Source organism: Burkholderia sp. Bp8984 (genome assembly GCF_003853755.1).
In the GTDB taxonomy this organism is placed as follows: Bacteria; Pseudomonadota; Gammaproteobacteria; order Burkholderiales; family Burkholderiaceae; genus Burkholderia.
In genome coordinates this window covers 1-56,060 of record NZ_QTQN01000009.1, presented here as the reverse complement: position 1 = coordinate 56,060, position 56,060 = coordinate 1, and the positions used below count along the sequence as shown (strand labels likewise).

51 protein-coding genes and 1 pseudogene are annotated in these 56,060 nt (G+C 68.3%); 35 read left to right on the top strand and 17 right to left on the bottom strand.

The window, feature by feature from the left end; genetic code table 11:
* Positions 1-161: 161 nt before the first annotated feature.
* The 7 genes from DID98_RS11850 (at position 162) to DID98_RS11820 (ending at position 8,614) form a co-directional block, all read left to right on the top strand.
* Positions 162-1,469, top strand: a complete 1,308-nt coding sequence (locus DID98_RS11850) for an MFS transporter (RefSeq protein ID WP_124570740.1) — start codon at positions 162-164, stop codon at positions 1,467-1,469.
* Positions 1,470-1,783: 314 nt separating this feature from the next.
* Positions 1,784-3,412 carry an ABC transporter substrate-binding protein gene (locus DID98_RS11845; RefSeq protein WP_124570739.1) on the top strand — a complete coding sequence of 543 codons (1,629 nt, stop codon included), beginning with the start codon at positions 1,784-1,786 and terminating at the stop codon, positions 3,410-3,412.
* 117 nt (positions 3,413-3,529) lie between these two features.
* Complete coding sequence (locus DID98_RS11840; protein WP_044848855.1) at positions 3,530-4,540, top strand: ABC transporter permease subunit; 1,011 nt, start codon at positions 3,530-3,532, stop codon at positions 4,538-4,540.
* 4 nt (positions 4,541-4,544) lie between these two features.
* Positions 4,545-5,462, top strand: a complete 918-nt coding sequence (locus DID98_RS11835) for an ABC transporter permease subunit (RefSeq protein ID WP_044848856.1) — start codon at positions 4,545-4,547, stop codon at positions 5,460-5,462.
* Between the two features lie 2 nt (positions 5,463-5,464).
* Positions 5,465-6,463 (top strand): ABC transporter ATP-binding protein, encoded by a 999-nt coding sequence (locus tag DID98_RS11830; RefSeq protein ID WP_044848857.1) that lies wholly within the window; start codon positions 5,465-5,467, stop codon positions 6,461-6,463.
* Entirely contained in the window at positions 6,460-7,476 is a 1,017-nt protein-coding gene (locus tag DID98_RS11825; protein ID WP_124570738.1) for a peptide ABC transporter ATP-binding protein, read from the top strand. Before DID98_RS11830 ends, DID98_RS11825 begins: the two co-directional genes overlap by 4 nt.
* Entirely contained in the window at positions 7,469-8,614 is a 1,146-nt protein-coding gene (locus DID98_RS11820; RefSeq protein WP_124486659.1) for a TraB/GumN family protein, read from the top strand. Before DID98_RS11825 ends, DID98_RS11820 begins: the two co-directional genes overlap by 8 nt.
* 570 nt (positions 8,615-9,184) lie before the next feature.
* Here the strand turns inward: DID98_RS11820 and pxpA are convergent.
* From pxpA to pxpB, 3 genes are read right to left on the bottom strand one after another with little or no spacing between them, the layout of a single operon-like run.
* Positions 9,185-9,949, bottom strand: coding sequence for a 5-oxoprolinase subunit PxpA (gene pxpA / locus DID98_RS11815; protein ID WP_124486658.1), 765 nt, complete (start codon positions 9,947-9,949; stop codon positions 9,185-9,187).
* A gap of 54 nt (positions 9,950-10,003) precedes the next feature.
* Positions 10,004-11,071, bottom strand: a complete 1,068-nt coding sequence (locus DID98_RS11810) for a biotin-dependent carboxyltransferase family protein (protein ID WP_124520540.1) — start codon at positions 11,069-11,071, stop codon at positions 10,004-10,006.
* Positions 11,068-11,724, bottom strand: coding sequence for a 5-oxoprolinase subunit PxpB (pxpB, locus tag DID98_RS11805; protein ID WP_124570737.1), 657 nt, complete (start codon positions 11,722-11,724; stop codon positions 11,068-11,070). The genes DID98_RS11810 and pxpB overlap by 4 nt, the downstream gene beginning before the upstream one ends.
* A gap of 148 nt (positions 11,725-11,872) precedes the next feature.
* Between pxpB and DID98_RS11800 the strand changes: the two genes are divergently transcribed.
* Positions 11,873-12,385, top strand: coding sequence for a winged helix DNA-binding protein (locus DID98_RS11800; RefSeq protein ID WP_059448486.1), 513 nt, complete (start codon positions 11,873-11,875; stop codon positions 12,383-12,385).
* A 71-nt stretch (positions 12,386-12,456) separates the two neighbouring features.
* Here DID98_RS11800 and DID98_RS11795 read toward each other — a convergent pair whose 3' ends face one another.
* On the bottom strand, positions 12,457-13,062 hold the full coding sequence (locus tag DID98_RS11795) for a 5-formyltetrahydrofolate cyclo-ligase (RefSeq protein ID WP_044847864.1): 606 nt from the start codon (positions 13,060-13,062) through the stop codon (positions 12,457-12,459).
* Between the two features lie 8 nt (positions 13,063-13,070).
* On the opposite strand from DID98_RS11795, the gene DID98_RS11790 reads away from it, so the two are divergent.
* Genes DID98_RS11790 through DID98_RS11775 form a run of 4 tightly spaced genes read left to right on the top strand, consistent with a single transcriptional unit; the run spans position 13,071 to position 17,983 of the window.
* Positions 13,071-15,023 carry a lytic transglycosylase domain-containing protein gene (locus DID98_RS11790; protein ID WP_124486656.1) on the top strand — a complete coding sequence of 651 codons (1,953 nt, stop codon included), beginning with the start codon at positions 13,071-13,073 and terminating at the stop codon, positions 15,021-15,023.
* A gap of 57 nt (positions 15,024-15,080) precedes the next feature.
* Positions 15,081-16,043, top strand: coding sequence for a complex I NDUFA9 subunit family protein (locus tag DID98_RS11785; RefSeq protein WP_044847866.1), 963 nt, complete (start codon positions 15,081-15,083; stop codon positions 16,041-16,043).
* Positions 16,044-16,097: 54 nt separating this feature from the next.
* On the top strand, positions 16,098-16,745 hold the full coding sequence (locus tag DID98_RS11780; protein WP_124486655.1) for a glutathione S-transferase family protein: 648 nt from the start codon (positions 16,098-16,100) through the stop codon (positions 16,743-16,745).
* Positions 16,742-17,983, top strand: coding sequence for a multifunctional CCA addition/repair protein (locus DID98_RS11775; RefSeq protein WP_124570736.1), 1,242 nt, complete (start codon positions 16,742-16,744; stop codon positions 17,981-17,983). The genes DID98_RS11780 and DID98_RS11775 overlap by 4 nt, the downstream gene beginning before the upstream one ends.
* 90 nt (positions 17,984-18,073) lie before the next feature.
* On the opposite strand, the gene DID98_RS11770 is transcribed toward DID98_RS11775, so the two are convergent.
* Complete coding sequence (locus tag DID98_RS11770) at positions 18,074-18,886, bottom strand: helix-turn-helix domain-containing protein (RefSeq protein WP_124520986.1); 813 nt, start codon at positions 18,884-18,886, stop codon at positions 18,074-18,076.
* A gap of 434 nt (positions 18,887-19,320) precedes the next feature.
* Between DID98_RS11770 and DID98_RS11760 the strand changes: the two genes are divergently transcribed.
* Complete coding sequence (locus DID98_RS11760; protein ID WP_124570735.1) at positions 19,321-21,171, top strand: M24 family metallopeptidase; 1,851 nt, start codon at positions 19,321-19,323, stop codon at positions 21,169-21,171.
* Between the two features lie 198 nt (positions 21,172-21,369).
* Here DID98_RS11760 and DID98_RS11755 read toward each other — a convergent pair whose 3' ends face one another.
* The 3 genes from DID98_RS11755 to flgA form a co-directional block, all read right to left on the bottom strand.
* Complete coding sequence (locus DID98_RS11755; protein WP_039317824.1) at positions 21,370-21,810, bottom strand: flagella synthesis protein FlgN; 441 nt, start codon at positions 21,808-21,810, stop codon at positions 21,370-21,372.
* Positions 21,811-21,895: 85 nt separating this feature from the next.
* Positions 21,896-22,228, bottom strand: coding sequence for a flagellar biosynthesis anti-sigma factor FlgM (gene flgM, locus DID98_RS11750; RefSeq protein WP_044847871.1), 333 nt, complete (start codon positions 22,226-22,228; stop codon positions 21,896-21,898).
* Positions 22,229-22,348: 120 nt separating this feature from the next.
* A complete protein-coding gene (gene flgA / locus DID98_RS11745; protein WP_124570734.1) occupies positions 22,349-23,722 on the bottom strand; it encodes a flagellar basal body P-ring formation chaperone FlgA in 1,374 nt (457 codons plus the stop codon).
* Positions 23,723-23,927: 205 nt separating this feature from the next.
* Between flgA and DID98_RS11740 the strand changes: the two genes are divergently transcribed.
* The 13 genes from DID98_RS11740 (at position 23,928) to DID98_RS11680 (ending at position 37,416) form a co-directional block, all read left to right on the top strand.
* Entirely contained in the window at positions 23,928-24,416 is a 489-nt protein-coding gene (locus DID98_RS11740; protein ID WP_124570733.1) for a flagellar basal body rod protein FlgB, read from the top strand.
* 37 nt (positions 24,417-24,453) lie between these two features.
* Positions 24,454-24,879: a flagellar basal body rod protein FlgC gene (gene flgC, locus DID98_RS11735; protein WP_044847874.1), complete on the top strand. Its 426-nt coding sequence runs from the start codon at positions 24,454-24,456 to the stop codon at positions 24,877-24,879.
* Positions 24,880-24,946: 67 nt separating this feature from the next.
* Positions 24,947-25,693 carry a flagellar hook assembly protein FlgD gene (locus DID98_RS11730; RefSeq protein ID WP_044847875.1) on the top strand — a complete coding sequence of 249 codons (747 nt, stop codon included), beginning with the start codon at positions 24,947-24,949 and terminating at the stop codon, positions 25,691-25,693.
* A 28-nt stretch (positions 25,694-25,721) separates the two neighbouring features.
* Positions 25,722-26,963: a flagellar hook protein FlgE gene (gene flgE, locus DID98_RS11725; RefSeq protein WP_124570732.1), complete on the top strand. Its 1,242-nt coding sequence runs from the start codon at positions 25,722-25,724 to the stop codon at positions 26,961-26,963.
* Positions 26,964-26,983: 20 nt separating this feature from the next.
* Entirely contained in the window at positions 26,984-27,742 is a 759-nt protein-coding gene (gene flgF / locus DID98_RS11720; protein WP_044847877.1) for a flagellar basal-body rod protein FlgF, read from the top strand.
* Positions 27,743-27,777: 35 nt separating this feature from the next.
* Positions 27,778-28,566, top strand: a complete 789-nt coding sequence (gene flgG / locus DID98_RS11715) for a flagellar basal-body rod protein FlgG (RefSeq protein WP_014895799.1) — start codon at positions 27,778-27,780, stop codon at positions 28,564-28,566.
* Between the two features lie 21 nt (positions 28,567-28,587).
* The gene (gene flgH / locus DID98_RS11710; protein WP_044847878.1) at positions 28,588-29,277 is read left to right on the top strand and encodes a flagellar basal body L-ring protein FlgH; all 690 of its coding nucleotides are present in this window, start codon (positions 28,588-28,590) and stop codon (positions 29,275-29,277) included.
* 5 nt (positions 29,278-29,282) lie between these two features.
* Complete coding sequence (locus tag DID98_RS11705) at positions 29,283-30,461, top strand: flagellar basal body P-ring protein FlgI (RefSeq protein ID WP_124486647.1); 1,179 nt, start codon at positions 29,283-29,285, stop codon at positions 30,459-30,461.
* Positions 30,462-31,460, top strand: coding sequence for a flagellar assembly peptidoglycan hydrolase FlgJ (gene flgJ / locus DID98_RS11700; RefSeq protein WP_124570731.1), 999 nt, complete (start codon positions 30,462-30,464; stop codon positions 31,458-31,460).
* Positions 31,461-31,693: 233 nt separating this feature from the next.
* Complete coding sequence (locus DID98_RS11695; RefSeq protein ID WP_124486646.1) at positions 31,694-32,449, top strand: flagellar brake protein; 756 nt, start codon at positions 31,694-31,696, stop codon at positions 32,447-32,449.
* A gap of 192 nt (positions 32,450-32,641) precedes the next feature.
* On the top strand, positions 32,642-34,624 hold the full coding sequence (gene flgK / locus DID98_RS11690) for a flagellar hook-associated protein FlgK (protein WP_124570730.1): 1,983 nt from the start codon (positions 32,642-32,644) through the stop codon (positions 34,622-34,624).
* 23 nt (positions 34,625-34,647) lie between these two features.
* On the top strand, positions 34,648-35,886 hold the full coding sequence (gene flgL, locus DID98_RS11685; protein WP_124570729.1) for a flagellar hook-associated protein FlgL: 1,239 nt from the start codon (positions 34,648-34,650) through the stop codon (positions 35,884-35,886).
* Positions 35,887-36,108: 222 nt separating this feature from the next.
* Complete coding sequence (locus DID98_RS11680; protein ID WP_124570728.1) at positions 36,109-37,416, top strand: solute carrier family 23 protein; 1,308 nt, start codon at positions 36,109-36,111, stop codon at positions 37,414-37,416.
* Between the two features lie 627 nt (positions 37,417-38,043).
* Here DID98_RS11680 and DID98_RS11675 read toward each other — a convergent pair.
* Positions 38,044-38,928, bottom strand: a complete 885-nt coding sequence (locus DID98_RS11675) for a transcriptional regulator GcvA (RefSeq protein WP_124570727.1) — start codon at positions 38,926-38,928, stop codon at positions 38,044-38,046.
* A 96-nt stretch (positions 38,929-39,024) separates the two neighbouring features.
* Here DID98_RS11675 and DID98_RS11670 point away from each other — a divergent pair, with 96 nt between their 5' ends.
* The 9 genes from DID98_RS11670 to DID98_RS11630 all read left to right on the top strand — a co-directional run bounded on the left by DID98_RS11670 (position 39,025) and on the right by DID98_RS11630 (position 46,979).
* Positions 39,025-39,639, top strand: coding sequence for a chromate transporter (locus tag DID98_RS11670; RefSeq protein WP_124570726.1), 615 nt, complete (start codon positions 39,025-39,027; stop codon positions 39,637-39,639).
* Positions 39,636-40,163 (top strand): chromate transporter, encoded by a 528-nt coding sequence (locus DID98_RS11665; RefSeq protein ID WP_044847886.1) that lies wholly within the window; start codon positions 39,636-39,638, stop codon positions 40,161-40,163. Before DID98_RS11670 ends, DID98_RS11665 begins: the two co-directional genes overlap by 4 nt.
* Positions 40,164-40,221: 58 nt before the next feature.
* On the top strand, positions 40,222-41,004 hold the full coding sequence (locus DID98_RS11660) for a YoaK family protein (protein WP_124570725.1): 783 nt from the start codon (positions 40,222-40,224) through the stop codon (positions 41,002-41,004).
* 360 nt (positions 41,005-41,364) lie between these two features.
* Entirely contained in the window at positions 41,365-42,486 is a 1,122-nt protein-coding gene (locus DID98_RS11655) for a porin (protein WP_124570724.1), read from the top strand.
* A gap of 376 nt (positions 42,487-42,862) precedes the next feature.
* The gene (locus DID98_RS11650; RefSeq protein WP_121861342.1) at positions 42,863-43,087 is read left to right on the top strand and encodes a hypothetical protein; all 225 of its coding nucleotides are present in this window, start codon (positions 42,863-42,865) and stop codon (positions 43,085-43,087) included.
* Between the two features lie 244 nt (positions 43,088-43,331).
* Entirely contained in the window at positions 43,332-44,687 is a 1,356-nt protein-coding gene (gene gor / locus DID98_RS11645; protein ID WP_124570723.1) for a glutathione-disulfide reductase, read from the top strand.
* 439 nt (positions 44,688-45,126) lie between these two features.
* The gene (locus tag DID98_RS11640) at positions 45,127-45,798 is read left to right on the top strand and encodes a CsgG/HfaB family protein (RefSeq protein WP_185500359.1); all 672 of its coding nucleotides are present in this window, start codon (positions 45,127-45,129) and stop codon (positions 45,796-45,798) included.
* A gap of 55 nt (positions 45,799-45,853) precedes the next feature.
* Positions 45,854-46,294, top strand: a complete 441-nt coding sequence (locus DID98_RS11635; protein WP_044847890.1) for a DUF4810 domain-containing protein — start codon at positions 45,854-45,856, stop codon at positions 46,292-46,294.
* A gap of 10 nt (positions 46,295-46,304) precedes the next feature.
* Positions 46,305-46,979, top strand: coding sequence for a DUF799 domain-containing protein (locus tag DID98_RS11630; RefSeq protein ID WP_044847891.1), 675 nt, complete (start codon positions 46,305-46,307; stop codon positions 46,977-46,979).
* 148 nt (positions 46,980-47,127) lie between these two features.
* Here DID98_RS11630 and DID98_RS11625 read toward each other — a convergent pair whose 3' ends face one another.
* The 8 genes and pseudogenes from DID98_RS11625 to DID98_RS11590 all read right to left on the bottom strand — a co-directional run.
* Positions 47,128-48,429: an FAD-binding oxidoreductase gene (locus DID98_RS11625; protein WP_124570722.1), complete on the bottom strand. Its 1,302-nt coding sequence runs from the start codon at positions 48,427-48,429 to the stop codon at positions 47,128-47,130.
* A 25-nt stretch (positions 48,430-48,454) separates the two neighbouring features.
* Positions 48,455-49,759, bottom strand: a complete 1,305-nt coding sequence (locus DID98_RS11620; RefSeq protein ID WP_124570721.1) for an FAD-binding oxidoreductase — start codon at positions 49,757-49,759, stop codon at positions 48,455-48,457.
* 112 nt (positions 49,760-49,871) lie between these two features.
* Positions 49,872-51,446, bottom strand: coding sequence for a DUF3138 family protein (locus DID98_RS11615; protein WP_124570720.1), 1,575 nt, complete (start codon positions 51,444-51,446; stop codon positions 49,872-49,874).
* Positions 51,447-51,548: 102 nt separating this feature from the next.
* On the bottom strand, positions 51,549-52,388 hold the full coding sequence (locus DID98_RS11610; RefSeq protein WP_044847895.1) for an ABC transporter permease subunit: 840 nt from the start codon (positions 52,386-52,388) through the stop codon (positions 51,549-51,551).
* Entirely contained in the window at positions 52,385-53,371 is a 987-nt protein-coding gene (locus tag DID98_RS11605; RefSeq protein ID WP_044847898.1) for an ABC transporter permease subunit, read from the bottom strand. Before DID98_RS11605 ends, DID98_RS11610 begins: the two co-directional genes overlap by 4 nt.
* 10 nt (positions 53,372-53,381) lie before the next feature.
* Positions 53,382-54,536 carry an ABC transporter ATP-binding protein gene (locus tag DID98_RS11600; protein WP_124486635.1) on the bottom strand — a complete coding sequence of 385 codons (1,155 nt, stop codon included), beginning with the start codon at positions 54,534-54,536 and terminating at the stop codon, positions 53,382-53,384.
* A 188-nt stretch (positions 54,537-54,724) separates the two neighbouring features.
* On the bottom strand, positions 54,725-55,840 hold the full coding sequence (locus DID98_RS11595; protein ID WP_124486634.1) for a polyamine ABC transporter substrate-binding protein: 1,116 nt from the start codon (positions 55,838-55,840) through the stop codon (positions 54,725-54,727).
* Between the two features lie 62 nt (positions 55,841-55,902).
* A pseudogene (locus DID98_RS11590) lies at positions 55,903-56,060 on the bottom strand (aspartate aminotransferase family protein); the annotation flags it as partial.

The following is a 56,060-nucleotide window of genomic DNA, read 5'->3' as shown; positions in this document are numbered from 1 at the left end:
CAATGTGGCGAAAACCGCAAAACGCCCGCCATCGGACGATGGCGGGCGTTTTTTATGCTTGAAAACGGTTCCGTCGCTTTCTACACTCGCTGCAAACCAACGCGCCGCGGGCCCTCCGCGCGCCGCGCCCGATACGGCGGATTCACGAGAACGAGGCTCGCATGGCGACGATTGCGAATTCAACGAAAACGATCCGGCCCGAGCGCGCGCTGAACCGCCGCGCGGTAGTCGCCGCCGTGATCGGCAACGCGCTCGAGTGGTACGACTTCACGGTGTTCGGCTTCATGACCGTCGTGATCGCCGAACTGTTCTTCCCGACGACCAGCGAATACTCGTCGCTGCTCTTGACCACCGCGACCTTCGGCGTCGCGTTCTTCATGCGCCCGATCGGCGGCATCGTGTTCGGGCTGTACGCCGACCGCGCGGGCCGCAAGGCCGCGCTGTCGCTCGTGATCCTGCTGATGACGGCCGGCATCTTCCTGCTCGCGATCGCGCCGCCCTATGCGGCGATCGGCATCGGCGGCCCGCTCCTGATCGTGCTCGGCCGCCTGCTGCAAGGCTTCTCGGCGGGCGGTGAATTCGGCAGCGCAACGGCGCTGCTGATCGAAGCCGCGCCGTTCTCGAAACGCGGCTTCTACGGCAGCTGGCAGATGGCGAGCCAGGCGGGTGCGCTGCTGATCGGCGCGCTCGTCGGCGCGGCCGTCACGCGCGGGCTGTCGCACGACGCGCTGCGCAGTTGGGGCTGGCGCGTGCCGTTCATCCTCGGGCTCGTGATCGGCCCGATCGGTTTCTACATCCGCCGTCATCTCGCCGATTCCGAAGCGTTCCTGCATGCGCAGCAAAGCGCACGCCGCGCAACGCTCGGCGAAGTGTTCACGCGCCATCCGCGCGAGGTGCTGTGCGGGCTCGGCTCGGTGATCGCGCTGACGGTGACGGTCTACGTGCTGATCAGCTATCTGCCGACCTTCGCGGTGAAGCAGCTGAAGCTGCCGTATGCGCAATCGTTCTATGCGGTGATCATCGGCAACCTGCTGCTGATGGTGCTGTCGCCGGTCGCGGGCGCATGGTCGGACCGCATCGGCCGCAAGGGGCTGTCGCTGTGGTCGCTCGTGCTGACACTCGTGCTGATGTATCCGCTGTTCGCGTGGCTCGACGCGGCGCCGAGCATCGCGCGGCTGATCGTGGTGCAGGCCGTGCTGTCGGTGACGCTCGCCGGCTACTACGGGCCGTTCGGCGCGATGATCGCCGAGCTGTTCCCGGCCAACGTGCGCTCGACCGGGCTGTCGATCGCGTACAACGTCGCGGTGATGCTGTTCGGCGGTTTCGGGCAGTTCATCGTCACGTGGCTGATCAAGGTGACGGGCACGCCGCTCGCACCGACCTATTACGTGATGGCGGGAATCGCACTGTCGATCGTCGCGGTCGCATTCGTGCCCGCGCGCAGCGCGGATCTCGACGCGCCGGCCTGACGGTTGCATTGCATCGCATGCATCGTTTCGGAAGCCGCAACGATGTGCGGACTGGCTGCGAACACGGCGCGACAACCCTCTGCGTTCGCGCCCGAATTGTTTAGTTGTCGAACGAAACATGCGCGGGATGAACGAAATGGCCGCTCGTGCGCGCAGAGGCACTTTTCGCGTGTGCAAGACATCGGCAAAAACCCGCGTGGATGCGCGTCTAGAAGAGTTTTTTCTCCAGCTTGTTGCAAAATCGCTAGCTCAAGTAATATCCGCGTACCCGGCCCCCAGGGGGACCGGTTCCGATCTGGAGACCTGGAGGAAACATGGAATACAACCGTCTGTTGCACACCCTGCGTGTTACCGCCATCGCAGGCGTGGCAGCGGCATCGCTCGGCGTCGCGGGTTCTGCATTCGCACAGATCCCGAACAAAACGCTCGTCTACTGCTCAGAAGGCAGCCCGGCGGGTTTTGATTCCGCGCAATTCACGACCGGCGTCGATTTCACCGCCGCCACGTTCACCGTCTACAACCGCCTCGTCGAATTCGAGCGCGGCGGCACCAAGGTCGAGCCCGGCCTCGCCGAGAAGTGGGACGTCTCGTCCGACGGCAAGGTGTACACGTTCCACCTGCGTCATGGCGTGAAGTTCCACACGACCGACTTCTTCAAGCCGACGCGTGAATTCAACGCGGACGACGTCGTGTTCTCGTTCGAGCGCATGCTCGATCCGAACAATGCGTTCCGCAAGGCCTACCCGGTGTCGTTCCCGTACTTCACCGACATGGGCCTCGACAAGCTGATCACGAAGATCGAGAAGGTCGATCCGTACACCGTGAAGTTCACGCTGTCCGAGCCGAACGCGCCGTTCATCCAGAACATGGCGATGGAATTCGCGTCGATCCTGTCGGCCGAGTACGGCGACCAGCTGATGAAGGCCGGCAAGGCCGCCGACATCAACCAGAAGCCGGTCGGCACGGGCCCGTTCATCTTCCGCAGCTATACGAAGGACGCGACGATCCGTTTCGATGGCAATCCTGATTACTGGAAGAAGGGCGCGGTGAAGCTGTCGAAGCTGATCTTCTCGATCACGCCCGACCCGGGCGTGCGCGTGCAGAAGATCAAGCGCAACGAATGCCAGGTGATGAGCTATCCGCGTCCGGCCGACATCGCGGCGCTGAAGGCCGACTCGGGCATCGACATGCCGTCGCAGCCGGGCTTCAACCTCGGCTACCTCGCGTACAACGTCGAGCACAAGCCGGTCGACAAGCTCGAAGTGCGTCAGGCGCTCGACATGGCGATCAACAAGAAGGCGATTCTCGAATCCGTCTATCAGGGTGCCGGCCAGGCCGCCACCGCGCCGATGCCGCCGACCCAATGGTCGTACGACAAGAACCTGAAGATGGCCCCGAACGACACCGAGAAGGCGAAGGCGCTGCTCGCGAAGGCCGGCTATCCGAACGGTTTCGACATCACGCTGTGGGCGATGCCGGTGCAGCGCGCATACAACCCGAACGCCCGCCTGATGGCCGAGATGATCCAGGCCGACTGGGCGAAGATCGGCGTGAAGGCGAAGATCGTCACGTACGAGTGGGGCGAGTACATCAAGCGCGCGCACACGGGCGAGCAGGACACGATGCTGATCGGCTGGACGGGCGACAACGGCGACCCCGACAACTGGCTCGGCACGCTGCTCGGCTGCGAGGCGATCAAGGGCAACAACTTCTCGCACTGGTGCTACAAGCCGTTCGACGACCTGATCCAGAAGGGTCGCACGACGACGGGCCAGGACGCGCGCACGAAGATCTACACGCAGGCCCAGCAGATCTTCGCGCAGCAGCTGCCGTTCTCGCCGATCGCGAACTCGACGGTCTACCAGCCGGTACGCAAGAACGTGGTCGACATGCGCATCGAGCCGCTCGGCTATGCGCGTTTCGACGGTGTCAGCGTGAAGTAACCGGCCTGGCGTAAGCTGTCGTCTTGAGAAGACCGGCTTGAAATCATCCGGCGACGAGGGGCCAAAAGCCCCTCGTCGCCGGTCGTACATTTCCCACAAGAAAATACGAGACGCATCATGTTCACATTCGTGTTGCGCCGCGTGGGCATGGTGATCCCGACCTTCATCGGCATCACCATCCTGGCGTTTGCGCTGATTCACCTGATACCGGGCGACCCCATCGAAGTGATGATGGGCGAGCGCGGCGTCGATCCCGCGATGCATGCGGAGGCCATGAAACGCCTCGGGCTCGACCAGCCGCTGCCCCTGCAGTACATCCACTACATCGGCCGGGCGCTGCATGGCGACCTCGGCACGTCGATCATCACCAACACCAGCGTCGCGGGCGAATTCTTCGCGCGCTTCCCGGCGACCGTCGAACTGTCGCTGTGCGCGCTCGTGTTCGCGCTCGCGGTCGGGCTGCCGGCCGGCGTGATCGCCGCGCTGCGGCGCGGCTCGGTCGTCGATCACGGCGTGATGGGCACCGCGCTCACCGGCTACTCGATGCCGATCTTCTGGTGGGGGCTGATCCTCATCATGGTGTTTTCGTCGTACCTCGGCTGGACGCCCGTGTCGGGCCGCATCGCGGTCGAATACGATTTCCCGCATCCGACCGGTTTCATGCTGATCGACGCGCTGCTCGCACCCGACGAAGGCGCGTTCAAGTCGGCGGTCAGCCACCTGATCCTGCCGGCGATCGTGCTCGGCACGATCCCGCTCGCGGTGATCGCGCGGATGACGCGCTCGTCGATGCTCGAAGTGCTGCGCGAGGACTACATCCGCACGGCGCGCGCGAAGGGCCTGTCGCCCGTGCGCGTGGTCGTCGTGCATGCGCTGCGCAATGCGCTGATCCCGGTCGTCACCGTGATCGGCCTGCAGATCGGCACGCTGCTGGCCGGCGCCGTGCTGACCGAGACGCTCTTTTCGTGGCCCGGTGTCGGCAAGTGGCTGATCGATGCGATCGGCCGCCGCGACTATCCGGTCGTCCAGGGCGGCATCCTGCTGATCGCGACGCTCGTGATCGTCGTGAACCTGGTCGTCGACCTGCTGTACGGCGTGCTGAATCCGCGCATCCGCCACACGAGGTAATTCCATGAGCAATCTGCAAAACACCCTGCCGAGCGAATCCGCGCCGGCCGGCGGCCGTGCGCTCGCGCTGCGCGAGTTCTGGGCCAATTTCTCGCGCAACCGCGGCGCCGTCGGCGCCGGCATCGTCGTGCTGGTGCTGATCCTCGTCGCGCTGTTCGCGCCGCTGATCGCGCCGCACAGCCCGGTCGAGCAATACCGCGACTACGTGAAGATCCCGCCCGCATGGCTCGCGGGCGGCAACTGGCAGTTCATCCTCGGCACCGACGAAGCGGGCCGCGACATCCTTTCGCGCCTGATGTTCGGCGCGCGCATGTCGTTCTGGATCGGCTTCGTGTCGGTCGTGCTCGCGCTGATCCCCGGCATCGTGCTCGGGCTGATCGCCGCGTTCTTCCAGAAGTGGGCCGACACGCCCGTGATGCGCATCATGGACGTGCTGCTCGCGCTGCCGTCGCTGCTGCTCGCGGTCGCGGTCGTCGCGATCATCGGCCCGGGCCTCACCAACACGATGTTCGCGATCGCGATCGTCGCGCTGCCGGCCTACGTGCGCCTCACGCGCGCATCCGCGCTCGGCGAACTGCAGAAGGAGTACGTGACGGCGTCGCGCGTGGCCGGTGCCGGCACGCTGCGCCTGATGTTCTCGCAGGTGCTGCCGAACTGCACGGCGCCGCTGATCGTGCAGGCGACGCTCGGCTTCTCGTCGGCCATCCTCGACGCGGCCGCGCTCGGCTTCCTCGGCCTCGGCGTGCAGCCGCCGACCGCCGAGTGGGGCGCGATGCTCGCGTCCGCGCGCGACTACATCGACAACGCGTGGTGGATCGTGACGATGCCCGGCCTGTCGATCCTGATTTCGGTGCTCGCGATCAACCTGCTCGGCGACGGGCTGCGCGACGCGCTCGATCCCAAACTGAAGCGGATGGCGTGACCATGAGCCAAGATCTACTGACTATCCGCAATCTCGCGGTGAACTTCAACGGCCTGCCCGCGGTCGACCGGATCAACCTGTCGATCGCGCCGGGCGAGGTGGTGGGTGTCGTCGGCGAATCGGGCTCGGGCAAGAGCGTGACGATGATGGCGCTGATGGGCCTGATCGACGCGCCGGGCAAGGTGACGGCCGACGAGGTCACGTTCAACGGCGTGGACCTGCTGAAGGCGTCGCCGAAGGCGCGCCGCAAGATCGTCGGCAAGGACATCGCGATGGTGTTCCAGGACGCCCTGACGAGCCTGAACCCGAGCTACACGGTCGGCTACCAGATCAAGGAGGTGCTGAAGCTGCACGAAGGCCTGCGCGGCGACGCGCTGCACCGGCGCGCGCTCGAGCTGCTCGACCAGGTCGGCATTCCGGATGCGAAGAACCGCATCACGGCGTTCCCGCACCAGATGTCGGGCGGCATGAACCAGCGCGTGATGATCGCGATGGCGGTCGCGTGCAACCCGAAGCTGCTGATCGCCGACGAGCCGACCACCGCGCTCGACGTGACGATCCAGGCGCAGATCATGGACCTGCTCGTGAAGCTGCAGAAGGAGCGCGGGATGGCGCTCGTGCTGATCTCGCACGACCTGGCCGTCGTGTCGGAGGTCGCGCAGCGCGTCGCGGTGATGTATGCGGGCGAGGTCATCGAGACCAATCGCGTGCCGGACATCTTCCGTGCGCCCCATCATCCGTATACCGAAGCGCTGCTCGCGGCGATTCCCGAGCACAATCAGGGGGCGCGTCGCCTTGCCGCATTGCCGGGCATGGTGCCGGGCCGCGATGATCGCCCGTCCGGGTGCCTGTTCGCGCCGCGCTGCAAGTACGTCGTCGACGATTGCCGCAAGGCGCGTCCGGCGCTCGATACGCTGGTGCCGGCCAACGATGCGATGCGTGCGCGCTGCATCAAGCCGCTCAATGTTTCCAACCTCGACCTGACGGGAGGCGCACGATGAATGCAGTCCACGAAACGCCTCGCGTGCCGCACGACGAGGAAGCGGTGCTGGTCGCCGACCGGCTCGCGAAGCACTACACGGTCAAGCGCGGGATGTTCGGGCAGGGCACGGTGAAAGCGCTGAACGGCGTGTCGTTCACGCTCAAGCGCGGCAAGACGCTCGCCGTCGTCGGCGAGTCCGGCTGCGGGAAATCGACGCTCGCGCGCCAGCTCACGATGATCGAGACGCCCACCTCGGGCCACCTGACGATCGACGGCAAGGACGTGGCCGGCGCGAGCCGCGAGACGGTCGCCGACCTGCGCCGTCGCGTGCAGATGGTGTTCCAGAACCCGTTCGCGTCGCTGAACCCGCGCAAGACCGTCGAGCAGACGCTCTCCGAGCCGCTCGAGATCAACGCGAACCTGACGGCCGCCGAACGCGCGCAGCGCGTCGCGCAGATCATGCGCACGGTCGGCCTGCGGCCCGAGCACGCGAAGCGTTATCCGCACATGTTCTCGGGCGGCCAGCGCCAGCGGGTCGCGATCGCGCGCGCGATGATCCTCGATCCGCGGATCGTCGTCGCCGACGAACCGGTGTCCGCGCTCGACGTGTCGATCCAGGCGCAGATCCTGAACCTGTTCATGGACCTGCAGGAGCAGTTCAAGACGAGCTACGTGTTCATCTCGCACAACCTGTCGGTGGTCGAGCACGTCGCCGACGACGTGATGGTGATGTACTTCGGCAGCGTCGCCGAGCTCGGCGACAAGGCGACGATCTACGCGCATCCGCGCCATCCGTACACGCGCGCGCTGATGTCGGCGACGCCGGCGATCTTCGAGGAAGACCGCCGCGTGCAGATCAAGCTGCAGGGCGAGCTGCCGTCGCCGCTCAATCCGCCGTCGGGCTGCGCGTTTCACCAGCGCTGCCCGTACGCGGTCGAGCGCTGCCGCGTCGAGGAACCGCAGCTGCGCGACGTCGACGGACGCCGCGTGGCCTGCCATCGCGCCGAGGAGGTAGGGGAGGTGAATGCCTGATGGTTTGGCGGCGCGCGCGCCTGGCGTGCGCCGTTCGGGGGGCGGCCGCGCGCGCGTGATGCGCGCGTGCCGCAACGCACGGCGCTGGAGCGTGCGCACGGTCACGGGCGCGGCGCTGGCCGGCGCGTGCGTGGCGGCCAGCGTGCTGGTCCCGGTCGACGCCGCGCGTGCCGAAAGGCGCGCGCCGGCGAGTTCGCCGATCCATCCGTCGCAGGTTCCGCCGCCCGGCATGAACCTGCCGGGCTTCCACGTGCCGTCCGTGTCGAACGGCACGGTCGCGCGCGGCACGGTGCGCGTGCAGCCCGCGCGCATGCCGTTCTATGTCGCGACCCGGGGCAGGGTCACGCTGTACGTGCTCGGCACGCTGCACACGGGCGACCCGTCCGACTATCCGCCCGCGCAGCCGTTCCGGCCGCGCATCCTCGCGGCGCTCGCCGCGTCGCCGACGCTCGCGCTCGAACTGTCGCCGGATGACCTCCTCGAATCGCAGGACGACGTGTCGAAGTACGGCGTGTGCCGCTACCCGTGCCTGCAGCGCCTGCTGCCCGAGCCGCAGTGGCAGCGCCTCGCGGCGCGCCTGCGCGGCAACCCGGCCGCGCTCGCGGAGATCCGCCGGATGCGGCCGTGGCTCGCGGCGCTGGTCGTCGAAACCTACGACTCGCTGGCGGCCGGCCTGCAGACCGAGTACGGCACCGAGGCGCAGCTGCAGAACGTGTTCCTGAAGAAGAAGGGCGGCCGCGTGATCGGGCTCGAGACGCTCGCCGAGCAGATGCGCGCGTTCACCGGGCTGACGCTCGCCGAGCAGCGCGAGATGCTCGCGCAGGACATGGTGCAGACCCCGGCGCAGAACGCCGACGACATCAAGGCGCTGCACCGGCTGTGGCGAATTGGCGACGCCGACGCGATCTCGGCGTGGGCGGTCGCGAAGAGCGAGCGGCTGGCCCGTTCGAAGGCGCTGTCGGCGTCGATCGACAACAAGATCCTGTACGAGCGCAACCGGCGCTTCGTTGCACGGATGACGGCAATCGCCGCGCCGAACCGGCCGGTATTCGTGGCCATCGGCGCGCTGCATCTGGGCGGCCCGCGCGGCGTGCTCGAATTGTTGCGCCAGCAAGGGTATCAGGTCGACGCGAACTGATGGCGCCGCGCACCGCGCGCCGATCCTCCCCTGTTTGATCGACGAGATGCACGCGCTGCGAGGCGCCCGCGCGGCCACGCGGCTCGATAAGGAAAACCCTCGAATCTTCAGGAAATAGCGTTTAAAACGATTGACATCCGGTTCTGCCAATCTCTATTCTTCATCCCACAAGTTGAAAAAATGAAAAGAATAGATAAGTTCTACGGGGTAGCAGAAAACAAAGCGCGGGGTTAGCGTAGCCGGCACGTATGTAACGTGCCGGCCGCGGAGTGTCTGCATGCACGGCGGGGCCAAACATCGTCGGCACAACAAATGCATGCGACAGACTTGCGGCATAAGCAACGTTCCGTCGTCCGACCGGGGGAAGCAGCAAGCGGGCGGCGGCGGACGTTTTTTGATCCGGAGCATGTTTCCGGTCACCGTCGACAGACGGTTTCGGGGGGCGAATCGACAGACGGCGAAGTCCGCGGCGATTGCGCCAACAGAAAAGCGCCACGAGGGCGCTTTTTTCTTTTGTGGCGGCGGTTTTCGACCTGCGACGGCTGAGCGCTTCGACGACGCGTCACGTCATCATGCGTCTTCGCCGGCCTGCAGCGCGCCGGGCGCGACGACATCGACACCCGCCGCTTCGAGCGCCGCGCGGATCCGCTTCGCGAACGCGAGCGCATGCGGGCCGTCGCCGTGCAGGCAGACCGTTTGCGCGTTGAGCGGCACCCACTCGCCGCTCACTGCCCGCACCTGCCGCTCGCGCACCATGTCGAGCGTGCGCGCGAGCACCGCTTCTTCATCGTCGATCAGCGCGCCGGGCTGGTTGCGCGGCACGAGCGAGCCGTCCGCGCGGTAGCCGCGGTCGGCGAATACTTCCTCCACCGCGGCGAGCCCCGCGTGGCGCGCGGCCGCGACGAACACGCTGTTCGCGAGCCCGAACACGGCCAGCGACGGATCGAAGTCGTGGATCGCGGACACCACCGCGTCGGCGATCAGCGGGTCGCGCGCGGCCTGGTTGTACAGCGCGCCGTGCGGCTTCACGTGCGCGATGCGGCCGCCCTCGGCCTGCGCGATCGCCGACAGCGCGCCGAGCTGGTACAGCACGCCCGCATAGATGTCGCCGGCCGGCAGCTGCATTTCCTTGCGGCCGAAATTCTCCGGGTCGTGAAAGCTCGGGTGCGCGCCGATCGACACGCCTTTCTGCACGGCCCAGCGCACGCAGTCGCGCATCGCATTGGCGCCGCCTGCATGCCAGCCGCACGCGATGTTCGCCGACGTGACGAGGTCGAGCAGCGCCTCGTCCGATCCGCATCCTTCACCGAGATCGGCATTCAGATCGATTTCCATGATGTTCCTCGTCCACGGGTGCGTGGCGCGTCCTTCGTCCTGCTTCCGTCATTGTCACGCTGCGCGCGATTGCGCGCGGCGGCGCGTTTCCTCGCGCATCTCGATCGCGACGTCGATCTGGCGCAGATAGGCACGTTCTGCGACCAGGGCGGCGCGCGCGGCGTCGGGTGTCGTGCGCACGAAGCGGATCGGCAGGTTGAGCCGCGCCTGTGCGAGTTTCCAGAGATCCGCGCGGATCACCGTGCCGATCTTCGGATAGCCGCCGGTGGTCTGCGCATCGTGCATCAGCACGATCGGCTGGCCGTTCGGCGGCACCTGGATCGTGCCGGGCAGCACCGCGTGCGACAGCAGCTCGACCGGCCGCTCGCGCACCAGTTCGGCGCCGGCGAGACGATAGCCCATCCGGTTGCTGTTCGCGGTGACGAGCCATTCCTCGTCCCAGAACGCCTGCTGCGAATCGGCCGCGAACGACGCGTAGTCGGGGCCCGGCAGCACGCGCACGGGCATCGCCCACGGCGCATGCGCGGGCCGGTGGCGGCGCGGCGGTTCGTCGACGCGCACGAACGCGCACCACGCGGGCGCCTTCACGCCGAATTCGGGCGCGTCGGCCGCGAGGCAGCCGGCGCCGGCCGGCGGCACGCCGACCGGCAGCCGGTCGCCGTCGCGCAGCGCGCGGCCGCCGAGGCCGCCGAAGCGCGACGCGAGATCGGTGCTGCGCGAGCCGAGCATCGGCAGTACGTCGATGCCGCCCGCGATGCACAGGTAGCCGCGCATGCCGCGTTTCGCGGCCGGCAGCACGAGCGTCTGCCCGGCGTCGACCGGCAGGCTCCACCAGGAATACACGGGCCGGCCGTCGAGCGTCGCGCCGAATTCGGTGCCGGTGATCGCGATGCGCGTCGCGCGCGTGAAGCGGAACGCGGCCGGCCCGATCGTGATTTCGACGGCCGCCGCGTCGGGGCGGTTGCCGACCAGCCGGTTGCCGACCTCGAGCGCGAGGCCGTCGAGCGCGCCGCCCTGCGCGACGCCGAGATGGCGTGTGCCGCGGCGGCCGAGATCCTGCACGGTCGACAGCGGGCCGGCGCGGACGACCTCGATCGTGCCCGGTGCGGTGTTCTGGCTCATGTCGCGTCGACTCCGGCAATGGTGAAGCGCACGCGGTCGCCGGGCAGCAGCAGCGTCGGCTGCGGCCGCGCCGGGTCGAACAGCACGTGCGACGTGCGGCCGATCAGTTGCCAGCCGCCGGGCGACGTGGCCGGATAGATGCCCGTCTGCGCGCCGCCGATGCCGACCGAGCCGGCCGGCACCTCGAGGCGCGGGGCCGCGCGGCGCGGCGTGTGCAGCGACGCATCGAGGCCGCCGAGATACGCGAAGCCCGGCTGGAAGCCGACGAAGAACACGACGTAGGCGCCGGCCGCGTGGCGCGCGACGACTTCGTCGGCCGGCAGCCCGGTGTGCGCGGCGACGGCCGCGAGGTCGGGACCGGCGGCACCGCCGTATTCGACCGGGATGTCGATTTCCCGGCCGTCCGCGTGCTCGACGTCGGCGGTTTCCCACGCGTCGCGCAGCGCCGGCGTGAGCGAGTCGGCCGTCGTGGCGAGCGCGTCGAACACGATCGTCAGGTTGTTCATGCCCGGCACGACGTCGATCACGTCGGGCCACGCGCGCGCGACCTCGGCGACGGCCCAGACGCGGCGCTGGCAATCGAGCGTGGCGGGCGGCGGTACCTCGCAGACGAGGGCGGCATCGCCGAGCGGATAAATGCGGGGTTGCGTCATCGGACTGGCACGGTTCGGACGGCAATGTTAGCGCACATTGTCAATAAAATATCGACAACTTCCCAATAAGCGTTTTCGCCTAGCCCGTATGTCCGGGCTTCTGGCGTACACTCGGCACACCCTGTCATCCGGCTTGCTCCGCCTTTCCATGAAGCGTCCTGCGACCAAGATCGTGTCATCCGAACACCTCGTTTCCGATTCGAGCGCGGAGCTGTCGGAACTCGAATACGGGCTCATCATGGCCGGCAACGCATTCAACCGCTGGATGGTGCGCTGCATGTCGGCCGCGGGCGCGAAGGACATGACGGCGGTCGAGGTGTCGCTGCTGCATCACGTGAGCCACCGCGAACGCAAGAAGAAGCTCGCCGACATCTGCTTCGTGCTCAATATCGAGGATACGCACGTCGCGACCTATGCGCTGAAAAAACTGATCGCGCGCGGCTATGTGAAGAGCGAGAAGAGCGGCAAGGAGGTGTTCTTCTTCGCGACCGAGGCGGGCCGCGAGCTGTGCCTGAAGTATCGGGAGGTGCGCGAGCACTGCCTGATCGAGACGCTCAAGGACAGCGGCCTCACCAACGAGCAGATCGGCGACGCGGCGCAGTTGCTGCGCCACGCATCGGGCCTCTACGACACGGCCGCGCGCGCGGCGGCGTCGCTGTAAACGATTGCGGACGGGAGGGTGAGCGCGGTGACGCGCGGCATGCCGCTCACGCAGCAGCGCGCGCCGCTTCATCAGGCGGCCGGGTAAAGCGCGCCGTCGGTCACGATCCAGCGCATCGCGAGATCGTGCGCCTCGGCTGGCAGCGCATCGACGCGGCACGCTTCATACGCGATGCCGACCGTCACCGGCAGCGTGTCGCCGGGCCACACCGCGAGCGTGCGGTCGTAGTAGCCGCCGCCGTAGCCGAGCCGGTAGCGCTGCAGATCGAATCCCACGCACGGAATCAGCAGCAGGTCGGGCACGACGACGACGCCCGACGCCGGTTCCGGAATCCGGTGATGGCCTTCGCGCATCGGCGTATCCGCATCCCACGCATGGAACGCGAGCGGCGTGTGACGCTCTCCGATCACCGGCAGCGCGGCGCGGCGGCCCGTGCCGGCCGCGGCCCACGCGAGCACCGCGTCGCGCGCGTCGAATTCGCCCGGCAGCGGCCAGTAGAAGCCGACCGTCGCGGGCGCGAGGCGCTCGAGCAACAGGCGCAGCCGCGCGTCGAGCGCGGCGTTCGCGGCGGGCTGCGATGCGGCGTCGCGACGCGCGCCGGACAGCGTTTTGCGCAGTGCAACCTTCGGGTTCGGCACAGGGTTGCATGCTATGCTTTCGCTCACTTCGTGCTCCATTCATAACGATGTCGAACAGCCTTTTCCGAGTATATCGCGCGGTCGCGCTCACGCTTTCGGCCGCCGCGCTCGTCGCGGGCACGGCCGCGTGCGCCGCACCGGGCGACGACACGCTCGCCGGGGACGACCAGATCTTCGTGCAGCTGCGCGAAGCCGCGCGCCGCAACGACGCCGCGAAGGCCGCGCAGCTCGCGTCGATGATCCCGAACTATCCGGTCCCGTCCTACGTCGAGTATTTCCAGATCAAGCCGCAGCTGTTCGATTCGACCGGCCGCGCACGTGTCGACGCACCGGACGCACCGGTGCAGTCGTTCCTGCAGCGCTACGACGGCCAGGCGATCGCCGACCGCCTGCGCAACGACTACCTGCTCGTGCTCGGCGCGCGTCACGACTGGCGCAACTTCGACGACCAGTACAAGCGCTTCGTGCTCGACGACGACACGCAGGTCAAGTGCTACGCGCTCGAATCGCGCGCGGCGCGCGGCGAGAACGTCGCCGAGGCGGCGCGTGCGCTGCTCGTCGAGCCGAAATACTACGGCGACGCCTGTGTCGACCTGATTACGGCGCTCACCGTCAACCAGCAGTTCACGAGCGACGACGTGTGGCAGCAGGCGCGTCTCGCGTACGAGCAGAACTACACGACGCTCGGCGGCAAGATCGTCGACGCGCTCGGCGCGCGCCCGGTCGGTTTCGACCAGGCGACCAGCGCGCCGCCGCTGTACCTCGCGCGCGGCGTCGGCCCCGACGCGGCCTCGCACCAGCTCGCGCTGATCGCGCTCGGCCGCATGGCGCGCAACGATCCGGACGCGGCCGCCGGGATGCTGACGTCGATCGCCGGCTCGCTGACGAAGCAGGAGCAGGCGATCGCGTGGGGCGCGATCGGCTACCAGGGCGCGATCAAGCGCTCGGCGCTCGCGTCGGTCTGGTATGCGAAATCCGCGAACGCGCCGCTGTCGAACCCGGGCTACGAATGGCGCACGCGCGCCGCGCTGCTCGCAGGCAACTGGCCGATGGTGCGCTGGTCGATCGAACAGATGCCGCCGTCGCTGCGCGACGATCCGGCATGGATCTACTGGCATGCGCGCGCGCTCAAGCAGAGCGGCGACACGCTGCAGGCGAACCAGGAATTCGAGCAGGTCGCGGGCCAGTACAACTTCTACGGGCAGCTCGCCGGCGAAGAGCTCGGCCAGCGCACGTCGATCCCGCCGCGCACGAAGGTGAGCGATGGCGACATCGACGCGATGAGCAAGATCCCGGGCTTCGCGCTCGCGCAACGCTTCTACGGGCTGAACCTGCGTCTCGAAGGCAACCGCGAATGGAACTGGCCGCTGCGCGGGATGACCGATCGCCAGCTGCTCGCGGCCGCCGAATACGGCAAGCGCATCGACCTGCTCGACCGCACCGTCAACACGGCCGACCGCACGAAGGCCGAGCACGACTTCACGCTGCGCTACCCGTCGCCGTACCGTGACATCGTCGAGCGCTACGCGCAGTCGTCGGGCCTCGACATCGAATGGGCATACGGGCTGATCCGCCAGGAGTCGCGCTTCATCACGAACGCGCGTTCGTCGGTCGGCGCGGGCGGCCTGATGCAGCTGATGCCGGCCACCGCGCAGCTCGTCGCGAAGAAGCTCGGGATGGGCACGATCACGCGTGCGCAGATGCACGACATCAATACCAACATCCAGCTCGGCACCTGGTATCTGGCGGACATCTACAACAACTTCGACAGCTCGCCGGTGCTGGCAACCGCCGGCTACAACGCGGGCCCGGGCCGGCCGCGCCAGTGGCGCCAGGTGTTGACGCAGCCGGTCGAAGGCGCGATCTTCGCGGAGACGATTCCGTTCAACGAGACGCGCGACTACGTGAAGAACGTGCTGTCGAACACCGTCTACTACGCGGCGCTCTTCGAGGGCAAACCGCAGTCGTTGAAGAAACGCCTAGGCATGATCTCGCCCTGATCCGCAATCTTCACACTGCCGCGCGAGACGCGGCAGTGTTCTTTTGAGGACCCGAACATGGATCGCCAGACCGTCGCGCTGCTGGGCGGCACCGGCTTCATCGGCAGCCGGCTCGTCAACGCGCTGATCGACGCCGGCAAGCAGGTGCGGATCGGCACGCGGCGGCGCGAGCACGCACGCCACCTGCAGATGCTGCCGGTCGAGATCGTCGAGCTCGACGCGCTCGATACGCGCACGCTCGCCCGGTTCGTCGCCGGCGCGCATGCGGCCGTCAATCTCGTCGGCGTGCTGCACGGCGGCCGCGGCACGCCGTACGGGCCCGGGTTCGAGCGCGCGCACGTCGCGCTGCCGGCCGCGCTGGCCGCCGCGTGCGTCGAAGTCGGCGTGCGGCGCGTGCTGCACATGAGCGCGCTCGGCGCCGATTCGCACGGCCCGAGCATGTACCAGCGCTCGAAGGGCGACGGCGAGGCCGCGCTGCATGCGGTCGCGGCGACCGATTCGCTCGCGCTGACGATCTTCCGCCCGTCGGTCGTGTTCGGCCCCGGCGACGCATTCCTGAACACGTTCGCGAACCTGCAGCGCACGCTGCCGGTGCTGCCGCTCGCGATGCCCGATGCGCGCTTCCAGCCGGTGTTCGTCGGCGACGTCGTGCGCGCGTTCGTCAACACGCTCGATCTCGCGGCCGCGCACGGCAAGACCTACGAACTCGGCGGCCCGACCGTCTATACGCTCGAGCAGCTGGTGCGCTATTGCGGCACGCTGGTCGGCAGGCAGGCACGCATCGTGCGGCTGCCCGACGCGCTCGCGCGGCTGCAGGCGAGCGTGTTCGAATGCCTGCCCGGCGAGCCGGTGATCACGCGCGACAATCTCGCGTCGATGTCGGTGCCGAACGTGCTGTCCGGGCCGCTCGCACCGGAACTCGGGATCTCGCCCGCGAGTCTCGAGAGTATCGCGCCCGCGTATCTCGGCCATGCCGCGCGGCGCTCCCGCTTCGACTGGTTCCGCTCGCGCCGCCGCTAGGCGCCGCGGACCGTCGCTTCCGTCATTCACTTTCGCGCTTTCCGGAACACCGCCATGAAACTCGTCATTGGAGACAAGAATTACTCGTCGTGGTCGATGCGGCCGTGGCTGCTGCTCGCGCATTTCGGCATCCCGTTCGACGAGATCGTGATCGAGCTGCGCCGCGACGACACGGCCGCGCGCATCCGCGAGTATTCGCCGACCGGCAAGGTGCCGTGCCTGATCGACGACCACGGCGTCGCGATCTGGGATTCGCTCGCGATCGCCGAGACGCTCGCCGAGCGCTATCCGCAGTTCCCGATGTGGCCCGCTGATCCGCTCGATCGCGCGCATGCGCGCTGCATCTCGGCCGAGATGCATTCGGGCTTCGCCGCGCTGCGCACGCAGATGGGAATGAGCGTGCGCGCGTCGATGCCGGGGCGCGGCGCGACGCCCGAGGCGCTCGCCGACGTCGCGCGCATCGACGCGCTGTGGAGCGCGTGCATCGAGGCCTCGGGCGGCCCGTTCCTGTTCGGCGAATTCGGCATCGCCGATGCGATGTATGCGCCCGTCGTGATGCGCTTCAACACGTATGCGCCGGCGCTGTCGCCGGAAGCGGCCGGGTATGCGGCGCGCGTGACGGCACTGCCGGCGGTGCAGCGCTGGATCGATGGCGCGCGCCGCGAAACCAACGTGATCGCCGAATACGAACCGACGCCATGAACATCTACGCAGTAGGCGGAGCGATCCGCGACGAATTGCTCGGCGTGCCGGTGCAGGACCGCGACTACGTGGTGGTGGGCGCGACGCCCGAGCAGATGGCCGCGCAGGGCTTCCGGCCGGTCGGCAAGGATTTCCCCGTGTTCCTGCATCCGGGCACGCAGGAGGAATACGCGCTCGCGCGCACCGAGCGCAAGACGGCGGCCGGCTATCACGGCTTCCAGTTCTACTATGCGCCGGACGTGACGCTCGAAGAGGACCTCGCGCGGCGTGACCTGACGATCAACGCGATGGCGCGCGAAGTGAGCCCGGAGGGCGCGCTGGTCGGCCCGGTGATCGATCCGTTCGACGGGCAGGCCGACCTGCGCGCACGCGTGTTCCGGCATGTCGGCGACGCGTTCGTCGAGGATCCGGTGCGGATCCTGCGGATCGCACGCTTTGCCGCGCGCTTCGCCGATTTCACGGTCGCGGACGACACGCTCGCGCTGATGCGGCGGATGGTCGACGCGGGCGAAGCGGATGCGCTGGTGCCCGAGCGCGTGTGGCAGGAGATCGCGCGCGGGCTGATGGAGGCGAAACCGTCGCGGATGTTCGCGGTGCTGCGCGAGTGCGGCGCGCTCGCGCGCATCCTGCCCGAGGTCGACGCGCTGTGGGGCGTGCCGCAGCGCGCCGACTATCACCCGGAAGTCGACACCGGCGTGCACGTGATGATGGTCGTCGACTACGCGGCGAAGCAGGGCTATTCGCTGCCGGTGCGCTTCGCGGCGCTCACGCACGATCTCGGCAAGGCGACGACGCCCGCCGACGTGCTGCCGCGCCATGTCGGCCACGAAGGCCGCAGCGTCGACCTCATCAAGCCGCTGTGCGAGCGGCTGCGCGTGCCGAACGATTGCCGCGATCTCGCGCTGGTGGTCGCGCGCGAGCACGGCAACCTGCATCGCGTGATGGAAATGGGCGCGGCCGCGCTGGTGCGTTTCTTCGAGCGCAGCGACGCGCTGCGCAAGCCGGCGCGCTTCGCGGAGATGCTGCAGGCGTGCGAAGCGGATGCGCGCGGCCGGCTCGGGCTCGACACGCAGCCGTATCCGCAGGCCGAGCGGCTGCGCGTGGCGCTGGTGGCGGCGCGCAGCGTCGACGCGGGCGCGATCGCGCGCGGCGTCGGCAACGATGCGATGCAGATCAAGGACTCCGTGCATCGCGCGCGGGTCGAGGCCGTCAAGCAGGCGCTGGCGATCGCGGAATAGGCGGGGGAATCGGGTTGCGAATCAGGCCGTGAATCGATTCCGCAAATCGTGCGGACCGTGCCGAGCGGTGCGCCGCCCGGCCGCCAGCCGTCATTTCTTCATGCGCTTGGCGGTGCGGCGCGCCGGCGTGGCGGCAGCCGGACGTTTGCCGGTGGCCGCGCGGGACTTCCCGGCAGCCGTGTTGGCCGCGGCGCCGGCCGGCTTGTCGGCGGGCTGCGCGGCGTCCGCGTCGCGCTCCCGCTTCGGTGACGGTTCGCGGCGGCTCACGCGCGGCTCGCCCGGCGTCGCGCCGGCATCGCGCGCGAGCAGCCTGATTTTCATCGCGGCGGACCCCAACTCGGCGCAGTTGTCGTCGAAGAGGGGCAGCGTGCCGACCGCGATCAGCTCCGCGGGCCCGTCGCCGACGTTCGCGACGCGATGGCGCTTCCTCGCGTCGAAGTGCAGCGAATCACCGGGCGACAGCGGGTAATCCTTCTTGCCGATCGTGTAGCAGAGCCGGCCGGTCAGCACGTACACGAACTCGTCGCCGCCGTGCGCGACCCATTCCGACCGGTAGCCCTCCATCATCCGGACCTTGAGCGCGTTGATCTGGCTGCCGTCGAAGGTGGTGGACAGCCGCTCGTACCACTGCGACGCGGCGTCGACCGCGTACGGTTCGCGGCGGCCCGCGTGCGAGTCGGGCTGCGCCTGGCGCGGCTGGTCGATCAGCGTGCTGAGCGGTACGTCGAGCGCTTTCGCGACGTTGACCAGCGATGACAGCGAGATACCGGTCAGATGGCGCTCGACCTGCGACAGGAACCCGACCGACAGGTTCGCTTCGGTCGCGACTTCCAGCAGCGTTTTCTTCGCTTCCCGGCGCAGGCGGCGAATGCGCTGGCCGATACGCATGATGTCTGAATCCATGGATCTCTTTCGTGGCAACGAGTCGGGAGGCGAGCGAGGGGGCGGTGCAGTCGCCGGACGTTGCCGTTCCGCGAATCGCACGAAGCACGGCCGTCGGGACGACGATGCGGGCGCATTGTACCGCGCAGTCGCGCCGGTCCGCCGCCACGCCGCGCACGGCGGTGCCGCCGTCGCGCACCTCACGCATCGGCAATTTTAGCCCTACGAAAATTTTAGCTTGACCTCAATTTCACCGTGCTCTAGATTCTGTTGCACGCATCAAACAAAGTTAAGTGAGACAAAAATTTCCCCGAAAGCCTGCCGCTGGAACGGCGCCACGGCCCGGCTGCCCGCCGGGCGGCGCGTCGTCCGCGCGCGGGCAGCGTGCCGGGTGAGGCGTGCGCCATGCCGCGTGACGCCGCCGGCCGCCGACAACAATCCATAACGGGTATCCGATGATCGATCGACTGAAATACAGCTTCTCCGGCCTTCCCCCGTACGACGCGTCCGTCGCCGACACGCAGGCCGGCCTGTCGCGCCTGCTCGACGCCGCCCGGCTCGACGCGGTCGTGGTCACGTCGCAGGACGAGTACATCACCGAATACCTGCCGCGCCGCAACAACCCGCGCTATGCGCTGTCGGGTTTCGACGGCTCGGCCGGCTGCGGCATCTTCCTGAGCGCGGCGACCGCCGAGGCGCTCGGCGTGCCGCCGTTCGTGCTGTTCGTCGACGGCCGCTATCACCTGCAGGCCGAACAGCAGTGCGACCCGGCGCGCGTGCGCATCGAGAAGCTCGGCATGAACGTGACGATCTGGCAGGCGCTGGCCGACTGGCTGCTCGCGCACGCGAGCCGGCTCGCGCGGGTCGGCTACGACGCGCTGCGGATCAGCGTCGCGCAGCGCGACCGGCTGGTCGAGCAGACGCAGGCGGCATCGCTCGACTGGACGAGCCTCGTCGAGCGCGAGATCGACCGCGCGATCGCGCTGCCGGGCTGGGTGGTCGAGCGGCCGATCTTCGAGCTGCCGGACGCGATGACCGGCGCGAGCGTCGCGCAGAACCTCGACGCGCTGAACCGGCAACTCGCCGCACACACCGGCGCTGCGCCCGGCACGACCGCGTTCTTCACGTGCGCGTCGGACGACCTCGCGTACCTGCTGAACAGCCGCGGCTATCACATCCCGAATGCGTCGTCGCACCTGGGCTTCCTGTTCGCTATCGGCGAGCAGGTCGCGCTGTTCCTGCCGGAGGGTTGCGACCGCTGCCCGGTCGAACTGGCGTCGTATCCGGCGCTGCACGTGATCCGGCGCGACTTCGCCGAACTCGAGCGCTTCCTCGCGCGGTTCGCGGTCGAGCACGTGTGTTACGGCTTCGAGTCGGTCAACTGCGCGCTCGTCGAGTCGGTGCGCCGCGTGTGGCCGCACGCGCGGCACGCCGACTTCAACCCGGTCGAGGCGCTGCGCGCCGGCAAGACGCCGGCGGTGCTCGACCGGTTCCGCGACGCGTTCGCGCGCAGTTCGGCGGCGATCGCCGAAACGATGCGCTGGGCGAAGGCCGGCGAGCCGGGGCAGCGCCATACCGAGTACGACCTGGCCCGCACGATCAACGACGCGTACGGCGCCCGCTCGGCGGTCGCGCTGACCTTCCCGTCGATCGCGGCGAACGGCGCGAACAGCGCGTTCGCGCACTACACGGCGGCGAGCGCCGACGTCGAGCTGACCGAAGGCGAACTCGTGCTGCTCGACAGCGGCGCGTATTACGACGCCGGTTTCGCGACGGACTGCACGCGCGTCGTGCTGCGCCGCACGCGGCCGGAGACGGTCGCGCAGCCGTGGCAGCGCGAGATCTACACGGTCGCGCTGAAGGCCTGCATCAAGGGGCTCGTCACGCGCTTCCCGAAGACGGCGACGGGAGGCGACGTCGACGCGGCGGTGCGCCAGGTGTGCCGCGACCACGGCTACGATTTCGGTCACGGCACCGGGCACGGTGTCGGGATCCACGTGCACGAGGGCGGCGTGCGGTTCGCGCCGGGCGCGCGGTACGGGCTGGTGCCGAACGCGGTGATTTCGGTCGAGCCGGGCATTTACGTGGCGGGCAAGGGCGGCGTGCGGATCGAGAACATCGTGATCGTGCGCGCGGACGACGACGCATCGGACACCGTCGCGTTCGAGAACATCGTCACGGTCGGCTACGACTGGGACCTGATCGACGTCGAACTGCTGAACGACGACGAGCGCGCGTACCTGCGCGACTACGAACGGCTTTGCGTGGAACGCGGCACGCAGGTCACTGCGTGTCCGCTGCTGTAAGGCGGGGAAGGGGCGCGCGGCCGCAGGCGGGCCGCGCGATGCACGCGCGGCGCGTCGATGCGCCGGCGTGATCGGTCCGTCGGGAATCCGTACGTCAGAGAATCGGTACGTCAGTGAAACGGTACGTCAGTGAAACGGTACGTCAGGGAATCGGTGCGTCAGGGAATCGGTGCGTCAGGGAATCCGTACGTCGGAGAATCAGCGCATCAGCGCCGATACCCGCCCGTCGGGCCCGTAGACGCCGGCCGGCGCGGGCGCCGAGCGCAGCACCGCGAGCGCGCGCTCGTTGTAGTCCATCCGGATCCGGATCAGCATCCCGTTGGTCGCATTGGCCTGGCGCGCGCGTTCGGCGGCCTGCAGCAGCAACTGCCAGCGGCCGGCGAGGCGTGCGTCGCGCTCGGCGGCCTGGTCCATCCCTTTCTTGCCGGCCGGAAAGCCGAGCGCTGACAGCTGCGTGTCGCGCGTGCGCTCGAGCTGCGCGAGCCGGTCGATCAGCGCGCTCTTCTTCTCGACGATGCCGGGCAGCATTTCAAGCGGCTCCGGCGTCGTCAGCGCCTTTTCCTCGTAGGCGAGCAGGGACGCGAACGCTTCGACCGTCGCGTGTTCGTCGTTGACCGTGGCCAGCAGCTCTTCTCTCATCGCGTCATGCTCGTCGCGCCGGCACGCGGGGCCGCATGCCGGCAAACCAGGGGACCGGTCAGGGCGTGACGGGCCCCGGGCCGGCTCAGTTGCCCTGCGAGCGCTGCTGTTGCAGCAGGTCGCGGGCGGTATTCAATACGCCGTCGGCGATCTTGTTCACGTCGATCGTCAACGTGCCGTTGTTCAGCGCGTCCTTGATCGACTGGACGAGGGCCGTGTCGATGTCGGCGCTGCCGGAGGCCGACAGCGAACGCAGCTGGCCGGACAGACCCGACAGGTTCACGCTCGTGTCGCCGCCGGTCGATCCTGCGTCGGCCGCCTGCGCGGACGACGACGAAGCCGCGCCGGATTGCGCGCGGGCCGCGCCGTTGCCGGTCGACGCGAGTGGGCTCGGGTTCGGAGTGGAATCGATCTTCACGATGGGGGTTTCCTGGACGGTATGACCCAGATAACGGCCGGGTCGGCCCGAACTTTAGCATCGTGAGCCCGAAATTCTCCAAATAAACAATTCTTTACAATCTTGCGGTGCGATCCGGCCCTACAGCGGAATTTCGACGGTCCCGGCATCCTTGACGATCGCCGTGACGATTTGCCCCGCGGCCATCCGGACCCGCACCGACTGTCCCGGCGCCGCATTCGCGAGCGCGCTGCCCTCGGCCGAGATCGTGAAGCCGGGCCCGGCCGCGACGACCCGCACCGTCTGGCCGGCGGACACCGACGCGGCGCTCTTCAACATGTCCTGGCGCAGCGGCAGCCCGGCCGAGATCCGCGCCAGCGCGGTCGCGCCGACCGCCTGCGCGGGATCGGTGATCACCGCGAGCGGAAGGACAGTCAGGTCGCCGTCGCGCGCGACGAGGTCGGCCGCGGTGAGCGGCTCGCCGGGCGCGATCTGGCGCGCGGCGACGTAATAGGTGGCCTGCACGGCAACCTTCGCCTGCAGGTAGACGGTCCACGGCCGCTCGCCCGCGCAGCGCACGCCGACCGTCGTGCGGCCCCACAGGCGCGCGCCGGTCGGCAGGAACGGCTCGAGCGTCGTGCACGCGGCGAGCCCGCGCGGAAACGCGGCCGCGACGGTCGCGGTCGTCTTGCCCGGCAGGCCCGCGACCTGCTGCTGCAGGAATGCGAGCGCCGTGCGCCGGATCGTGTCGGGGTCCTGCTGGCCGGGCGGTGTCGCCGGCTGGGGCGCGGCGGCTACCTGGGGCGGGTTGGCGGCAGCCGCCGGTGCGCGCGGGGCCGGCGGGGCTGAAGCGGCGCGGGCCGCGGCGAGGCGCGCGGCGATGGCCGGTCGCGCGGAATTCGATGCCGGGTCGGCCGCGCCGGCGACGACGGTCGCGACGGCGCCCGGATTGGCGGCGCGCAGGGCACCATAACCTGCGTTCGAGGCGTTCGAGGCGTTCGAGGCGTTCGAGGCGTTCGAGGCGTTCGAGGCGTTCGCGGTGGTCGAGGCGTTCGAGGTGTTCGCGGTGGTCGTGGCGTTCGTGCGCGCGGCGGCGTAGGCGGGGCGCGGCGTCGGCGCCGGCGCCGGCACGGCAGCCGGCGGCGGGACGTTCATCACGACCATCGAGCCAGCCGGCTGCGCCGCGTAGCCGGCCGCGGCCGCGCCGGTCACGCCGGCAGCACCACCCGCACCGACTGCACCGACTGCACCGACTGCACCGACTGCACCGACCGTCGTGGCCACACCTGTACCCGTACCCGAAGCCGTCCCCGAATTCCCGCCGAACTGACCGCCGCTCGCCGCGTTCGCCTGCGCGAGCGCGGTCTCGGCCGTTTCGCCGCGGCCGGGAATCACGATCATCCCGTCGTCCGCGTGCGCGGCCGGCACCCCGAGCCACAGCGCCGCGGCGAGCGCGAACGCACGCGGCCAGCGCGTGCCGCGTCCGTGGTTGCCGCGAAGTGCGCTGCCTGTCATCGCCGTGTCCTCGAAGCCGTTGATCCGATTCGCATTCTAGGGAGCCGGGCCGCCGCGCAAACGATGAATAGAGGGGGCCTTTGCCGCGTTATTCGTCCGATTGCCGGTTGCGCCCGCCGCCTACCATCGCTGTCATGGAAAAAAGCCCCTTGGGTCGCCATCCGGCGCAACGGGCGTGCAGCGCTTCATACGGAGAGACGCACACATGCTGGACAAACTCGATGCCGAATTCGCGTTCGGCCGACAGGCGCTCGACGTGCGCGCCTATCGGCAGGAACTGCTGTCGTCGAACATCGCGAACGCCGACACACCCGGCTACCAGGCCCGCGACACCGATTTCGCGTCGACCCTCGCGCGCTCGCTGAAGCAGGCCGGCGGCGGCCTCGCGCCGAGCAACGCCGCGCAGCTGCCGATGGCGCAGCCGGCCGGCGTGGCGAGCGGGATGACGATGGCGTCGACGGCACCCGGCCACATGGCCGGCACCGCGAAGCTGATGCCGACCGGCGGCCCGGCCGACGACTACGGCCGCGCGCAGTACCGGATGCCGCTGCAGCCGTCGCTCGACGGCAACACGGTCGATCTCGACGTCGAGCGCGTGCAGTTCGCGAACAACGCGCTGCACTACGAAACCGGGATGACCGTGATGACCCAGCAGATCAAGGCGATGATCGCCGCGATCTCGACGAACTCGTAAGCGCAACCGAACCCGAGCACAAGCACCAGGAGCCTCCATGCCCTCGTTGATGAACATCTTCGGCGTCGCCGGTTCGGCGCTGTCCGCGCAATCGCAGCGCCTGAACGTCACCGCGTCGAACCTCGCGAACGCCGACAGCGCGACCGGCCCCGACGGCAAGCCGTACAAGGCCAAGCAGGTCGTGTTCGCGACCGACCCGATGGGCGGCGCGCGCACCGCGTCCGGCCAGGGCGTGGGCGGCGTGCGCGTGACGAAGGTCGTCGACGATCCGTCGCCGATGAAGTCGACCTACGACCCGGCGAACCCGGCCGCCGACGCGAACGGCTACGTGCAGATGCCGAACGTCGATCCGGTGCAGGAGATGGTGAACATGATCTCGGCGTCGCGCTCGTACCAGGCCAACGTCGAGACGCTGAACACCGCGAAGACGCTGATGCTCAAGACGCTGACGATCGGCACGTAAGCCGCGCGCCGAGCGACCTTCCACACCCGGGCCCAGACCCGACCGTTTCGACACAAGGCTATCCAGGATGACTTCCTCCAGCACGACGATCGGCAGCAGCGGCACCAACGTGTCGACCCTGCCGACCGACACGATGAACACCAACAACGTGTCGACGACCGGCACCTCGGCGAGCGACCTGCAGGCGACGTTCCTGAAGTTGCTCGTCACGCAGCTGCAGAACCAGGATCCGACGAGCCCGGTCGACAGCTCGCAGATGACGTCGCAGCTCGCGCAGATCAACACGGTGAGCGGCATCGCGCAGCTGAATACGTCGCTCACGTCGCTGTCGACGCAACTCGCGGCCGGCCAGCAGACGCAGGCCGCGCTGCTGATCGGCACGAACGTGCTCGCGCCGGGCAACAGCGTCGCGGTGAAGAGCGGCGCGGCATCGCCGTTCGGCGTGTCGCTCACGAGCGACGTGTCGAACCTGACGATCACCGTGAAGAACAGCGCGGGCGTCGTCGTGAACACGATCAACGCGGGCCAGCAGTCGGCCGGCACGGTGCCGTTCAACTGGACGCCGACGGATACGGCCGGCAACGCGCTGCCGGACGGCAAGTACACCGTGAGCGCGCAGTACACGGGCAGCGACGGCAAGACGTACGCGCCGACCGTGCTCGCGGCCGCGCAGGTACAGAGCGTGATCAAGCAGGCCGACGGCACGGCGGGGCTCGTGCTGTCGAACGGCACGACGGTGGGCTTGACCCAGGTCGCGTCGATTTTCCCGAACACCGCGTCGTCGTCGTCCGGCGGCACGACCACCAGCAACTGATCCAGCTTTCTCGAAAACGGAGACCGAAATGGGTTATCAACAGGGTCTGAGCGGCCTCGCCGGCGCATCGAACGCGCTCGACGTGATCGGCAACAACATCGCGAACGCGAACACGGTCGGCTTCAAGTCGAGCACCGCGCAGTTCTCCGACATGTACGCGAACTCGCTCGCGACGTCGGTCAACACGCAGATCGGGATCGGCACGACGCTCGCGTCGGTGCAGCAGCAGTTCGGCCAGGGCACGATCAACACGACGAACTCGTCGCTCGACGTCGCGATCAACGGCAACGGCTTCTTCCAGATGTCGAACAACGGCGTGACGACGTACTCGCGCGACGGCACGTTCCAGCGCGACAAGAACGGCTTCATCGTCAACTCGGCGGGCGCGAACCTGATGGGTTACGCGGCCGGCAAGAACGGCGTGCTGAACACCGCGCAGACCGTGGCGCTGCAGGCGCCGACGACCAACATCGCGCCGACCCCGACGACCAAGATCACCGGCCAGTTCAACCTGAACTCGCAGGACACGGTGCCGGCCAAGACGCCGTTCGACCCGACCGACACCACGACGTACAACTATTCGACGTCGATCCAGGTGTACGACTCGCTCGGCGGCTCGCAGGCGGTCAACATGTATTTCGTGAAGTCGGCGGCCGGCTCGTGGGAAGCCTACGCGGGCGTGCAGGGCGGCACCGCGACCGACCTCGGCACGGTCACGTTCGACACGTCGGGCGCGATCCAGAGCACGACGACGGGCACGCCGGCCGCGCCGACCGCATCGCTCGGCCAGTTCCAGTTCACCGTACCGACCACCGACGGCTCGGCGACGCCGCAGAACCTCACGCTCGACCTGACCGGCACCACGCAGTACGGCGGCAAGGACGGCGTGAACAACCTCGCGCAGGACGGCTACGCGAGCGGCACGCTGACGACCTTCTCGATCGGCTCGGACGGCAAGCTGACCGGCAACTACTCGAACGGCCAGACGGCGGTGCTCGGCCAGATCGCGATCGCGAACTTCAACAACCCGAACGGGCTGACCAGCCTCGGCGGCAACCAGTACGCCGAGACGGCCGCGTCGGGCGTGCCGCAGATCTCCGCGCCGGGCAGCACGAACCACGGCACGCTGCAGGGCAGCGCGCTGGAGAACTCGAACGTCGACCTGACGTCGCAGCTCGTCAACCTGATCACCGCGCAGCGCAACTACCAGGCGAACGCGCAGACGATCAAGACGCAGCAGACCGTCGACCAGACGCTCATCAACCTGTAACGCGCGGATAACCGGCAGCCATGGACCGACTGATCTACACGGCGATGACGGGCGCGTCGCAGTCGCTCGACCAGCAGGCGATCGTCGCGAACAACCTCGCGAACGCATCGACGACGGGTTTTCGCGCGCAGCTCGCGACCTACCGCGCGGTGCCGATGAATTTCGGCGACGGCAGCAACATCGACCCGACGACGACGCGCACCTACGTGCTCGCGTCGACGCCCGGCGCGGATTACGCGCCGGGTCCGATCACGCGCACCGGCAACCCGCTCGACGTCGCCGTGCAGGGCGCCGGCTGGCTGTCGGTGCAGACCGCCGACGGCAGCGAGGCGTACACGCGCGCCGGCAACCTGCACGTCGATGAAAACGGCCAGCTCGTCAACGCGAGCAACCTGCCGGTGCTCGGCAACGGCGGCCCGATCTCGGTGCCGCCGAACGCGGAAGTGACGATCGGCAAGGACGGCACGGTGTCCGCGCTGATGCCGGGCGACCCGCCGACCGCGGTCGCGATCGTCGACCAGATGAAGCTCGTGAACCCCGACCCGGCCACGCTCGCGCGCGGCAACGACGGGCTGTTCCGCACCGCCGACGGCAATCCGGCCGACGCCGACCCGACCGTGGTCGTCACGCCGAATTCGCTCGAAGGCAGCAACGTGAACCCGGTGACCGCGATGGTCGCGATGATCGACAACGCACGGGCGTTCCAGCTGCAGTCGAAGCTGATCCAGACGGCCGACCAGAACGAGCAGTCGGCGAACCAGCTGCTCAACTTCAGCTGAGCGGCCCGGCCCTCGCACCCAGGAGAAGATTCAACATGAACCGTTCGCTCTACATTGCCGCCACCGGCATGAATGCGCAGCAGGCGCAGATGGACGTGATCTCGAACAACCTCGCGAACACCAGCACGAACGGCTTCAAGGCGTCGCGCGCGGTGTTCGAGGATCTGCTGTACCAGACCATCCGCCAGCCGGGCGCGAACTCGACGCAGCAGACCGAGCTGCCGTCGGGCCTGCAGCTCGGCACCGGCGTGCAGCAGGTCGCAACCGAGCGCCTGTATACGCAGGGCGGCCTCACGCAGACCGGCAACTCGAAGGACGTCGCGATCAACGGCGCGGGCTTCTTCCAGGTGCTGATGCCGGACGGCACGAACGCGTACACGCGCGACGGCTCGTTCCAGACCAACGCACAGGGCCAGCTCGTCACGTCGAGCGGCTACCAGATCCTGCCGGCGATCACGGTGCCGCAGAACGCGCAGTCGCTGACGATCGGCAAGGACGGCGTCGTGTCGGTCACGCAACCGGGCTCGAGCAACGCGGTGCAGATCGGCTCGCTGCAGATCGCGACCTTCATCAACCCGGCCGGCCTCGAGGCGAAGGGCGAGAACCTGTTCGCCGAGACCACGTCGTCGGGCGCGCCGAACGTGTCGCAGCCGGGCCTGAACGGCGCGGGCGTGCTCAACCAGGGCTATGTCGAGGCGTCGAACGTGAACGTCGTGCAGGAGCTCGTCAACATGATCCAGACGCAGCGTGCCTACGAGATCAACAGCAAGGCCGTGACGACGTCCGACCAGATGCTGCAGACCGTCACGCAGATGAAGAGCTAACCGGAACGTCCCGTCGTCGCCATGAAGCAGGTTCGCCTCCTCCCGTCAGCCCCCGTCCGCGCCGCGTGCGCGGTCGCGGTGGCCGCGCTCGCCGGTTGCGCGCAGATTCCGCGCGACCCGATCATCCAGCAGCCGATGACGGCGCAGCCGCCGATGCCGATGTCGATGCAGGCGCCCGGCTCGATCTACAACCCCGGCTATGCGGGGCGGCCGCTGTTCGAGGATCAGCGGCCGCGCAACGTCGGCGACATCCTGACGATCATGATCGCGGAGAACATCAACGCGACCAAGTCGTCGGGCGCGAACACGAACCGCCAGGGCAACACCGACTTCAACGTGCCGACGGCCGGCTTCCTCGGCGGGCTGTTCGCGAAGGCGAACCTGTCGGCGGCCGGCACCAACAAGTTCGCGGCCACCGGCGGCGCGAGCGCGGCGAACACGTTCAACGGCACGATCACGGTGACCGTCACCAACGTGCTGCCGAACGGCAACCTCGTGGTCAGCGGCGAGAAGCAGATGCTGATCAACCAGGGCAACGAATTCGTGCGCTTCTCGGGGGTCGTCAACCCGAACACGATCTCGGGCGCGAACTCCGTCTATTCGACGCAGGTCGCCGACGCGAAGATCGAATACTCGTCGAAGGGCTACATCAACGAAGCCGAGACGATGGGCTGGCTGCAGCGCTTCTTCCTCAACATCGCACCGTGGTGATGACGATGCAGCAGCCTCTTTTCCACCGCCTGTCGTCCCGTGCGCGTGCCGTCGCGCGGATCGCCGCCGCGTTCGTGCTGGCGGCGTGCGCGCTCGGCGCGGCACCCGCGCACGCGGAGCGCCTGAAGGACCTCGCGCAGATCCAGGGCGTGCGCGACAACCCGCTGATCGGCTATGGCCTCGTCGTCGGCCTCGACGGCACGGGCGACCAGACGATGCAGACGCCGTTCACGACGCAGACGCTCGCGAACATGCTCGCGAACCTCGGCATCTCGATCAACAACGGCTCGGCCAACGGCGGGCCGTCGTCGCTGAACAACATGCAGCTGAAGAACGTCGCGGCCGTGATGGTGACCGCGACGCTGCCGCCGTTCGCGCGGCCGGGCGAGGCGCTCGACGTGACCGTGTCGTCGCTCGGCAACGCGAAGAGCCTGCGCGGCGGCACGCTGCTGCTCACGCCGCTGAAGGGCGCGGACGGGCAGGTGTACGCGCTCGCGCAGGGCAACATGGCGGTCGGCGGCGCGGGCGCCAGCGCGAACGGCAGCCGCGTGCAGGTGAACCAGCTCGCGGCCGGCCGGATCGTCGGCGGCGCGATCGTCGAGCGGGCGGTGCCGAACGCGATCGCGCAGATGAACGGCGTGCTGCAGCTGCAGCTGAACGACATGGACTACGGCACCGCGCAGCGGATCGTGTCCGCGGTCAATTCGAGCTTCGGCCCGGGCACCGCGACGGCGCTCGACGGCCGCACGATCCAGCTCGCCGCGCCGGCGGATTCCGCGCAGCAGGTCGCGTTCATGGCGCGCCTGCAGAACCTCGACGTGAGCCCGGACAAGGCCGCCGCGAAGGTGATCCTGAACGCGCGCACCGGCTCGATCGTGATGAACCAGATGGTCACGCTGCAAAGCTGCGCGGTGGCGCACGGCAACCTGTCGGTGGTCGTCAACACGCAGCCGGTGGTGTCGCAGCCGGGGCCGTTCTCGAACGGGCAGACGGTGGTCGCGCAGCAGTCGCAGATCCAGCTGAAGCAGGACAACGGCGCGCTCAAGATGGTGACGGCCGGCGCGAACCTGGCCGACGTCGTGAAGGCGCTGAACACGCTCGGCGCGACGCCGGCGGACCTGATGTCGATCCTGCAGGCGATGAAGGCGGCCGGCGCGCTGCGCGCAGACCTGGAGGTGATCTGAATGGCGGCGAATCTTCCGAACGCGAACGACCTGACGCAGCGCTTCGCCCTCGACGTGCAGGGCTTCGACGCGCTGCGCGCGCAGGCGAAGCAGTCGCCGCAGGCCGGTGCGAAGGCGGTCGCGGGCCAGTTCGACGCGATGTTCACGCAGATGATGCTCAAGAGCATGCGCGACGCGTCGCCCGACGGCGGGCTGCTCGATTCGCACACGTCGAAGATGTACACGTCGATGCTCGACCAGCAGCTCGCGCAGCAGATGTCGAAGCGCGGGATCGGCGTGGCCGACGCGCTGATGAAGCAGCTGCTGCGCAACGCGGGGCAGGGCTCGGGCAGCGATACGGCGGCCGACGCGGGCGCGGCCGGGCTCGCTGCGGCGGGCCTGGGTGCGGCCGGCTCGGGCACGTCGGGCAACGAAGGCAGCCTCGCCGCGATGAACGCGATGGCGCGGGCCTACGCGAACGCGGCGAACAACGGCGGGCTCGCCGGCTCGCGCGGCTACACGGCCGGCAGCGCGCTGACGCCGCCGCTGAAGGGCGCGAGCGGCGTGCAGGACGCCGACGCGTTCGTCGACCGGCTCGCCGGCCCGGCGCAGGCGGCGAGCGCGACCACCGGCATCCCGGCGCGCTTCATCGTCGGCCAGGCCGCGCTCGAATCGGGCTGGGGCAAGCGCGAGATTCGCGCGAGCGACGGCTCGACGAGCTACAACGTGTTCGGCATCAAGGCGAACAAGGGCTGGACGGGCCGCACGGTGTCGGCGCTGACGACCGAATACGTGAACGGCACGCCGCGCCGCGTCGTCGCGAAATTCCGCGCGTACGACTCGTACGAGCACGCGATGACCGACTATGCGAACCTGCTGAAGAACAACCCGCGCTATGCAGGCGTGCTCAGCGCGAGCCGCAGCGTCGAGGGTTTCGCGCACGGAATGCAGAAGGCCGGTTACGCGACCGACCCGAATTACGCGAAGAAGCTGATCTCGATCATGCAGCAGATCGGCTGACGGGGCAGGGCCGCAACGGCCCCGCCTGCCGCCGTTTTTACAATCTTACGAACCGTGCCCGGCATCCCGCCGCGCGCGGTTTTCAACGTTTGCGCGAAAAATACCGGCGTTTCGATCTAAACTTTCGGTGAGCACTGCCGCTAAGTGTGAGAGACCTGTAACCGGGCCATGTTCTGGCCCGGTTTTACTGCGCACCGGTCGCCCGGGCGCCCTGAAAAGAAAACCGGCTAGCCATGAATATCGAAACGTCGACCGATCCGAGCCTGGATGCGGGCCATTCCGGGCCCGACTACGCCCGCCGCAATCCGCTGGAGATCGGCGTGCAGCTGCGCAACCTCGTGAACCGGGGCGACTTCCTGACCGTCCAGTACCCGGGCGGCCAGCTCGTCACGCGCCTGCTCGAGGTCGACGTCGGCGCGCGCACGTTCACGTTCGACTGGGGCGCGCTGTCCGAGCAGAACGCCGGCATCCTCGGCGCGTCGCATTGCACCTTCGCGGCCGCGCCGGAAGGCGTGCGCGTCGAATTCACCACGAACACGCCGCGCGAGACGCGCTACGAGGGGCTGCCCGCGTTCGTCGCCGATTTCCCCGACGTGCTGATGTGCATCCAGCGCCGCGAGTATTTCCGCGTCGATGCACCGATCGTCGATCCGTTCCTGTGCCGCGGCCGGTTGCCGGACGGCGAGGGCTTCATGTTCGAGGTGCATAACCTGTCGCTCGGCGGCGTCGGCCTGCGGACCGCCGACGAGCGCGTCGAGACGCTCGATGTCGGCACGCTGCTGCCGGGCGTCGAGCTCGAGCTGAACGGCCACGGCAAGCTGTCCCTCGACCTGCAGCTCGTGTCGCAGCGTTCGACCCAGATGCCGAACGGCTCGCGCCGCTACCAGCTCGGCTTTCGCTTCATGTCGCTGCCGGGCAGCGCGGAGAACACGCTGCAGCGCCTGATCACGCAGCTCGAGATGAAGCGCCGCTCGCTCGCGCGGGCCTGACGCATCCGCTAGCGGCCCGGTCCGGGGCCGCTTTCGCACCGGCGCCGGCAGCGTGCGCCGGGCCGCTCGCCGGACGACGCGCATGCGCGCGTCGCGCGCGCATTTTTCCCTCAATTTTTCCGATCCGCGGCCGTTATACCGGGAGTCACGCAACCCGGCGGCCGCAGCGCGGCCGGCTCATCAGGATCGCGCATGTCCAACTCACTCATGAACCTCGGTGTCAGCGGCCTCAATGCCGCGCTCTGGGGCCTCACGACGACCGGCCAGAACATCAGCAACGCCGCGACGCCCGGCTATTCGGTCGAGCGCCCGGTCTATGCCGAGGCGAGCGGCCAGTACACGGCGAGCGGCTACATGCCGCAGGGCGTGAATACCGTCACCGTGCAGCGGCAGTACAGCCAGTACCTGAGCGACCAGCTGAACAACGCGCAGTCGCAGGGCGGCTCGCTGTCGACCTGGTATTCGCTCGTCGCGCAGCTGAACAATTACGTCGGCAGCCCGACGGCCGGCATCTCGACCGGGATCACGGGCTATTTCACCGGGCTGCAGAACGTCGCGAACAACGCGTCCGATCCGTCGGTGCGGCAGACCGCGGTCAGCAACGCGCAGATCCTCGCGAACCAGCTCAACGCGGCCGGCCAGCAGTACGACGCGCTGCGCCAGAGCGTGAATACGCAGCTCACCGACACCGTGTCGCAGATCAACACGTACACCAAGCAGATCGCGCAGCTGAACCAGCAGATCTCGGCAGCGAGCAGCCAAGGGCAGCCGCCGAACCAGCTGATGGACCAGCGCGACCTCGCGGTGTCGAACCTGTCGAGCCTCGCCGGCGTGCAGGTGGTGCGCAACGACAGCGGCTACAGCGTGTTCCTCGCGGGCGGCCAGCCGCTCGTCCTCGCCGACAAGAGCTACCAGCTCGCGACCGTCACGTCGTCGTCCGATCCGAGCGAGCTGACCGTCGTGTCGCAGGGGATCGCCGGCGCGAACCCGCCGGGGCCGAACCAGGCGCTGCCCGATGCGTCGCTGTCGGGCGGCACGCTCGGCGGCCTGCTCGCGTTCCGCAGCCAGACGCTCGACCCCGCGCAGGCGCAGCTCGGCGCGCTCGCGACCAGCTTCGCCGCGCAGGTCAACGGGCAGAACGCGCTCGGCGTCGACCTGGCGGGCAATCCGGGCGGCAACCTGTTCACGGTGGCGAACCCGACCGTCTATTCGAACCAGGGCAATACCGGCAACGCGGCGCTGTCCGTCTCGTTCGCCAACGCGTCGCAGCCGACGACGAGCGACTACACGCTGTCGTATGACGGCACGAACTACACGCTGACCGACCGCGCGAGCGGGTCGGTGGTCGACCAGAAGGCGGGGCCGATGCCGGTCTCGCTCGGCGGGCTGAACTTCTCGTTCTCGTCCGGCGCGATGAATGCCGGCGACCAGTTCACCGTGCTGCCGACGCGCGGCGCGCTGACGGGCTTCGGTCTCGCGACGACGAGCGGCTCGGCGATCGCGGCCGCGTCGCCGGCCGTCACGTCGGCGTCGAGCACCAACATCGGCACCGCCAAGATCGCGCTGAGCGGGGTGACCTCCGGCTATCAGGTGCCGTCGGCCAAGCTGACCTACGACGCGGCGACGCAGTCGCTGTCGGGCTTCCCGGCCGGTACCACGGTGACGATCCCGGGCACGCCGCCGACCTCGGTGACGATCAGCAATCCGACCGACCCCGTGCCGTACGACCCGTCGACCGGCGCGGCGATGACGATGTCGGGCACGGCCGCCGGTGCGCTGAACGGCGTGACCGTCACGCTGTCGGGCACGCCGTCGGACGGCGATTCGTTCACGATCGGGCCGTACGCGGGCGGCACGAGCGACGGCAGCAACGCGCTCGCGCTGTCGCGGCTCGTCAACGCGAAGACCCTCGGCGACGGCACGACGACGCTTACGGGCGCCTACGCGAACTATGTGAACAACATCGGCAATGCGGCGAGCCAGCTCAAGTCGTCGAGTACCGCACAGACGGCGCTGGTCGGCCAGATCACGTCCGCGCAGCAGTCGGTGTCGGGCGTGAACCAGAACGAGGAAGCCGCGAACCTGATGCAGTACCAGCAGCTCTACCAGGCGAACGCGAAGGTGATCCAGACGGCGGCTTCGCTGTTCCAGACCGTGCTGGGCCTGTTCAGCTGAGCGGATTCGAGAGGATAGAAACGATGCGGATTTCCACGACCCAGTTCTACCAGCTGAACGTCGGCCAGATGAACGATCAGCAGGCCCAGCTCGCGCAGCTCTACCAGCAGATCTCGAGCGGCGTGAGCCTGTCGACGCCGGCCGACAACCCGTTGGGCGCGGCGCAGGCCGTGCAGCTGTCGATGACGTCGGCCACGCTGTCGCAGTACGCGGCGAACCAGAGCACGGCGCTCGCGTCGCTGCAGGCCGAGGACCAGGCGCTGCAGAGCGTCGGCAACGTACTCGGCAGCGTCAAGTCGTTGATCGTGCGCGCCGGCGACGGCTCGCTCGCCGACAGCGATCGCGCGGCGCTCGCGGCGCAGCTCGAAGGCTACCGCGACCAGCTGGTGTCGCTCGCGAACTCGACCGACGGCGCGGGCAACTACCTGTTCGCCGGCTACCAGAATTCGACGGCGCCGTTCACGAAGAACGCCGCCGGCAGCATCAGCTATGTCGGCGATACGGGCACGCGCACCGTGCAGATCGACGATTCGCGCAGCGTGCCGCAGGGCGACTCGGGCCTCTCGGTGTTCATGTCGGTGCAGGCGCTCGGCAGCTCGCCCGTCCAGGCGGCCGGCGCGGCCAACACGGGCACGGCCACCATCGGCCCCGTCACGGTGACGGATCCGTCGGCTGCGACCAACGGCCATCAGTTCACGATCACCTTCGGCGGCACGGCGGCCGCGCCGACCTACACGGTGACCGACAACTCGATTTCACCCCCGACTCCCGGGCCCGCGCAGGCCTATACGTCGGGCGCCGCGATCGCGCTCGGCAACGGGATGAAGGTCGCCGTGTCGGGCACGCCGTCGCCTACCGACACCTTTTCGGTCACGCCCGCGCCGCAGGCGAGCGGGGTCGACGTGTTCTCGACGCTCGATTCGATGATCACGGCGTTGAAGACGCCGATCAGCGGCAATCCGACGGCGACCGCCGCACTGTCGAACGCGATGGGCACGGGCGCGACGAAGATCGGCAACTCGATGCGCAACGTCACGACCGTGTTGGCGTCGGTCGGCGGCCGCGAGCAGGAGGTCAAGGCGATGCAGACCGTCAACCAGACCGCGGCGCTGCAGACGACCAGCAACCTGTCGGACCTGACGAGCGCCAACATGGTCACGACCATCAGCCAGTACCTGCAGGTGCAGAACGCGCTGAGCGGCGCGCAGAAGGCTTACGCGCAGCTGCAGAACATGTCGCTGTTCCAGTACATCAATCCGTAATCCGCGTCGCGTCCGCTGCGATGTGAGCGCCCGCTTACATCGCGCGGTGCGCCGGCCGGCCGCCGCCGATGCGGTCGCGCCGCGCCGATGCCCGCCCGGCAGGCACGGCCGCCGCGCCGGCGGTTCGCGCTTGCCAGCCCCATTTCCGCTCCGTAAACTCGCGCCAGATTCCAGACCGGCGCACCGTCCCGCAGCCGGCGTTCGACAGGAGCCCTTTTCCCCATGTCCGATTCCTACTTCCCGCGCTGGCGGGTGCAACCGACCGGCGCGGTCTCGCGCGTGGTCGGCCCCGACGAACGCCTCGCGTGGCCGCAGATGGTCGCGATGGGCGTGCAGCACGTCGTCGCGATGTTCGGCTCGACCGTGCTCGCACCGCTGCTGATGGGCTTCGACCCGAACCTGTGCATCTTCATGTCGGGTATCGGCACGCTGCTGTTCTTCGTGCTGGTCGGCGGCCGCGTGCCGAGCTACCTCGGCTCGAGCTTCGCGTTCATCGGCCTCGTGATCGCGGTGACGGGCTACGGCGGCAGCGGCCCGAACCCGAACATCCCGGTCGCGCTCGGCGGGATCGTCGCGTGCGGTGTCGTGTACGTCGCGCTCGGCGCACTGGTGCAGGCCATCGGCACGCGCTGGATCGAGACGCTGATGCCGCCCGTCGTCACCGGCGCGGTGGTCGCGGTGATCGGGCTGAACCTCGCGCCGATCGCGGTCAAGGGCGTGTCGGCATCGACCTTCGACTCGGTGATGGCGCTCGTCACGGTGCTGTGCGTCGGCGGCGTCGCGGTGTTCGCGCGCGGGATGATGCAGCGCCTGCTGATCCTCGTCGGGCTGGTGATCGCCTACGTGATCTATGCGATCGCGACCAACGGGATGGGCCTCGGCAAGCCGGTCGATTTCTCGATCGTCGCGCATGCCGCGTGGTTCGGCGTGCCGAGCTTCCGCGCGCCGGTGTTCGATCCGCACGCGATGCTGATGCTCGCGCCGGTCGCGGTGATCCTGGTCGCGGAGAACCTCGGCCACATCAAGGCCGTCAGCGCGATGACGGGCACCAACCTCGACCGCTACGTCGGCCGTGCGTTCATCGGCGACGGGCTCGCGACGATCGTGTCGGGCAGCGTCGGCGGCACCGGCGTGACCACCTATGCGGAGAACATCGGCGTGATGGCCGTCACGCGGATCTATTCGACGCTCGTGTTCGCGGTCGCCGCGCTGATCGCGATCGGGCTGGGCTTCTCGCCGAAGTTCGGCGCGGTGATCCAGACGATTCCGGGCCCGGTGCTCGGCGGCGTGTCGATCGTCGTGTTCGGGCTGATCGCGGTGACGGGCGCGCGGATCTGGGTCGTCAACAAGGTCGACTTCTCCGACAACCGCAACCTGATCGTCGCGGCCGTCACGCTGGTGCTCGGCGCCGGCGACTTCTCGCTGAAGATCGGCGGCTTCGGGCTCGGTGGGATCGGCACCGCGACGTTCGGCGCGATCATCCTGTACGCGATCCTGCGCAAGGAAAAGGAGCCGGGGCCGGTGGTGTGAGCCGCGGCGCCGGCGGCAATGCCCGCGCGAACGGTGCGCATGGTCGTCGTAGCGCGCGGGCTGCGGATTTCGATTACCGGATCACAGTGTCGTGACGTCGTGTGCTGGCGTGGACCGTGTTGGCACAGCGGATCTCGACGGTGCGAAGTCGTGCCGTCGGCATCAGCGGATGCGCAACAGCAGCAGTGATGCAGGACAGCAACCGTGTGACGGCCGATATGAGTTTCGACATGATTTCCCCCGACCCGCTGGATGAATGTTTGTCACCTGCATCGGGTCGTTCGCCCGTGCAGGTTTCGTGGTCTGCACGGCTCCCTCAGCAAGCAACGGGCCAGCACGCGGACTTCCGCGCAAACGGGGGCTCGGCGGGGGCCGCGTGACGCCGGTGCAACGCGGCGCACGCGAAAATGTTTCAGCGCTGAAACGCGCGGCGGTGGGCCGGTCGGCCGCATGCCAAGCCTGACGTCCGGTGGCGGGAGCGACGAGGAAACGCAGGGGCGCGCGACATCGATTCCGCAGGGGAATCGCGGGCGTTGCGCGCGGATCGGTTTCATTCCTGCAACGCGGACGGGGACGTGAGGTGGCACGCCGCGTTGTTTCGATCGGGTAGCGGCGACGCGGCGCGCGTCATCCGTTCGCATTCCCCAGCGCTTCCAGCCACGCGCAGAACTGCGCGACCAGCGGATCGTCGGCCGGCGTGCCCGGCGCGATCCACCAGTAGCTGCGTGTCGCGATGCGCGGCCCGTCGAGCGGCATCACCAGACGCCCGCTCGCGAGCTCGTCGTCGATCAGCGGCAGCGGGCCGAGCGCGACGCCCAGCCCGTCGACGGCCGCCTGCAGCGCCAGGTAGAAGTGGTCGAACGACTGCCGCTTGCGCCCCTTCATCGTCACGCCGGCCGCCGCGAACCAGTCGCGCCAGCCTTCCGGCCGCGTGTCCGAATGCAGCAGCACGTGCCGCGCGAGATCGTCCGCGCGGATGATCGGCGCGCGGTTGAGCAGCGCGGGGCTGCAGACCGGAATCACGCTTTCGTCGAGGAAGTGGCCGCTCGTGCAGTTCGGCCAGTGGCCGGGGCCGCGGCGGATCGCGACGTCGAAACCGTCGAGCGCATCGAGCGGCGCGTTCGACGTGGACAGCTTCAGCTCGACGTTCGGCACGTCGCGCTGGAACCGCGACAGGCGCGGCAGCAGCCATTTCATCGCGAAGGTCGGCAGCGCATTGATGCGCAGCACGCGCGCGGCCCCGGTGTTGCGCAGCTGCTCGGTGGCGAGCGCGATGCTGTCGAACGCGGCGCGGACGGTATCCAGATAGCGGCGGCCTTCGTCGGTGAGCTTCACGCGCTTGCCGTAGCGGTGGAACACCGGCTTGCCGAGCCACGCCTCGAACCCGGCGATCTGCCGGCTGATGGCACCATGAGTCACATGCAGCTCGTCGCCGGCGGCGCTGAAGCTTTCATGTCGCGCCGCTGCTTCAAAGGCCCGAAGCGCGGAAAAGGGCGGGAGATCGCGTGCCATGCTTGTGATTCTAGATCACAAGGACGCGCCGATAAAATCGTTTTGCCGGCGTGCCGCACGGCGGTAACCTCGGGGCATCGTTTGATGAGGAGCCCCATGCAATCCGTTTCTCCGTCGCCTGCCGCGCCTCCACGCCGTGTCGGCCTCGCCGAGCTGTTCACCGGCTTCCTGTCGCTCGGCCTGATGTCGTTCGGCGGCGCGCTGCCGTTCGCGCGGCGCACGATCGTCGACGACCGCAAATGGCTCACCGCCGACGAATTCACCGATCTGCTCGGGCTGTGCCAGTTCCTGCCGGGCGGCAACGTGATCAACCTGTCGGTCGCCGTCGGCATGCGCTTTCGCGGCGTCGCGGGCGCGTTCGCCGGCATTCTCGGGCTGATCGCGGGCCCGACGCTCGTGGTCGTCGGGCTCGGTGTGCTGTATGCGAAGACGCAGGGCGATCCGCGCGTGCAGCACCTGTTCGGCGGGCTCGCCGCCGCGGCCGCCGGCCTGCTCGTCGCGATGGCCGTGAAGGTCGCGAAGCCGCTGCTGCACGCGCCGCGCACCGCGGCCGGCATCGCGGCCCTCGCATTCGCCGCGATCGCGGTGCTGCGCATCCCGCTCCTGAGCGCGATGCTGGTATTGACGCCCGTGAGCATCTGGCTCGCGTCGCGGCGCCGCGAGGCGTCGGCACCGCAGCGCGCCGCCGTGCGCGACGGAGGCCGGTCATGAACGACACGCTGATCGCGATCGCGACGATCTTCAGCCAGCTGTCGCTGCTCGCATTCGGCGGCGGCAACACGATCCTGCCGGAGATGCAGCGGCAGGTCGTCGATGTGCACCACTGGATGAGCGCGCACGCGTTCACCGCGCTGTTCGCGCTCGCGCAGGCCGCGCCGGGGCCGAACATGATGATCGTGCCGCTGGTCGGCTGGCATGTGGCCGGCTGGGCCGGGCTGCTGGTCGCATCGATCGCGAAGTTCGGGCCGTCGTCGATCGTCACGGTGCTCGCGCTGCACGCGTGGGAGCGCTTTCGCGACCGGCCGTGGCGCCGCTACGTGCAACAGGGGCTGATGCCGGTCACGGCCGGGCTCGTCGCGGCCAGCGCGGTGCTGATCTCGGAAGCGTCGAACCGCACCGCGATCCAGTGGGGCATCACCGCCGCATGCGCGGTGCTCGCGTGGCGCACGCGCATCCATCCGCTGTGGCTGCTCGCGGCCGGCGCGCTGATCGGGCTCACCGGCATCGGCCAGTGAGCGGCGCACAACCGGCCTCCCGTGCGCGATACTGGCGCGACTCTTCACGGGAGGCCTGATGGATCTCGACGGCGCCAGCCGCAATCTCACCGTCGCCGCGCTGCTCACGCTGTCCGGCGGCTATCTCGACGCGTACACGTACGTCGGTCACGGCCACGTGTTCGCGAACACGATGACCGGCAACGTCGCGCTGCTCGGCATCAACGTGTCGGCCGGCGAATGGGCGGCCGCGCTGCATCACGTGCCGCCGCTCGGCGGTTTCGTGGTCGCGGTGTTCGTCGCGCACCTGCTCGGTCTCGCCGCGCAGCGCGGCTGGATGAGGCACACCGCGTTCGCGAGCCTGATCGTCGAGATCGCGTTTCTCGGCGTCGCCGCGAGCGGGCTCGTCGGCGCGTCGAGCGCGTGGCTGATTCCCGGAATCTCGTTCGTCGCGACGCTGCAGACGCTGTCGTTTACTCATCTCGAGGAACTGTCGTACACGTCGGTGATGACGACCGGCAACCTGCGGCGCGCCGCGCAGAAGCTGTTCGTCGGGCTGATTCCCCGTTACGACGCGGGCGCGCTGCACGATTCGGCGCTGCTCGCGACGATCAGCTTCTGCTTCCTGGCCGGCGCGGTGGTCGGCGGCGTCGTGACGCGGCTCGTGCCGGACGTCGCGCTGTGGGCCGCCGTGTTGCTGCTCGCCGGTGCGTTCGCGGAGATCGTGCGGCGGGCGCGGCGGCGCGCGGGCGGTGGGCGTGACAGTGGCGATGGGGCGGCCGGCAACGGGGGCGCCGAAGTTCGCGGCAGCAACGGCAGTAACGGCAGCAACCCCGACGGCGGAACGCCGCGGCCGGCCTGACGCGCGCAGGGCCGCCGGCATGCGGCCCGCCGGTCCGCCGCGCGGCCGAATCACCGGCTCATCGCGCCACCCTCCGCCACGCAGCCCCAGCGCAAACCGGTTGCTCCGGCCGCGCCTTACAGCGCCGGCCTTCGTCCCGCCATCGCCGCGACCCGCATCCGTCGCGCGACAGGCAAGCCCGGCGCGGGAAACGTTGTTCCAGGGCGACAATCGCGCGCGACCGCGCGTTTCAATTTCTTTCGGCGTGCGCACTGGTCTTATGATTCAGCCCACATCGCGCGCGCCATGAGCGTCCGCGATCGCCACCCGGCTGCGCACGCGGCCGGCCATGAATGGAGACACCTACAAAAAGGAAAGCTCATGAAGCAGACCACCCGGCTCGCAGCCATCGCAGGGGGCGCAGTGCTGGCCTTCGCCAGCCAGTACGCAGCAGCACAAAGCTCGGTCACGCTGTGGGGCGTCGCCGACGTCAGCGTTCGCTACCTGACCAACGCGAACGCCAAGAACGACGGCCTGTTGTCGATGTCCAACGGCGCGATCACCAACAGCCGCTTCGGCATCTACGGCACGGAAGACCTCGGCAGCGGCCTGAAGGCCGTGTTCAAGCTCGAAAGCGGCGTGAACCTGCAGAACGGCGCATTCGCCGACAGCGGCCGCCTGTTCAACCGTGCGGCATACGTCGGCCTGGGCAGCCCGTACGGCACGGTGACCCTCGGCCGCCAGAAGACGCCGCTGTTCGACCTGCTGTCGGACACCTACGATCCGCTGACGGTCGGCAACTACCTCGAAAATGCATGGCTGCCGGTCGCACTCGGTGGCGGCCTGTATGCGGACAACCAGATCAAGTACACGGGCACGTTCGCGGGCCTGACCGCGAAGGCGATGTACTCGACGGGCACCAACTACGAATCGACCGGCGCCGGCGGCTTCTCGGGCCAGATCCCGGGCTCGCTCGGCAAGGGCAACGCATGGGGCGTGTCGCTGTCGTACGTGACGGGTCCGCTCAGCATCGCGGCCGGCGCGCAGCAGAACAGCGACAACTCCGCACGCAAGCAGACGATCTACCACGCGAACGTCGTGTATGCGTTCAGCAAGGCGAAGATCTATGCGGGCTACCTGCGCTCGAAGGACGACACCGGTTTCGTCGACAGCCTGCTCGCGCAGCAGTCGATTCCGGTCGCGAAGGGCACGGGCCGGATCGACGACGGTCCGTTCGCGGGCGTGAGCTGGCAGGTCAGCACGCCGCTGACGCTGACGGGCGCGTTCTACTACGACCACATGCGCAACGCGATGACCGCGAACGGCACGCTCGCGAGCGGCAACCGCTACGCGATCGTCGGCATCGCCGAATACGCGCTCAGCAAGCGCACGGAAGTCTACGGCACGGTCGACTTCAACAAGACGAACGGCGCGGCGAACGTCGAGCTGCCGGGTCGCAGCAACCAGACCGGCATCGCGATCGGCCTGCGCAATATCTTCTGACGAAAATCGTCAACGCGTGCGCCGGCCCCGGTTCGGCGCGCATCGAAGAGGCTCCAGGAAGGAGCCTCTTTTTTTTCGCCACGCGCCTTCCTGCGCGCAGACGACCATTCAGCGATTGCTCCATCGGGAACACGCCGCCCGTAAGGGTTCCGTCGGCATTCCAGAACATACTTTGACAGTGCGCGCGAAGCGATTCCGCTACGCTGCGTGCAGGGTCCGCCGCGTGCCGCAACGCACGCGCGGGCGTCGTTCCGGCGCGCGTTTCGCGTGCGGCCGGCCTGGCGCGTAACTTGTGTATCCGGTGATGACAAACACGGTCCGCCGGTTTTTTTTTCGTGGGACGATGCGCTCACGAATTTCTTGAAAGGGGATGACGATGGGTATCCTGAACACCGTGGGTGAAATCGCTGGCGCAGTGGCAGCCGTCGAGGCGGCGGAGAAGCTCGATCCGGATGCGGGCCTGCTGACCAAGGCGGCGGCGGCCGTCGCCGGCTTCAAGGGCGCCGAGGCGATCGAAGGCATGCTCGAGAAGAAGGAAGAGCAGCCGCAGCAGGCTGACGACACGCAGGCGACGGACGGCAGCGACACGTCGCAGGCCTGAGCAAGGCGGCTGGTCCCGCCGCGGGTGCGCCGTTCGCGCATCCGGGCGGACCGGTGCCGCGCGGCCGGCAGGCCGGGCATGTGGTCGATCGGTGACGCATGGCACACCCGGCAGCCGGTTTGACCGGCGAGAGGCGACGTCTCTCGCCGTTTTTTATGGCGCGCGCGTCCTGCGGCGCCACGTTCCGCACGAATTCCCGAATCTTGCTATCGTGCCGTCATCCGAACTGCGATGAGGGCTTGCGATGGATTTCGACTACGACCTGTTCGTCATCGGGGCCGGCTCCGGTGGCGTGAGGCTCGCCCGGATGGCGGCGTCATACGGCGCGCGCGTCGGCATAGCGGAACAGGAGCAGATCGGCGGCACCTGCGTGCTGCGCGGCTGCATCCCGAAGAAGCTGCTCGTCTACGCATCGCACTATCCGCACGAACTCGAGGATGCGAAGGGCTTCGGCTGGACCTTCGGCGCCGGCACGCTCGACTGGTCCGCGCTGATCGCCGCGAAGGATCGCGAGATCAACCGGCTCAGCGACATCTACATCGACCTGCTGCGGCAATCCGGCGTCGCGATGCACGCAGGACGCGCGACCCTCGTCGACGCGCATACGGTCGCGATCGGCGAGCGCACCATCCGCGCGCGCCACATCGCGATCGCGACCGGCTCGCGGCCGGCGCTGCCGCACCGTCCCGGCATCGAGCATGCGATCACGTCGCGCGAGGCGCTGTCGCTCCCGGCGTGCCCCAAGCGCATCGCGGTGGTCGGCGGCGGCTATATCGCGGTCGAGTTCGCCGGCATCTTCAACGGCTTCGGCAGCCAGGTCGATCTGTTCTATCGCGGCGAGAAGATCCTGCGCGGCTTCGACGACGACGTGCGCCAGTTCCTCACCGACGAAATGACGAAGCAGGGCGTCGCGATCCACGCGCGCGCGGTGGTCGAATCGATCGCGCGCGCGGACGACGGCACGCTCTCCGTGCAGGTCGGCGACGCGCAGCACGGGCCGTACGACGCGGTGCTCTATGCGACCGGCCGCGTGCCGAACGTCGAAGGGCTCGGCCTCGAGCGCGCGGGCGTCATGCTCGACGCGCGCGGCGCGATCGCGGTCGATGCGTATTCGGCGACGTCGGTGCCTTCGATCCATGCGCTCGGCGACGTCACGTCGCGGCCGCAGCTCACGCCGGTGGCGACGCGCGACGGCGCGCTGCTCGCGCGCACGCTGTTCGGCGGCGCGCGCGTCGCGGCCGATCACGATTACGTCCCGTCGGCCGTGTTCAGCCAGCCGGAGCTCGCGACGGTCGGCCTGACCGAGGCCGATGCGCGTCGCGTGCACGGTGAAGTCGACATCTACCGCACGTCCTTCAAGGCGCTGCGCCACACGCTGTCGGGCCGCAACGAGCGCACGCTGATGAAGCTGGTGGTCGCGCGCGACAGCCAGCGCGTGATCGGCGCGCACATGGTCGGCCGCGACGCGGGCGAGATCATCCAGGGCATCGCGATCGCGATTCGCGCGGGCGCGACGAAGGCGCAATTCGACGATACGATCGGCATTCACCCGACCGCGGCCGAGGAGTTCGTGACGATGCGGCAGAAGGTGGCCGACTGACCGCCAGCGGCGCGCCGGCTCGGGCGTCCCGCGCACGCTCCGCTGGCGTGTGACGCACCACGGATCCGCGGCGATTTGTAAAGATCGTCAATTCTTCTAAAGAAATCCCGCCTCGATAATCAGACTTGGTATGATCGGCCAAAATCATATACGGGGCCGATCATGCGCGATCAACAGCGCAGTAACCAGAATCACGCGGTAGCCGGCGCAAGCGGGGTCGTCGATCCATGCGCCGCGCGTTCGCGTCTCGCCGCAACACGTCCGTTGCGTGCACTTTCCCTTCGCATGCCGCCATCTCCATCGCCGTCCGGGCGATGAAGTCGCGCGCGCGCCGATGCGCGCCCCGGCCGCTTCGATCATCGCATCGACCGCCGGTTTGTCGGCAAGCCGGCGAGCCCGTTCCGGGCAATCTTTTCACGTAAGGAGACCCGCAGTGAACATTCAGACACGACGCACCGTTCTCGTGGCGGCGGCGCTCGTCGCGGCGCTGTCCGGCTGCGCGACCGAATCGTCGCGCACGCTCGACGTGCCGGCCGTGAGCAGCGCGCAGAAACCGTATGCGGGCAAGCCCGTCGCGATCGCGGTCGGCAAGTTCGACAACCGCTCGAGCTACATGCGCGGCATCTTCTCGGACGGCATCGACCGCCTCGGCGGACAGGCGAAGACGATTCTCGTCACGCGGCTGCAGCAGAGCCGCCGTTTCAACGTGCTCGATCGCGAGAACCTCGACGAGATCAAGCAGGAAGCCGGCTTCATGAAGAAGGCGCAGGCGGTGAAGGGCGCGAACTACGTCGTGACCGGCGACGTGACGGAGTTCGGCCGCAAGGACGTCGGCGATCACCAGCTGTTCGGTATTCTCGGCCGCGGCAAGACGCAGGTCGCGTATGCGAAGGTCAACCTGAACATCGTCGACACGACGACGTCGGAAGTCGTCGCGTCGAGCCAGGGCGCGGGCGAGTTCAGCCTGTCGAACCGCGAAGTGATCGGCTTCGGCGGCACGGCCGGTTACGACTCGACGCTCAACGGCAAGGTGCTGGACCTCGCGATCCAGGAAGCCGTGAATCATCTCGTCGACCAGGTCGACGCCGGCACGCTGAAGGCACCGCAATAGGCGCCGTGCGCAGTACGGCGCGACGAATCATTCACCAACCAGAAGAGACAAGACCATGAAACGGGGAATCTGGCTGCCGGCGACGGCGGCCGTCATGCTGCTCGCGGGCTGCGCGGCGCCGACCACGCCGCCGCTCTATCAATGGAACGGCTATCAGCCGCAGGTGTACGAATACTTCAAGGGGCAGAAGTCCCCGCAGGAGCAGATCGACGCGCTCGAAAAGGCGCTGCAGGAGATTCGCGCGAAGGGCAAGACGCCGCCGCCGGGCTTCCATGCACATCTCGGGATGCTCTACGCGAGCGTCGGCAGCGAACAGCAGGCCGGGCAGGAATTCCAGGCCGAGAAGGCGCTCTTTCCGGAATCCGCGTCGTTCATGGATTTCCTGATGAAGAAGAAAGCCGGCGACGCGAAGGCCGCGAAGGCCGCGAATCCGTCGGCCGCCGGCCAGACGATCGCCGGCCAGAAGAATGCCGATCCGACTCCCGCCAAACAGTGACGTGCCTGCCATGATCAAGACACTTTCATTCAAGCTGCTGTCCGTGCTGTCGATCGTCGCGCTGTTGAGCGCGTGCGCGCAGCCCGTCAAACGCCCCGACTACACGGCCTTCAAGAAGAGCCAGCCGCGCTCGATCCTCGTGCTGCCGCCGCTCAACGAGACGACCGATGTCGGCGCGACCTACGGTGTGCTGTCGCAGATGACGCAGCCGCTGGCCGAGTCGGGCTACTACGTGGTGCCGGTCGCGGTGATGGACGAGACGTTCAAGCAGAACGGCCTCACGAACGCCGCGGAAATCCAGGGCACGTCGCCGGCGAAGCTGCGCGAAATCTTCGGTGCGGACGCCGCGCTGTACGCGAAGATCACGCAATACGGCTCCGTCTACCAGGTGGTGGACAGCACGACGGTGGTCGCGGCGTCGGCGAAGCTCGTCGACCTGAAGACCGGCGACGTGCTGTGGCAGGGCGAGGGCCGTGCGACCGGCAAGGAAGTCGGCAACAACATGAGCGTCAACGCGTTCGGGGTCGTCGGGATGCTGGTGCAGGCAGCCGTCAAGCAGGTCGCGCATTCGCTGACCGACGAAGCGCACGATGTGGCCGGCCTGACCAGCAGCAGGCTGCTGTCCGCGGGGCCGCCGAACGGGCTGCTGTACGGGCCGCGTTCGCCGAAGTACGGGACCGACTGACCGGCGCGCGGACCTCGGCTTCGGCGCGTCGGGCAGGCAAGGTCGCCTGCATGCCGTGCCGAAGCCGCGAGATTCGATGAAACGGCCGCGCTTGCGCGGCCGTTTTGCGTGGCCGGTACGTCGCGTGCGTCGTGCCGTGCGCCGCCGCTCAATGCATGCCGAACGCGTCGAGCAGCCGGTACCAGCTCATCGCGAGCACCAGCGCCGGCGTGCGCAGCGTCGCGCCGCCGGGGAAGTCGCGATGCCGGATCTTGCCGAACAGGTCGAAGCGGCTCGCCTGGCCGTCGATCGCCTCGGCGATCAGCTTGCCCGCGAGCGCGGTCGTGTTCACGCCGTGCCCCGAGAAACCCTGCGCGAAATACAGCGTCGGCGCGACGCGCCCGAAGTGCGGCGCGCGGTTCATCGTGATGTCGACGAAGCCGCCCCATGCGTAGTCGATCTTCACGTCCGCGAGCTGCGGGAACGTCTTCAGCATGTCCGCGCGCATTGCGTCGGCGAGATTGCGCGGCTCCCGCGTCGAATAGCTGACCTTGCCGCCCCACACGAGCCGCGTGTCGGGCGCCGGCCGGAAATAGTCGAGCACGAAGCGGCTGTCGCAGATCGCCGCGCGCGCGGGCATCAGCGCGGCGGCGCGCGCCGCGCCGAGCGGCTCGGTCGCGATCACGTAGGTGCCGACCGGCATGATCTTCTTCGACAGCGCGGGCGCGAGCGTGCCGACGTACGTGTTGCACGCGAGCACCACGAAGCGCGCGCGCACCTGCCCCTGGCCGGTCTCGACGACGTGGCCGCCCGACACGTCGCGCACGCGCGTCACGCAGCTGTCCTCGTGGATCCGCACGCCCGCGTCGGCGGCCGCGCGCGCGAGCCCGAGCGTGTAGTTCAGCGGATGCAGGTGGCCGCTGTCGGGGTCGTACAGGCCGCCGCGATAGCGCGCCGATTGCACGTAGTCGCCGAGTTCGTCCGCTTCGACGAAATGGAATCGCTCGTGGCCGAAGCGCTTCGCGGCCTCGTCGCGCCAGCGCTTCAGCGCATCCGCGTCGCGCTCGGTGTTCGCGGCGGTCAGGTAGCCGGGCACGAGCGCGCAGTCGATGTCGTGCTTCGCGATGCGCGACTTCACGAGCGACAGCGTTTCGAGCCCCATGTCCCAGATCCGCTTCACGTCGCCTTCCGGCATGAAGTTGCCGAACGTGTCGATGTCGCATGCAAAGCCGCCGATCAACTGGCCGCCGTTGCGCCCGCTCGCCGCCCATCCGACCCGCGACGCCTCGAGCACGGTCACCGAATGGCCGCGCTCGGCGAGGTTGAGCGCGGCGGACAAGCCGGTGAGGCCCGCGCCGATCACGCACACGTCGGCGTCGGTCGCGCCGGCGAGCGGCGCATGGCGGGTCGTATCGTTGGCGGTCGCCGCGTAGTACGACGCGACGTGCGGCTGGTTGGCGAATGTCTGCATGATCAGGAAAACGAATGAAGGGGACTCAGAACAGCTCGCGCACGCGGTGATACAGCATCCCGAGTTCGAGCGCGGGCTGCCGCCATGCGTCGCCGCCGGGAAAGCGCCGGTGGCGCAGCTGCGCGAACAGGTCGAACGCGCGCGTGTCGCCCGCGATCGCGCCGGCGATCGCGCGTCCGGCGATGCCGGTCAGCGCCACGCCGTGCCCGCTGAAGCCCTGGACGTAGAAGAAGTTCGGATCGAGCGCGCCGAAGTCCGGCGCGCGGTTGCGCGTGACGTCGACGAAGCCGCCCCACGCGTGGTCGACGCGCACGTCGGCGAGCTGCGGGAACACGCCGACCATGCGCTGCCGGATCGTGTCGGCGAGCGTGTCGGGCGACGCGCCCGCGGAGTTCGCACGGCCGCCGAACAGCATCCGGTGGTCGGCCGACAGCCGGAAGTAGTCGAGGAAGAAGTTGTTGTCGCACACGGCTTCGCGCTGCGCGATCAGCGCGTCGGCGCGCGCGCGGCCGAGCGGTTCGGTCGCGATGATGTACGACGCGATCGGCGCGATGCGCGCAGCGGTCGCGGCCGGCAGGATGCCGCCGGGGCCCGCGTTGCAGCACGACACGACGAAGCGGCAGCGCACCTCGCCCGACGGCGTGCGCACGACCGGCCGGGCGCCGCGCACGACGTCGAGCGCGGGCGTGTGCGCGTGGAGCGCGACGCCTTCGCGGCGCGCGGCCTCGGCGAGGCCGAGGCAATACTTGAGCGGATGCAGGTGGCCCGACAGCGGATCGTAGACGCCCGCCAGATAGCGCGGCGACGCGATGCGCGCGCGGATTTCGCCGGTGTCGAGCCACGACAGTGACGGATGGCCCCAGCGCGAGCGCGCGGCATCCATCCAGGTGCGCAGGTCGTCGATGCGGCGCGGCTTGGTCGCGACCGTCAGGTAACCGCGCGTGAAGTCGCAGTCGATGCCGTGGCGCGCGATCCGCTCGGCGATCAGCGCGACGCCGTCGAGCGACAGCGACCACGCGGCGCGTGCGCCGGCGGCGCCGAGCTGCTGCTCGATCACCTCGTCTTTCGCGAAACCCGTGATCGCCTGTCCGCCGTTGCGGCCCGATGCGCCCCAGCCGGGCCGATGCGCATCGATCACGGCGACCGACAGCCCGCGCGCACGGCAATCGAGCGCCGTCGACAGGCCCGCGAAGCCCGCGCCGATCACGCACACGTCGACGTCGATCGCTTCCTCGAGCACGGGGTCGTCGGCCACGGGGCGCGTGGCGGTTGCTTCGTAGTACGAGTCGCGCGCGAGCGCGTCGGCGCGGCGGGTGAAAGACTGCGTCATCAAACCGACTCCGTCGAAGACGGCCGGCGCCGGTGCGCGACGCACCGCGATCCGGCCGGGTGAAACGATGCGGGACGCCATGCGCGCGGCAGGGCGTCCCGCGCGGCCCGCATCAGAACGAATAGATGAACTGCGTCGCGAGCAGGTCGTTGGACTTGCCGTACGAACCGTCGTTGCGCAGGAACACCTTGTTGTTCGCCCAGTCGTGCCGGTATTCGACCTTCACGGTGATCTGCTGGGTCGGGTAGAACAGCAGGTCGAGCGCGACGTCCTGGCGCACCGCGCCCTTGCACTCGAAGCCCAGGCCGCCGCCGGCCTTCGACTGCGCGAGGCAGTCCGCGTCGACGCCGAAGCCGTTGCTCGGATCCATCCCGTTGCCGTTCAGCGCGATGCCGCCGCCGCCGCCGCCGTTCTTCGAGTTGGCGAGCAGGTCGTAGCGCAGCGTCACGCCCATGCGGCCGACCACCGGCGCGTTGAACTTGCGGTGCGCGAGCAGCGACAGGCCGTACCACTGAGCGAGCCCGCCGTTGAACGCCGCATGCTGCTGCCGGCCGTAGTCGACTTCGGCGTTGTACTGGACATCGGCGAGCGTGTAGGTCGCGTCGAGTTCGCCGAAGAAGAACGAACCGTAGGCGCTCGGTGCCGCGCCGCCCGGGCCGTAGTGGACGTTGCCCTGGTCGTCGATCGCGCTCGCCAGCGTCTGCCGCCCGATGTTGAACGAACCGCCGATGTCGAGCGCGCTCGACCACGTGTAGTCCGCGCGCGCGGTGAAGGTCGGCACCTTGTTGCTGGTGGAGATCGGATCGCCGAGCGCGTTGGTGCCCGTCTGCGTGACCGAACCGTACGTGCGGTACTGCTCGTTGCCGAGGAAGAACTTCCACGCCCAGGCGCCCTTCGTGTAGTTCGCGCCGACACCGACGTAGCTGCCCGGATCCGAGAAATCGTACAGCAGGTTGTGCGTGAGCGTGAGCATCTGGTTCGACTGCTGCACCTCGTAGCCGCCGAAGCTCGGGATCAAGCCGGCGACCAGCGTCGTCTCGGCGGTGATCGGCACGTTGACGACCGCGGTGTTCAGCAGGTTGTCGGTGATCGAGCCGCGCGAGTTCTGCAGCAGCGTGATGCCGTTGCCGCGGTTCGGCATCAGCGTGATTTCCGCCGACGGCGCCATCGGGCCGACGCCGAAGGTCTTCTTGATGTCGAGGTAGAGATCGCCGAACGTGCTGTTGAAGTAGTTGTACGCGTTCTCGTGGTTCGCGAACAGGAACGACGACGTGCCGGCCGCGCGGTTGTAGATGTAGGTCGGGTCGATGTAGCCGGTGACCGACAGGCCCGCGAGCGGCCCGGTGTTGGCCGCGTCCGTCAGCGAGTCGACCTTCAGCTGCTGGTTCGCGATCTGCTGCTTCATTTCACTGACTTCGTCGTTGGTCAGCGTGGCTTGAGCCTTGCCGTAGTCCGGCGAAGACGGGTCGGCGGCCACGATCACCGGCTTAGCCGCGATCGTCGCGCCGGCCTGCGCGACCGGGGTGCCGCCCGGCTTCGCGGCGAGTTGCGCCTGCATGGCCTTCATCTGCTTCTGCAGCGCGGCGACCTGCGCCTGCAGTGCCTTGATTTCGGCGGAGGTCGAGTCGGCCAGCGCGATGCCGGGCAACGCGCCGGCCACCAGCAGGCAGATCAGTTTCTTCTTCATTGCGGATTCTCCTTGTCGTGCGCTTGGTCAATCTGTGATCGGCCCGCGCGCCGCTTCTCGCGGCGCGCGGGTCTTGTTATCGATGAAAAGGGAAGCAGGGCGTCAGGCCGCCGCGAACGCCGCCTTCATGTCGGCCACCCGGCGCCGTTCGCGCGCGATCATCATCTGGTTCACGACGATCACGCCGATCGTCACCGCGGTGATGAACAGCGTCGCCAGTGCGTTCATTTCCGGGTTCAGCCCGAGCCGCACGCGCGAGAACACCACCAGCGGCAGCGTGGTCGAGCCCGGCCCCGACAGGAACGCCGACAGCACCAGGTCGTCGATCGACAGCGTGAACGACAGCAGCCAGCCCGACAGCAGCGCCTGCGAGATCAGCGGCAACGTCACCACGAAGAACACCTTCAGCGGCGTCGCACCCAGGTCGAGCGCGGCTTCCTCCAGCGACTTGTTCATCTCCTTCACGCGCGACTGCACGATGATCGCCACGTACGACACGCACAGCATCACGTGGCCGATCCAGATCGTCACCATCCCGCGGCCCTTCGGCCAACCGAACATCTGCTCCAGCGCAACGAACAGCAGCAGCAGCGAGATCCCCTGGATCACCTCCGGAATCACCAGCGGCGCGTTGATCATCCCCGTGTACAGCGTGAAGCCCTTGAAGCGGCCGAAGCGCGCGAGCACGAAACCCGCCCACGTGCCGATCACGACCGACGCGGTGGCGGTCAGGAGGCCGATCTTCAGCGACAGCCACGCGGCGGTGAGCAGCTCGTCGTCCTGCCACAGCGCCGCGTACCACTTCAGCGAGAAGCCCGACCACACCGTCACCAGCTTCGACTCGTTGAACGAGTACACGACGAGGCTGATGATCGGGATGTACAGGAACAGGAAGCCGAAGGCGAGGACGCCCGTCGACAGCGGTTTGCTCGGCTTGATCATTTCGCTTCCTCCAGTTCCTTGACCTGGTAGTACTGGAACAGCGCCATCGGCACCAGCAACAGCAGCACCATCGCGACCGTCACCGCGGACGCCATCGGCCAGTCCATGTTGTTGAAGAATTCATCCCACATCACGCGGCCGATCATCAGCGTGTCGGCGCCGCCGAGCAGTTCCGGAATCACGTACTCGCCGACTGCCGGGATGAACACCAGCAGGCTGCCGGCGATGATCCCGTTCTTCGACAGCGGCAGCGTGATGCGCGTGAACGCGACCCACGGCTTCGCGCCGAGGTCGTAGGCGGCCTCGAGCAGCGTGAGGTCCATCTTCACGAGGTGCGCGTAGAGCGGCATCACCATGAACGGCAGGTACGAATAGACCATCCCGATGTAGACGCCCGCGTCGCTGTGATAGAGGCGCAGCGGCGTGTGGATGATGCCGAGCGCGATCAGCGTGTGGTTCAGGAGGCCGTCATCCTTCAGGATTCCGATCCATGCGTACACGCGGATCAGGAACGACGTCCAGAACGGCAGCATCACGGCCATCATCAGCACGTTGCGCCGGCCCGGCTCCGAGCGTGCGATGTAGTACGCCATCGGGAATCCGATCAGCAGGCACAGCAGCGTCGACACGGCGGCCATCTTCAGCGAGCTGAGATAGGTCGCGATGTACAGGTCGTCCTGCAGCAGGAACGCGTAGTGCGACAGCTGCAGCGCGAAGTGCACGACGCCGTCCTTGATCTCGACGAGCGACGTGTACGGCGGGATCCCCATCACCTGGTCGGCGAAGCTGATCTTGAACACCAGCACGAACGGCAGCGCGAAGAAGATCACGAGCCACAGGAACGGCACGCCGATCGCGACGCCGCGGCCGGACGGCAGGAAGCGCGACAGCGCGGCGAAGCGGCTGCGGCGCTTCGAAGCCTGTGTCGTTGCGGCGGCACCGGTCGAAACCGGCGCGGACGGAGTGGAGGCGGAAGTTCTCATCATGTCGTCCTCACTGCGTCAGCACGACGCCGCTGGCCGGCGACCACGACACGAACACGTCGTCGTTCCACGCCGGCGCGCTGTCGTGCATCAGGTGCGAACTCGACAGGTTCGACACGACCGTCTTGCCGCTCGGCAAACGCACGTGATACAGCGAGTAGGCGCCCATGTACGCGATGTCGGTCACCACGCCGCGCGCCCAGTTGTGATGCGAGCCCGGCTTCTCGCGCGATACGTGCACGCGCTCCGGCCGCACCGAGATGCCGACCGGCATCCCGAGCGGGCCGGTCACGCCGTGGCTCACGTACATGCGTGCCTCGAGGTCGTCGCTTTCGACGAAGATGTGATCGGGTTCGTCCTCGACCACGCGGCCTTCGAACAGGTTCGTCGAGCCGATGAACTCGGCCGAGAAGCGGCTGTTCGGGTATTCGTACACTTCGCCCGGCGTGCCGATCTGCACGATCTTGCCTTCGCTCATCACCGCGAGGCGGCTCGCCATCGTCATCGCCTCTTCCTGGTCGTGCGTGACCATCACGCAGGTCACGTCGACCTTCTCGATGATGTTCACCAGTTCGAGCTGGGTCTTCTGGCGGATCTTCTTGTCGAGCGCGGACATCGGCTCGTCGAGCAGCAGCAGCTTCGGGCGCTTCACCAGCGAGCGCGCGAGCGCGACGCGCTGCTGCTGGCCGCCGGACAGCTGGTGCGGCTTGCGCTTCGCGTACTTGCTCATCTGCACCAGCGCGAGCGCGTCGGCCACGCGTTCCTTGATCTCGTTTTTCGGCGTGCCTTCCTGCTTCAGCCCGAACGCGACGTTCGACTCGACCGACATGTGCGGGAACAGCGCATACGACTGGAACATCATGTTGACCGGGCGGCGGTACGGCGGCAGCGACGCGAGGTCCTCGCCGTCGACGAAGATCTTGCCGGAGGTCGCCGTCTCGAGCCCGGCGAGCATGCGCAACAGCGTCGACTTGCCGCAGCCGGAGCTGCCGAGCAGCGCGAACAGCTCGTTCTTCGCGATCGTCAGGTTCACGTTGTCGACGGCCGTGCTGTCGCCGAACTTCTTCACGACGTTTTCGATGCGCACGAACGCATCGTTCTTCGTGCGGGCCGCGGCGGCCGGTTGGGTGTGGCGTGCGGCAGCGGAAGAGGGTATCGATTGCATGGGAGTCACCATTCGTTCTTCACGGATTGCAGGCGTGAGCGTTCCCGCGCGAGGCGTACAACGCGACTCGCGGACAACGGCTCGTGCCGGATGGAACAGCGCGCGGTGCGCGCGGGCGGACGAAGCGTCCGCGGATCTCTGGCGGGCAGGCGTTCAGCCGATGCCTGCGCCGCCGTGATGGTTCGTGATCAGTGGCCCGTCTTCAGCTGCGCCCACAGACGGTTCTCGAGGCGCAGGATGTCGGCCGGCATCGGCTTCATCAGCACCATCTTCTTCAGCACGTCCTCGGGCGGATAGACGGTCGGATCCTGCGCGACGGCCGGCGTGACGAACGGGTGCGCGGCCTTGTTCGCGGTCGGGTAGAACACCGTGTTGGTGATCGCCGCGTTGACCTTCGGGTCGGACACGTAGTTGATCCACTTCAGCGCGGCCTCGGGGTGCGGTGCATCCTTCGGGATCACCATCACGTCGAACCACAGCAGGCCGCCTTCCTTCGGGTTCGAGAACTTGATGTCGTACGGGCGCTTCGCCTCCGACGAGCGGCGGTGCGCGATGCCGACGTCGCCCGACCAGCCGAGCACGACGCACACGTCGTTGTTCGCGAGGTCGTTGATGTAGCCGGACGAGTTGAACTGGGTGATGTACGGGCGGACTTTCTTCAGGACTTCGAACGCAGCCTGGTAGTCGCCGGGGTTCTTGCTGTTCGGATCCTTGCCCATGTACTGCAGCGTGGCCGCGAACACGTCGACGGCCTGGTCGAGGAACGACACGCCGCAGCTCTTCAGCTTTTCCATGTTGGCCGGGTCGAACACCAGCGCCCAGCTGTCGACGGGCGCCTTGTCGCCGAGCGCCTTCTTCACCGCCTGCGCGTTGTAGCCGATGCCGTCGGTGCCGTAGGCCCAGGGAACGCCGTACTGGTTGCCCGGATCGGCGTCCGAGATCATCTTCATCAGCAGCGGGTCGAGGTTCGCGAGGTTCGGGATCTTCGACTTGTCGAGCTTCTGGTACACGCCGGCCTGGATCTGCTTGGCCATGTAGTTCGAGGTCGGCACGACGATGTCGTAGCCCGAGCTGCCCGCCAGCAGCTTCGCCTGCAGCGTGTCGTCGCTGTCGTAGTTGTCGTACTTGACGTGGATGCCCGTCTGCTTCTGGAAGTTCGGGATCGTGTCGGGTGCGATGTAGTCGGACCAGTTGTAGACGTTCAGCTCGTCGGCATGCGCCGACGGGCTGGCGACCGACGTGAACGCGGCCACCGCGGCAAGGGCCGCGATGGAACAGGCTTGGCGAAGAAAGCAGGCACGCATGGTGGAATTCCCCTGGGTTATGGCGGCGCGCGGCACCCGCCGCACGCCTGTAGGCAAAGTCGTTACGAAAGGCCCAGTTGCTGGGCGGTCGCATCGACGGCCTTCTTCGCCTTCGATACGAGTTCATCGATTTCCTGACGCGAAATCACGAGCGGCGGCGACAGCAGCATCCGGTCGCCGGTCGCGCGCATGATCAGGTTGCCGTTGAAGCAGAAGTCGC

What these genes read in the sequence shown, in the direction of transcription:
- DID98_RS11850 (WP_124570740.1), top strand. Translation starts at nt 162, where the DNA reads ATGGCGACGATTGCGAATTCAACGAAAACGATCCGGCCCGAGCGCGCG.
- DID98_RS11845 (WP_124570739.1), top strand. Translation starts at nt 1,784, where the DNA reads ATGGAATACAACCGTCTGTTGCACACCCTGCGTGTTACCGCCATCGCA.
- DID98_RS11840 (WP_044848855.1), top strand. Translation starts at nt 3,530, where the DNA reads ATGTTCACATTCGTGTTGCGCCGCGTGGGCATGGTGATCCCGACCTTC.
- DID98_RS11835 (WP_044848856.1), top strand. Translation starts at nt 4,545, where the DNA reads ATGAGCAATCTGCAAAACACCCTGCCGAGCGAATCCGCGCCGGCCGGC.
- DID98_RS11830 (WP_044848857.1), top strand. Translation starts at nt 5,465, where the DNA reads ATGAGCCAAGATCTACTGACTATCCGCAATCTCGCGGTGAACTTCAAC.
- DID98_RS11825 (WP_124570738.1), top strand. Translation starts at nt 6,460, where the DNA reads ATGAATGCAGTCCACGAAACGCCTCGCGTGCCGCACGACGAGGAAGCG.
- DID98_RS11820 (WP_124486659.1), top strand. Translation starts at nt 7,469, where the DNA reads ATGCCTGATGGTTTGGCGGCGCGCGCGCCTGGCGTGCGCCGTTCGGGG.
- pxpA (WP_124486658.1), bottom strand. Translation starts at nt 9,949, where the DNA reads ATGGAAATCGATCTGAATGCCGATCTCGGTGAAGGATGCGGATCGGAC.
- DID98_RS11810 (WP_124520540.1), bottom strand. Translation starts at nt 11,071, where the DNA reads ATGAGCCAGAACACCGCACCGGGCACGATCGAGGTCGTCCGCGCCGGC.
- pxpB (WP_124570737.1), bottom strand. Translation starts at nt 11,724, where the DNA reads ATGACGCAACCCCGCATTTATCCGCTCGGCGATGCCGCCCTCGTCTGC.
- DID98_RS11800 (WP_059448486.1), top strand. Translation starts at nt 11,873, where the DNA reads ATGAAGCGTCCTGCGACCAAGATCGTGTCATCCGAACACCTCGTTTCC.
- DID98_RS11795 (WP_044847864.1), bottom strand. Translation starts at nt 13,062, where the DNA reads ATGGAGCACGAAGTGAGCGAAAGCATAGCATGCAACCCTGTGCCGAAC.
- DID98_RS11790 (WP_124486656.1), top strand. Translation starts at nt 13,071, where the DNA reads ATGTCGAACAGCCTTTTCCGAGTATATCGCGCGGTCGCGCTCACGCTT.
- DID98_RS11785 (WP_044847866.1), top strand. Translation starts at nt 15,081, where the DNA reads ATGGATCGCCAGACCGTCGCGCTGCTGGGCGGCACCGGCTTCATCGGC.
- DID98_RS11780 (WP_124486655.1), top strand. Translation starts at nt 16,098, where the DNA reads ATGAAACTCGTCATTGGAGACAAGAATTACTCGTCGTGGTCGATGCGG.
- DID98_RS11775 (WP_124570736.1), top strand. Translation starts at nt 16,742, where the DNA reads ATGAACATCTACGCAGTAGGCGGAGCGATCCGCGACGAATTGCTCGGC.
- DID98_RS11770 (WP_124520986.1), bottom strand. Translation starts at nt 18,886, where the DNA reads ATGGATTCAGACATCATGCGTATCGGCCAGCGCATTCGCCGCCTGCGC.
- DID98_RS11760 (WP_124570735.1), top strand. Translation starts at nt 19,321, where the DNA reads ATGATCGATCGACTGAAATACAGCTTCTCCGGCCTTCCCCCGTACGAC.
- DID98_RS11755 (WP_039317824.1), bottom strand. Translation starts at nt 21,810, where the DNA reads ATGAGAGAAGAGCTGCTGGCCACGGTCAACGACGAACACGCGACGGTC.
- flgA (WP_124570734.1), bottom strand. Translation starts at nt 23,722, where the DNA reads ATGACAGGCAGCGCACTTCGCGGCAACCACGGACGCGGCACGCGCTGG.
- DID98_RS11740 (WP_124570733.1), top strand. Translation starts at nt 23,928, where the DNA reads ATGCTGGACAAACTCGATGCCGAATTCGCGTTCGGCCGACAGGCGCTC.
- flgC (WP_044847874.1), top strand. Translation starts at nt 24,454, where the DNA reads ATGCCCTCGTTGATGAACATCTTCGGCGTCGCCGGTTCGGCGCTGTCC.
- DID98_RS11730 (WP_044847875.1), top strand. Translation starts at nt 24,947, where the DNA reads ATGACTTCCTCCAGCACGACGATCGGCAGCAGCGGCACCAACGTGTCG.
- flgE (WP_124570732.1), top strand. Translation starts at nt 25,722, where the DNA reads ATGGGTTATCAACAGGGTCTGAGCGGCCTCGCCGGCGCATCGAACGCG.
- flgF (WP_044847877.1), top strand. Translation starts at nt 26,984, where the DNA reads ATGGACCGACTGATCTACACGGCGATGACGGGCGCGTCGCAGTCGCTC.
- flgG (WP_014895799.1), top strand. Translation starts at nt 27,778, where the DNA reads ATGAACCGTTCGCTCTACATTGCCGCCACCGGCATGAATGCGCAGCAG.
- flgH (WP_044847878.1), top strand. Translation starts at nt 28,588, where the DNA reads ATGAAGCAGGTTCGCCTCCTCCCGTCAGCCCCCGTCCGCGCCGCGTGC.
- DID98_RS11705 (WP_124486647.1), top strand. Translation starts at nt 29,283, where the DNA reads ATGCAGCAGCCTCTTTTCCACCGCCTGTCGTCCCGTGCGCGTGCCGTC.
- flgJ (WP_124570731.1), top strand. Translation starts at nt 30,462, where the DNA reads ATGGCGGCGAATCTTCCGAACGCGAACGACCTGACGCAGCGCTTCGCC.
- DID98_RS11695 (WP_124486646.1), top strand. Translation starts at nt 31,694, where the DNA reads ATGAATATCGAAACGTCGACCGATCCGAGCCTGGATGCGGGCCATTCC.
- flgK (WP_124570730.1), top strand. Translation starts at nt 32,642, where the DNA reads ATGTCCAACTCACTCATGAACCTCGGTGTCAGCGGCCTCAATGCCGCG.
- flgL (WP_124570729.1), top strand. Translation starts at nt 34,648, where the DNA reads ATGCGGATTTCCACGACCCAGTTCTACCAGCTGAACGTCGGCCAGATG.
- DID98_RS11680 (WP_124570728.1), top strand. Translation starts at nt 36,109, where the DNA reads ATGTCCGATTCCTACTTCCCGCGCTGGCGGGTGCAACCGACCGGCGCG.
- DID98_RS11675 (WP_124570727.1), bottom strand. Translation starts at nt 38,928, where the DNA reads ATGGCACGCGATCTCCCGCCCTTTTCCGCGCTTCGGGCCTTTGAAGCA.
- DID98_RS11670 (WP_124570726.1), top strand. Translation starts at nt 39,025, where the DNA reads ATGCAATCCGTTTCTCCGTCGCCTGCCGCGCCTCCACGCCGTGTCGGC.
- DID98_RS11665 (WP_044847886.1), top strand. Translation starts at nt 39,636, where the DNA reads ATGAACGACACGCTGATCGCGATCGCGACGATCTTCAGCCAGCTGTCG.
- DID98_RS11660 (WP_124570725.1), top strand. Translation starts at nt 40,222, where the DNA reads ATGGATCTCGACGGCGCCAGCCGCAATCTCACCGTCGCCGCGCTGCTC.
- DID98_RS11655 (WP_124570724.1), top strand. Translation starts at nt 41,365, where the DNA reads ATGAAGCAGACCACCCGGCTCGCAGCCATCGCAGGGGGCGCAGTGCTG.
- DID98_RS11650 (WP_121861342.1), top strand. Translation starts at nt 42,863, where the DNA reads ATGGGTATCCTGAACACCGTGGGTGAAATCGCTGGCGCAGTGGCAGCC.
- gor (WP_124570723.1), top strand. Translation starts at nt 43,332, where the DNA reads ATGGATTTCGACTACGACCTGTTCGTCATCGGGGCCGGCTCCGGTGGC.
- DID98_RS11635 (WP_044847890.1), top strand. Translation starts at nt 45,854, where the DNA reads ATGAAACGGGGAATCTGGCTGCCGGCGACGGCGGCCGTCATGCTGCTC.
- DID98_RS11630 (WP_044847891.1), top strand. Translation starts at nt 46,305, where the DNA reads ATGATCAAGACACTTTCATTCAAGCTGCTGTCCGTGCTGTCGATCGTC.
- DID98_RS11625 (WP_124570722.1), bottom strand. Translation starts at nt 48,429, where the DNA reads ATGCAGACATTCGCCAACCAGCCGCACGTCGCGTCGTACTACGCGGCG.
- DID98_RS11620 (WP_124570721.1), bottom strand. Translation starts at nt 49,759, where the DNA reads ATGACGCAGTCTTTCACCCGCCGCGCCGACGCGCTCGCGCGCGACTCG.
- DID98_RS11615 (WP_124570720.1), bottom strand. Translation starts at nt 51,446, where the DNA reads ATGAAGAAGAAACTGATCTGCCTGCTGGTGGCCGGCGCGTTGCCCGGC.
- DID98_RS11610 (WP_044847895.1), bottom strand. Translation starts at nt 52,388, where the DNA reads ATGATCAAGCCGAGCAAACCGCTGTCGACGGGCGTCCTCGCCTTCGGC.
- DID98_RS11605 (WP_044847898.1), bottom strand. Translation starts at nt 53,371, where the DNA reads ATGAGAACTTCCGCCTCCACTCCGTCCGCGCCGGTTTCGACCGGTGCC.
- DID98_RS11600 (WP_124486635.1), bottom strand. Translation starts at nt 54,536, where the DNA reads ATGCAATCGATACCCTCTTCCGCTGCCGCACGCCACACCCAACCGGCC.
- DID98_RS11595 (WP_124486634.1), bottom strand. Translation starts at nt 55,840, where the DNA reads ATGCGTGCCTGCTTTCTTCGCCAAGCCTGTTCCATCGCGGCCCTTGCC.